Annotated in this window: 37 protein-coding genes, 8 pseudogenes and 1 riboswitch; of the genes and pseudogenes, 14 read left to right on the top strand and 31 right to left on the bottom strand. The window is 59.2% G+C overall.

Annotated elements, in window-relative coordinates; translation table 11 throughout:
- Window positions 1-599 precede the first annotated feature (599 nt).
- The 6 genes and pseudogenes from ACVWW6_RS43485 to ACVWW6_RS43460 form a co-directional block, all read right to left on the bottom strand.
- Window positions 600-899: a hypothetical protein gene (locus tag ACVWW6_RS43485; RefSeq protein ID WP_456682954.1), complete on the bottom strand. Its 300-nt coding sequence runs from the start codon at window positions 897-899 to the stop codon at window positions 600-602.
- Between the two features lie 17 nt (window positions 900-916).
- Window positions 917-3,268, bottom strand: coding sequence for an LPS-assembly protein LptD (locus tag ACVWW6_RS43480; protein WP_456683241.1), 2,352 nt, complete (start codon window positions 3,266-3,268; stop codon window positions 917-919).
- 1,040 nt (window positions 3,269-4,308) lie between these two features.
- Window positions 4,309-5,085: a hypothetical protein gene (locus tag ACVWW6_RS43475; RefSeq protein WP_456682953.1), complete on the bottom strand. Its 777-nt coding sequence runs from the start codon at window positions 5,083-5,085 to the stop codon at window positions 4,309-4,311.
- 914 nt (window positions 5,086-5,999) lie between these two features.
- Window positions 6,000-6,155, bottom strand: a pseudogene (locus ACVWW6_RS43470) (transposase domain-containing protein); the annotation flags it as partial.
- Window positions 6,156-6,332: 177 nt separating this feature from the next.
- Entirely contained in the window at window positions 6,333-6,632 is a 300-nt protein-coding gene (locus tag ACVWW6_RS43465; protein WP_271553078.1) for a transposase, read from the bottom strand.
- Between the two features lie 408 nt (window positions 6,633-7,040).
- Window positions 7,041-7,661, bottom strand: a pseudogene (locus tag ACVWW6_RS43460) (transposase); the annotation flags it as partial.
- Window positions 7,662-8,128: 467 nt separating this feature from the next.
- On the opposite strand from ACVWW6_RS43460, the gene ACVWW6_RS43455 reads away from it, so the two are divergent.
- Together ACVWW6_RS43455 and ACVWW6_RS43450 are read left to right on the top strand one after the other, a co-directional pair.
- Window positions 8,129-11,809 (top strand): Ulp1 family isopeptidase, encoded by a 3,681-nt coding sequence (locus ACVWW6_RS43455; RefSeq protein WP_456682952.1) that lies wholly within the window; start codon window positions 8,129-8,131, stop codon window positions 11,807-11,809.
- Between the two features lie 402 nt (window positions 11,810-12,211).
- Entirely contained in the window at window positions 12,212-12,421 is a 210-nt protein-coding gene (locus ACVWW6_RS43450) for a hypothetical protein (protein WP_271575560.1), read from the top strand.
- 1,326 nt (window positions 12,422-13,747) lie between these two features.
- Here ACVWW6_RS43450 and ACVWW6_RS43445 read toward each other — a convergent pair.
- A complete protein-coding gene (locus ACVWW6_RS43445) occupies window positions 13,748-15,292 on the bottom strand; it encodes an acyl-CoA dehydrogenase family protein (protein WP_456682951.1) in 1,545 nt (514 codons plus the stop codon).
- A gap of 1,794 nt (window positions 15,293-17,086) precedes the next feature.
- Window positions 17,087-17,533: pseudogene (locus ACVWW6_RS43440) on the bottom strand (oxygenase MpaB family protein); the annotation flags it as partial.
- A gap of 140 nt (window positions 17,534-17,673) precedes the next feature.
- Between ACVWW6_RS43440 and ACVWW6_RS43435 the strand changes: the two are divergent.
- The gene (locus tag ACVWW6_RS43435; RefSeq protein ID WP_456682950.1) at window positions 17,674-17,892 is read left to right on the top strand and encodes an FAD-linked oxidase C-terminal domain-containing protein; all 219 of its coding nucleotides are present in this window, start codon (window positions 17,674-17,676) and stop codon (window positions 17,890-17,892) included.
- A gap of 39 nt (window positions 17,893-17,931) precedes the next feature.
- On the opposite strand, the gene arfA is transcribed toward ACVWW6_RS43435, so the two are convergent.
- Complete coding sequence (gene arfA / locus ACVWW6_RS43430; protein ID WP_271565541.1) at window positions 17,932-19,470, bottom strand: arabinosylfuranosidase ArfA; 1,539 nt, start codon at window positions 19,468-19,470, stop codon at window positions 17,932-17,934.
- 147 nt (window positions 19,471-19,617) lie between these two features.
- On the opposite strand from arfA, the pseudogene ACVWW6_RS43425 reads away from it, so the two are divergent.
- Window positions 19,618-19,993 (top strand): annotated as a pseudogene (locus ACVWW6_RS43425) (integrase core domain-containing protein); the annotation flags it as partial.
- Between the two features lie 692 nt (window positions 19,994-20,685).
- Here ACVWW6_RS43425 and groL read toward each other — a convergent pair.
- The 3 genes and pseudogenes from groL to lptD form a co-directional block, all read right to left on the bottom strand.
- Window positions 20,686-22,326, bottom strand: coding sequence for a chaperonin GroEL (gene groL, locus ACVWW6_RS43420; protein ID WP_456682949.1), 1,641 nt, complete (start codon window positions 22,324-22,326; stop codon window positions 20,686-20,688).
- A gap of 83 nt (window positions 22,327-22,409) precedes the next feature.
- Window positions 22,410-22,724 carry a co-chaperone GroES gene (locus ACVWW6_RS43415; protein WP_271565543.1) on the bottom strand — a complete coding sequence of 105 codons (315 nt, stop codon included), beginning with the start codon at window positions 22,722-22,724 and terminating at the stop codon, window positions 22,410-22,412.
- Between the two features lie 670 nt (window positions 22,725-23,394).
- Window positions 23,395-23,894: pseudogene (gene lptD / locus ACVWW6_RS43410) on the bottom strand (LPS assembly protein LptD); the annotation flags it as partial.
- A gap of 1,089 nt (window positions 23,895-24,983) precedes the next feature.
- On the opposite strand from lptD, the gene ACVWW6_RS43405 reads away from it, so the two are divergent.
- From ACVWW6_RS43405 to ACVWW6_RS43395, 3 genes are all read left to right on the top strand, one after another.
- A complete protein-coding gene (locus ACVWW6_RS43405) occupies window positions 24,984-25,127 on the top strand; it encodes a hypothetical protein (protein WP_271565544.1) in 144 nt (47 codons plus the stop codon).
- A gap of 175 nt (window positions 25,128-25,302) precedes the next feature.
- A complete protein-coding gene (locus ACVWW6_RS43400; RefSeq protein WP_456682948.1) occupies window positions 25,303-26,388 on the top strand; it encodes an HlyD family secretion protein in 1,086 nt (361 codons plus the stop codon).
- Between the two features lie 29 nt (window positions 26,389-26,417).
- Entirely contained in the window at window positions 26,418-28,571 is a 2,154-nt protein-coding gene (locus ACVWW6_RS43395; protein ID WP_456682947.1) for a peptidase domain-containing ABC transporter, read from the top strand.
- Window positions 28,572-28,586: 15 nt separating this feature from the next.
- Here ACVWW6_RS43395 and ACVWW6_RS43390 read toward each other — a convergent pair whose 3' ends face one another.
- Both ACVWW6_RS43390 and ACVWW6_RS43385 read right to left on the bottom strand, forming a co-directional pair.
- On the bottom strand, window positions 28,587-28,811 hold the full coding sequence (locus ACVWW6_RS43390) for an IS4/Tn5 family transposase DNA-binding protein (RefSeq protein ID WP_456682946.1): 225 nt from the start codon (window positions 28,809-28,811) through the stop codon (window positions 28,587-28,589).
- Window positions 28,812-29,125: 314 nt separating this feature from the next.
- A pseudogene (locus tag ACVWW6_RS43385) lies at window positions 29,126-29,479 on the bottom strand (IS66 family transposase); the annotation flags it as partial.
- A 485-nt stretch (window positions 29,480-29,964) separates the two neighbouring features.
- Between ACVWW6_RS43385 and ACVWW6_RS43380 the strand changes: the two are divergent.
- The gene (locus ACVWW6_RS43380; RefSeq protein WP_161536441.1) at window positions 29,965-30,612 is read left to right on the top strand and encodes an FkbM family methyltransferase; all 648 of its coding nucleotides are present in this window, start codon (window positions 29,965-29,967) and stop codon (window positions 30,610-30,612) included.
- A gap of 739 nt (window positions 30,613-31,351) precedes the next feature.
- On the opposite strand, the gene istB is transcribed toward ACVWW6_RS43380, so the two are convergent.
- Window positions 31,352-32,119, bottom strand: a complete 768-nt coding sequence (gene istB, locus ACVWW6_RS43375) for an IS21-like element IS1631 family helper ATPase IstB (RefSeq protein WP_038952109.1) — start codon at window positions 32,117-32,119, stop codon at window positions 31,352-31,354.
- A pseudogene (istA, locus tag ACVWW6_RS43370) lies at window positions 32,097-33,842 on the bottom strand (IS21 family transposase). Before istA ends, istB begins: the two are co-directional and overlap by 23 nt.
- A gap of 185 nt (window positions 33,843-34,027) precedes the next feature.
- Here istA and ACVWW6_RS43365 point away from each other — a divergent pair.
- Window positions 34,028-34,210: a hypothetical protein gene (locus ACVWW6_RS43365; RefSeq protein WP_333939020.1), complete on the top strand. Its 183-nt coding sequence runs from the start codon at window positions 34,028-34,030 to the stop codon at window positions 34,208-34,210.
- A 1,030-nt stretch (window positions 34,211-35,240) separates the two neighbouring features.
- Here ACVWW6_RS43365 and ACVWW6_RS43360 read toward each other — a convergent pair.
- Window positions 35,241-35,414: a hypothetical protein gene (locus tag ACVWW6_RS43360; RefSeq protein ID WP_371740340.1), complete on the bottom strand. Its 174-nt coding sequence runs from the start codon at window positions 35,412-35,414 to the stop codon at window positions 35,241-35,243.
- 10 nt (window positions 35,415-35,424) lie between these two features.
- Here ACVWW6_RS43360 and ACVWW6_RS43355 point away from each other — a divergent pair, with 10 nt between their 5' ends.
- From ACVWW6_RS43355 to ACVWW6_RS43345, 3 genes and pseudogenes are all read left to right on the top strand, one after another.
- Window positions 35,425-35,559 (top strand): recombinase family protein, encoded by a 135-nt coding sequence (locus tag ACVWW6_RS43355; RefSeq protein WP_246740669.1) that lies wholly within the window; start codon window positions 35,425-35,427, stop codon window positions 35,557-35,559.
- A 586-nt stretch (window positions 35,560-36,145) separates the two neighbouring features.
- Window positions 36,146-36,404: pseudogene (locus tag ACVWW6_RS43350) on the top strand (branched-chain amino acid ABC transporter substrate-binding protein); the annotation flags it as partial.
- A gap of 1,251 nt (window positions 36,405-37,655) precedes the next feature.
- Window positions 37,656-38,810 (top strand): 8-amino-7-oxononanoate synthase, encoded by a 1,155-nt coding sequence (locus tag ACVWW6_RS43345; protein WP_456682945.1) that lies wholly within the window; start codon window positions 37,656-37,658, stop codon window positions 38,808-38,810.
- 747 nt (window positions 38,811-39,557) lie between these two features.
- Here ACVWW6_RS43345 and ACVWW6_RS43340 read toward each other — a convergent pair.
- The 3 genes from ACVWW6_RS43340 to ACVWW6_RS43330 all read right to left on the bottom strand — a co-directional run bounded on the left by ACVWW6_RS43340 (window position 39,558) and on the right by ACVWW6_RS43330 (window position 43,300).
- Window positions 39,558-40,298 (bottom strand): carbonic anhydrase, encoded by a 741-nt coding sequence (locus ACVWW6_RS43340; protein WP_456682944.1) that lies wholly within the window; start codon window positions 40,296-40,298, stop codon window positions 39,558-39,560.
- 10 nt (window positions 40,299-40,308) lie between these two features.
- Complete coding sequence (locus ACVWW6_RS43335) at window positions 40,309-41,019, bottom strand: thermonuclease family protein (RefSeq protein WP_456682943.1); 711 nt, start codon at window positions 41,017-41,019, stop codon at window positions 40,309-40,311.
- 1,414 nt (window positions 41,020-42,433) lie between these two features.
- Complete coding sequence (locus tag ACVWW6_RS43330; protein WP_456682942.1) at window positions 42,434-43,300, bottom strand: nodulate formation efficiency C protein; 867 nt, start codon at window positions 43,298-43,300, stop codon at window positions 42,434-42,436.
- Window positions 43,301-44,269: 969 nt separating this feature from the next.
- Window positions 44,270-44,472, top strand: a riboswitch (cobalamin riboswitch).
- A 101-nt stretch (window positions 44,473-44,573) separates the two neighbouring features.
- Here ACVWW6_RS43330 and metE point away from each other — a divergent pair.
- Entirely contained in the window at window positions 44,574-46,919 is a 2,346-nt protein-coding gene (metE, locus tag ACVWW6_RS43325; protein WP_456682941.1) for a 5-methyltetrahydropteroyltriglutamate--homocysteine S-methyltransferase, read from the top strand.
- 723 nt (window positions 46,920-47,642) lie between these two features.
- Here the strand turns inward: metE and ACVWW6_RS43320 are convergent.
- The 10 genes from ACVWW6_RS43320 to ACVWW6_RS43275 form a co-directional block, all read right to left on the bottom strand.
- Complete coding sequence (locus ACVWW6_RS43320; protein ID WP_245570230.1) at window positions 47,643-47,930, bottom strand: oxygen-independent coproporphyrinogen III oxidase; 288 nt, start codon at window positions 47,928-47,930, stop codon at window positions 47,643-47,645.
- Between the two features lie 1,374 nt (window positions 47,931-49,304).
- On the bottom strand, window positions 49,305-49,934 hold the full coding sequence (locus ACVWW6_RS43315) for a hemerythrin domain-containing protein (protein ID WP_456682940.1): 630 nt from the start codon (window positions 49,932-49,934) through the stop codon (window positions 49,305-49,307).
- Window positions 49,935-50,088: 154 nt separating this feature from the next.
- Window positions 50,089-50,211, bottom strand: a complete 123-nt coding sequence (locus ACVWW6_RS43310) for a hypothetical protein (protein ID WP_245570234.1) — start codon at window positions 50,209-50,211, stop codon at window positions 50,089-50,091.
- A 1,984-nt stretch (window positions 50,212-52,195) separates the two neighbouring features.
- Window positions 52,196-52,801, bottom strand: a complete 606-nt coding sequence (gene fixJ / locus ACVWW6_RS43305) for a response regulator FixJ (RefSeq protein WP_456682939.1) — start codon at window positions 52,799-52,801, stop codon at window positions 52,196-52,198.
- Window positions 52,798-53,073: an ATP-binding protein gene (locus ACVWW6_RS43300; protein WP_456682938.1), complete on the bottom strand. Its 276-nt coding sequence runs from the start codon at window positions 53,071-53,073 to the stop codon at window positions 52,798-52,800. Before ACVWW6_RS43300 ends, fixJ begins: the two co-directional genes overlap by 4 nt.
- Complete coding sequence (locus ACVWW6_RS43295) at window positions 53,046-54,038, bottom strand: PAS domain S-box protein (protein ID WP_271575554.1); 993 nt, start codon at window positions 54,036-54,038, stop codon at window positions 53,046-53,048. Before ACVWW6_RS43295 ends, ACVWW6_RS43300 begins: the two co-directional genes overlap by 28 nt.
- A 288-nt stretch (window positions 54,039-54,326) precedes the next feature.
- Window positions 54,327-54,455 (bottom strand): hypothetical protein, encoded by a 129-nt coding sequence (locus ACVWW6_RS43290; RefSeq protein ID WP_143279402.1) that lies wholly within the window; start codon window positions 54,453-54,455, stop codon window positions 54,327-54,329.
- Between the two features lie 104 nt (window positions 54,456-54,559).
- Window positions 54,560-54,820 (bottom strand): hypothetical protein, encoded by a 261-nt coding sequence (locus ACVWW6_RS43285; RefSeq protein ID WP_456682937.1) that lies wholly within the window; start codon window positions 54,818-54,820, stop codon window positions 54,560-54,562.
- A 146-nt stretch (window positions 54,821-54,966) separates the two neighbouring features.
- A complete protein-coding gene (locus ACVWW6_RS43280; RefSeq protein ID WP_456682936.1) occupies window positions 54,967-55,383 on the bottom strand; it encodes a hypothetical protein in 417 nt (138 codons plus the stop codon).
- A gap of 185 nt (window positions 55,384-55,568) precedes the next feature.
- Complete coding sequence (locus tag ACVWW6_RS43275) at window positions 55,569-55,952, bottom strand: hypothetical protein (RefSeq protein ID WP_161536435.1); 384 nt, start codon at window positions 55,950-55,952, stop codon at window positions 55,569-55,571.
- Between the two features lie 296 nt (window positions 55,953-56,248).
- Between ACVWW6_RS43275 and ACVWW6_RS43270 the strand changes: the two genes are divergently transcribed.
- On the top strand, window positions 56,249-56,476 hold the full coding sequence (locus tag ACVWW6_RS43270) for a hypothetical protein (protein ID WP_097669773.1): 228 nt from the start codon (window positions 56,249-56,251) through the stop codon (window positions 56,474-56,476).
- Window positions 56,477-56,858: 382 nt separating this feature from the next.
- Here ACVWW6_RS43270 and ACVWW6_RS43265 read toward each other — a convergent pair whose 3' ends face one another.
- Complete coding sequence (locus ACVWW6_RS43265) at window positions 56,859-57,146, bottom strand: hypothetical protein (RefSeq protein WP_143279399.1); 288 nt, start codon at window positions 57,144-57,146, stop codon at window positions 56,859-56,861.
- Window positions 57,147-57,671 lie beyond the last annotated feature (525 nt).

Raw genomic sequence — 57,671 nt, 5'->3', positions numbered from 1 at the left:
CCTTTGCTGAGGACCACCGGGTCCGGTTCTTAAGTGGAGCTGCTGCCGTTCGTTCTTCCCATACGCTACTCTTGCGTGCCGCTGTTGTGGCTGCGGGATGTGGGCAACGCGCAGCGCTGTCCAAGCTTCTCGCTTGCGGGAAGCGACATATCCACAGCCTCTTCGCCGAATGCGCCGGTTACAGCGGTCCGCCAGACCGCCATCGGCGCGCAGTTTTCCAGGCGCCTGATGCCTCCTCGATGTCTTGGTTCGTGCATGCAGGATTGTCGTATGCCGTTACGGAGCTGTTGGATATAAGTTGATGCGCCGAACGCACGCGCGCACGAGAGATCATCGAACCCGGCAATCCGATCGAACCGAGACACGACGCCGTCGGGCTCCGCTAGGTGCGGAGCGCCGCCGCCGCTCAATCCGAAGCCCGCCAATGCACAAAATCGATTCCCACAGGGGAAGCAAAATGACCTGATGATGTCTCTTGACGTGAGATTGCTCATACAAATCGCGCTCGACTGTCATTGTCCGATCTTGGCTTGCAGCTACTCGCGTTCGCGCGCTTCCTCGCTCTCGCGCCCGACACCCGCGTCAAACGCTCCGGCCGCCTAGTCCAGCAGGTGCTTCTTCCATGCGTAGATCTGGTTCGGGTGAACCTCATAGCGCTGGGCCAGAACGGCCGCCGTCGCCTGCTGCAGCACCGCTTCCAATGCGCGGCCCTTAACTTCGCCCCTGGTCCCAAAACCGGGATCCATTTCAGTCTCAGCGGTCCCTCGGATAAGCGACATGGATGAAGTGGACCAGTTCTGCGCGTTCGTTGAACTCGAGCTTTCCCAGCACAGCCGTGACCGCTGCCCGCCATCGCGCGCCTCGGTCGTGGTGGTGACGTCGCCCGACGTGACCCGCATGCCGCGCTATCCGTGCCTCAGAAGCCGATTGCGATCGTCCCGAATGTTCGTAGACCTATACTTAGCATGTAGGTTTCATTCAAGACGGGGGGCACGCCACCTACTGTAAAATTGTAGGATTTCAGATAGTTCAATCCCAGCACCAAGCAATCGTCGACATAGCCGGCGCCGACCACGTATTGGTTGATCTTGTTGGCTTCGAGGTCCCAGCGGGCGGAGCCCTGCATGAGCCAGTTGGAGGCGACTTTCACCGATGCGGAGGTGAGAATGCCTTCGCGTCGCGTCAGGTAGCCGAGCTCCGGCTGCGGCGCGTAATTGCCGTACATCATGCTGAGCGACCAGCGGTCGAAATTGGCGCGGCCTTCAGCCTCGAAGCGCTGGACGTTCCAGGTTTGCTCGTCGAACCGGCCGCGGACACTGAAGGTGTAGGTTCGGTTCGGGGAGTAGTCGACGCTCGCGACATAGTCGGATCGCGGCTTGTCGAGACCTGAATCGAGGCCAGTATTGGTGGAATCCCGGACGGCAAACAGCTGGTAGGACTGCCCGAACAGCACCTTGACGGCGCCGCCCCTGTCGAACTGGGTGGTGGCCTGCACGGCGACATTGGCCCGGCCGCCGCCTTCGACGCGATCGTAGCCGGAGAACTTGTCGACGCTGAACAGTTTCGACGTTTCGAATACAAAGCTTTGCGCGTCCTCGTTCGGAAGCTTGCCGGCATAGGTCTCGTTCGGACGGATGATGACCTGCGCGATCGGCTCGATGGTGGTCGAGCCCCAGGGCTGAACGTTGATGAAGGGATAGCGGTATTCGAGGCCGACGGTCGGCATCAGGCGGAACGCCTGGGTGTCGCCGACGGGCAGGAAGTTCGACACGCCCGGCTGGTTCGAGACGTCGGCGTTGATCGCGTCAGCGCGCAGGATCGCGAAGGGCGTCCAGATCTCGCCGAACGGATCGGTGTAGGACTTGCGCCATTGCGCCTCCGCCGACAAGCGGGTGTAGGTGCCGGGGAAGCCGCGCAACAGGCACTGCGAAGGCGTGCGCGCGAGCGGATCGGCCGACGCCGTCGTGCACAGGCTGTTGGTGTTGGCGAGCGTCGTGATCGGATCGAACACGGCGGTATCACGCGACAGGTTCACGAAATTGGTCTTGTAGCTGAACTCGCCGCCGAAGATCGGATAGTTGAGCACGTTCGAGTAGTCGATCACGGGATAGATGACCGGAACCTGCTGCTGGTTACCCGAGAAGCTCAGGAAGTACATCGTGCGGGCATCGAAGAAGCTGCGATTGCCGACGCCGGTCAGATAGAGCTGCGAGATGGCTTCCGTCGGCAGATTCAGGAACGATCCAAGCGGATCGCGATACGCTGCCAGGCGATAGTCCGACATGAAATAGTAATCGGACAGCAGAACGCCGTCCCAGCCCCACACCCATTTGTCATTCAGTGCGAACTGGCCCTTGGTCTCGACGCCGCCACGGATCTGGCGGTCGCCGGGCTGGCCGGGGAAATTGCCGCGATTAAGCTGATGGATCCCGTAGGCGCGGATCTGGTAGGCGCCGTCCAGCAGGCGCTGGCGGAATTCGGTCTGCAATAGCACGCCCTGCTTGGAGGTGATGCGCGGGTTGAAGGTCGCGTCCATATCGGGCGCGATCGCCCAGTAGAACGGGACTTCGATGCCGTAGCCGAACGCCGTATAGGAGGTGAAGCCCGGCATCAGGAAGCCGGTCTTGCGCTTCACGGTCGGGTCGGGCGTCGAGAAATAGGGCATGTAGGCGAGCGGAACGCCGATGAATTCGAGCTGCGCCGTCTCGAAATACAGCATCTTCTCCTGCTGGTCGTGGATGATGCGGGCACCCTTGACCTGCCAGAGCGGCGGCTTCTTCGGATCGTCCCTGCAGGGTGCGCAGGCCGTGTAGACGCCGTTCTCGAACACGGTGTAGTTGCCGCTGGAGCGGTCGGCGCGGGTCGCAGCCATCCGCGTCTGGTCGGCGGTGTCGACCCGGAGCGAATCAACGAAGCCATCGCGATAGTCGTCGGACAGATCCAGAATCTCGGCATAGGTGATCTTACCCTCCGTATCCGTCATGCGGGTGTTGCCCTCGGCATGCAGCCGCTTGGTCTTCTGGTCGTAGATGACCTTGTCGGCCTCGAAGCTGGTGCCGTTGTAGAACAGCTGCACGTTGCCGACCGCCGAGATCCGCGAATTGTTGTAATCGTAGACGACCTCGGTCGCCTGAACCAGCATCTGGTTGTCGTTGGCGACCTTCGGCGGCTTCGGACGCGGCGGCAGCGGATTGTAGGTGAAGCTCTGGGCGGATGCCTTAACGACGGGGCCGAAACCAGTCGCGATGACAAGGGCTATGGCAAGCAAGCAGTGGCAGACTAGCGACGTGAAGAGCCACGGATCGCGCCCCGGCGCGACCGCAATCAGTTTGTGACGATGCGCAGCCACAGCCACTAACCTTTCCGTCGGGTCAGCAAGGCCAACAATCTGATAAAGCGGCCAACCAGTACTGGCGGCCAGACGGAAGTCACCAGATGCATGAACGCACATTTTCTTGACGTCCAGATGCAACTAGCCACAACCAGTGAACACAAAGATGGTGAACACGGTACCTCAACTGCATGGGAAGGCTCAGACCGAAGCCGCAAATAACGCAACCGCGCCGGGGCCAGAGCCCAATGCTGTGTTCTGCTCCCCCGTTTGCGGATTGGCACCAGGGCTTCACTGCTGGCCCAAAGTCGGCCCAGCCGGCCTGCCGCCGGCTAGAAGCGCAATGGTGGTGGCTACTCAAAGAAGAACTCCAAATCGCATCATGCACTCTGTCCAATACCGAGCGCCTGCGCAAACGAAGCAAGCTGCATGCCGCTCGAAGATAGAGCCTCAAGCGGGTTCGTTCATGGGACGTGCGTCCGGTTGTCGACATTGGTCCGAACCAGACAATCGAGCCCTTGGCAGGGTATCGGTAGTTGGTGAAACGCACGATTTCATTAGTGCGTGTAAGCGGTCGTCAGCCCAGATGGCGATTGATGAGGGCGCGCCGCCTGTGTTCGATGAGGGACCAGATCGTCGATCGTCGACGCCCAAGTTATGAAGACTGCCTGCCAGTTGTCCGCTAACTCGCACCCCGACGCGCCCACACGATTATCAAGCGACGGCATGCACCGCACTTTTCAATTCGGCACGCTTCACGGCCAGAGGGCGGGTGCTCGACGACATGGAATGGCTGGGCGACGAGCATATCGGGCGGATTACGCTCAATCCGGATCTGGCGACCCGGACTCGTTCGTGGAGTTCGCGAAGCCCACGTGCTGCGCTACACTATCGCTCCCCTTCCATTATTATTTCCGAGCAGGCAACCGCCCATAATGCCATTTGTTGCATTAGCAGCCCAGTTGTTCGCGAACAAATCATCGACATCCTTGCTCGGGAGTCCCCCGCCGGGATTCGCCGCTTGTTGAACAAAGGCTTTGCGCCAGCGAGTGCCGAAACGCAGAGATGCTTTCCGCATCCGTGGGCGAGATCGCGCAGACCAAAGCTTTACTGTCGGCATCCATAAAGACCTTTGGACCAAAAGCAGTACCGCTCGGGTTTAACGCCATGATCAACGTGAAGCTAATTGTGACCCCGGCTGAGGTCGTAAAACTATGAGGTGCCAAAGAGACTGGCCTCTGCATCAGCATCGGACCGGCAGGCGCCTCCGCACGGAGAGCCGGACTATTCTGCCGGAACGATCCTGCAAGCGCGAACGACGCCACTCGGCACCCTTTGTCTGCTCTCCTCTTTAGAACGTCTTCGTCGGGACAATATGACGGCTCGTCACTGCTCAGCGTCATCGATCGACAGCGCAGACGGGAGGGCGCTGGAAGAATCACAGGAGCCGATACAGCGTTGCACGGTGCCTTCGCATTTGCCCCATTGACGCTGAACAGATCCGCACCCCCCTCAAAGATCTTTCTTCGTGCGGGCTGGTTGTCACCGAAAAGAAGGAGAGCGCGGCATTCCGACTGAAAATTATCAACAAGTAGCATAGAAGAAACAATCAGCATCCCGGCGCAATCACTCCGATAGCCGGGGTGTTTTTCGATGGCTCCGCGAATGCTCGCCACCAGCAAAAGCAAGGCCGCGAGCACGCTCACGAAGTACAAAAACACCAACCTGGTGAACTCAATCGATACGGTCCTCATCAAAGAGGTTCCTTCACCCCAATGTTATGGGCCATCACGTGCGAACCGATGTCCGCGTTGGCACTGAGTTCTGATGCCACATTCGTGCCAAAGGCCACTGTTGTTCGCGGAAGCTTGTCACTTGCGTTCGCCGACCGACGCCTGGGTATAAACCCCTTGCTGAGCAGAGCGACAATCTCGATGTCCATAAGACAAATGGCCGTCGGCATCACGTCTGATACGTCCGACGCGATATGAGGGCGGAGGCGCCAAGCCAACGCGACCTTATCGCTTGAGCCTAGTGTTTTGTTGCCTCAGAGCAAGCTGACGACCACGGCGCTCGTGGCGACACGCAAGAAGGCAACCTTCAGCTTCACCCACTCTGTGACAGCGATCCGAGATCTTCGTAGATGAACCAAGCATGGACGTGCCGATGAAAATCGCAGCTTGCTCTGCGTCTTCTACGAATGTTTGTAGCGTCGACAATCAGACATTGTTTCAGAGCTGACAATCGACGCTGTTAGAGTCTGACAGCACGCTGCGCAAGAAGGGGTGGCATCCCGGTCCATAGTCTATATCTCGTCATCAGGACTTTAGAGATGATCAGAGTTACGGCTGTGACGCTATGTAACCGTCCACGCAGCCTCACTGATCGTCAGACCTGCCTGCGGTCGTAATCATGTCCCCCCATACTCACAGGCAGTGGCGGGCTCGCCGCCCGCTCGGTTGGGTGTCGCCGGGCGTTGAATACCCTCAATTGTGGGCTTCGAAATTCCCTAGCTGGCATCCCAGCATCAAGGGGCCGCGGCGCGTTGGCCTCACTTTCAATCCGCCCTTTAATTGCGGGTAGGTACGCATACGACGAAGACGACGAAGACCGCCTGATTGACGCATGCGCGCGGGCGTGGCGAGCTCTATGATGGGCTGCGCGAAGGTTAGGCGACCTGCTGATCGGTGGCCTTGTCGGCTTGGCGCAGGAACTTCCATTCCCAGGGCAGCAGCACGCGCAGACGCGATGGGGGAAGATCGGCGATACGGGCCAGGACGTCGGCGAGCCAGCCCTTGGGATCGACGTCGTTGAGACGAGCAGATCCTGCCATCGTCGAGGAAGCGAGCGAAGTCGCAACCGTCACGACATTGAAGGGACGCCTGCCGAGCAGCTCTGCTATCCAGGTATTGGTGACTTGTGGAGACCGCGGCCCGTACAGTTCGCGTTTGTGTTTCTCGATCCGCAGCTCGAGATGCGCCGTATTGGGATCATCGACGCATCAGAGCATCGAGAACTCGACGCAGCGCTTCGTCATCAACGGCGCTTCGGCCACATCCCGCGGCGGCACAGACGGGCTAATCTCGACCGGCATCAACGGCGCTACACTCGTTTCACCGTGCTTGCAAAGCTCTTTGCGCACCCTGAACAGCTGGCTCACATGAAGGCTGGCCATGCGAGGCGCCTCGGGAACTGTAGCCCCGAGCCCGAGCGATGCTGCAACGAGCCGTTCCTTTTCATCTTGCGACCACCGCCGCCGCCGCTCGACCGATGTGATCACCTCCGCCCGCGAAATCGTCATAGCGCTTCTCCTGGGATTACCCCTAGGACCTGCAGCACTCGCGTCCATCAAACAAGGCGGTCCTCAACGGAGGAATACGCGGGTTGTTGTCGAGCTATTATTCTTTCTCTCTAGTGACATGCCGGCAGCGATTGCTCCGTCGGAGCTGTCGGGGTTGCGGAGACGGAGCGATCGCGGAGACGATCGCCGATGGGATTGGATAATCGATGTCGTTGGCGGCTTCAGCGTGATTGGGTTTGATGTCGCAGCTGGGGTCATGGTCATTCCCGAGTCGCAAGGCCTCATGATGACGTCCGGATCGCGCGCCTCAACATTTGCGGCGGAGTGCGGACGAACCGTCACCAGCCGATTGACCGAGGTCGCCACGACCACCGTCCCCGCGGGACATCGCCAGTCCGGCGGACCGGACTATGAACTTGCAAAATAGGATTGGGCCTCTTTCGCCTGCCCCCAGTCGAACGATGCGCCGTCGACCCAGATGAAGTGCAGGTTACGGCGATCCTCCGGGCAATGGCTACCTTTGCCTTCCTCATGCCAATCCGCTTGCGAGGTTCATCCCCCCGGCCTTGAGGCAAGTCCATTTCTTTGTTCGGTATAGCAGAACGGTCGCGGCCTCGAGCTGTAAGTTCGGAGAAGTCGGTCGCCCCATCGGGATATCTTGCTGTTGGTGTCAGTATCGCCAGATTGGTTACGTACGCGGCGTAAGGCCCAGGTGGGCGCCGATCGTCGAGGCCGATCGGAAGCGCGGAGGGTCATCGATCGTGTGGCGGAACGTTAGGGCAGTCACGACGCTGACACCCGGGACCGTCATCTGAGGCGCGTCGTCTCGTGCTGTTTTGCCAAACGACGGACTTCGTCATCAAATTTGCACCGTTGTTTACTGACGTTCTCGCGGATCGACAAGAGCGGCGCTATCACGCTCAGAAGCTGATGATCATCGCCCAAGAGCTCATGGACCTAGTGGCGGAACTGCAGGCCGATTGCGCGAGGGAACAATAATCCATACTCCTTGATCAGGCTGCGAGCCCTTACTCCATGCCGAAACACACTCCCGTACTCCTCAAGGTCGGGGACTAGAGCGCTTGCGGCCGCTGAGCAGCAGGCTAGGCCGTAGCGATCCGAATATAGACAAAACCACGACAGTCGGTCGTCGGTACTTTGACAGTCACGATTTTTCGTTTGGCACGATTCGCGATTGAGCGTCTTGGAAGAAGACCCTTGCCGTCCAATTCATTATCAACGTCAGCTTTTGGAAAGCTAACGCTCGTAGCTAGGGAACCAGATCAGCGAGGCCAGCGGACGAACATGGAGCGATTCAACAATATCAACCGAGCCGGCCTGATTCCGCTGTGTCTGATACTCCCGCGGAGCAATCGCAGCAGCAGCGAGCGCAGTTTGAGCAGCACCTGGGAGACGCGCGATCGGTCGGTCCCGTATATTCCCATAGAGAGCTTCACGACGTCAGTGAGGAAGACGATCGCCTCATCCAGGCTGCGTTGGCCGACGCCCTCGAGCGAAGGCCACCGCCCAATCCAACCACCGTGAGCGTTTATGATCGTCAACTTCGCCAATTGGCTGCTGCGCTGAAGCAGTCTGGCAAATCAATCGCTGGCCTCGATGGCGATACGTTGCTCGGTTACGCCAAGCAGCTGTTTCCAAACGACAAGATCATTGCCCCAGCATTGTTAATGGTCAGGCGGTATCGCGAGTCTTATGCCACCACCGCTCGGCCCGCCACAACACATCATCGTCCTTATCGTCCTTCCATAGAAGATGAACGTCTCATCAGGGAGGCAAGTGAGGCAGGTTTTGGTCGAGGGATCAGCGCGAAAACCGCCGAGACCTATGCGAGCTGTCTGCGGAAGCTGGCGGCAGCGCTCCGACCGTTGTCTATGGCCAAGCTCGGTGATGATACCCTGCTCGGTCACGCCGACACTTTGTTTCAGAATGACAGGGGGCTCATCTCCGCCTTGAACGGTCTTCGCGAATATCGTGCGATCATCGGTCACAGCAATTTGGGCGCAGAAGGAGGCAGCTCGCGGCAGGCCATTCAGCCGGCTGCCCCTTCGCCCATGCGGCTTGTCGATGAGCAGCGCTTGGGAGACGCTGCGGATCGCGGCTGCTCGTTGCGGGCTGACGGTTTCAATACTCTGCAGCTTTGGCAGGGACCGAGTTCAGCCGCTCATTCTCCGATACAAAGTGTCGCCCAGAACGTGCTTTTCGACGCAGCGGAGCCGAGCGCCGAGTCTCCAGCTCCGGATCTCGATGCACCAGTGCTCTGGCAACATAAGCGTTCAGTCTCTCCCTCGCTCGTGCAGAGTTTCGCCCAGGACGAGCTCTTCGATGGCGTGAATTGGGACGGCTCCAAGTCTGCTGATGGTCTCGATGCGTCGGAGCTTTGGCCAGAAATAGCGGGTGCCGCGCAGCCGCCGGAAACTGTCCGCCAGGACGAGCTTTTGGATCCCGCAAGCTGGCCGCCCTCCTCGCGGCCGCGGTATTCCGGCCCTGAAGACTACTTTCACAGGATGATCGACCAGCGCGGTGCGGCTTCGGTAGCGCTTCAACAGACGCTCCCTGCAACCAGTGAGAGCTTCGATGCTTCTTTGGCTGTTCCCGAGGACTTCTCTCACGGCACCCAGCCCGCGCCGGATATGATGCGCTCCAAGCTGGGCCGCTGGGGCCTATTGCCTGATGCAGCACAGCGGGTTAAGACCTACGACATTCGGGGTGAATGCTATGCGGCCGTGTTAGGACCGGGAGGGCTCAACGATGTTCAGCTCATCCATCTGCGCTCTCCCGCTATCGGCGATATCTTTGATGTATCGTTCGCCGTTCCCAAGGACTTTTCCCATTGCACCCAGCCCGCACCCGACTTGATGCTGTCCAAGTTAGGTGAGTGGGACTTCTTGCCTAATGCGGAATATCCGATGATGAACTACGAAATTGGCGGCGAACGTTACACGGCCGTGTTGGGACCGGGGGGATCCAAAGACGTTCAACTCATTCATCACCCCCAGCCCGCCTCCTTGTTTGGTGAAGCTGCGCCTACGGTGCCGAGGGCATCCTCAGATATCTACGGCGGTCTTGCATTAGGGGTTGATTCGCCGCCGTCTTTCCAATTGCAAGAGCATCAAACGGGACATGCCGGGCAAGAGCAATTTCAGGGGCACTTGGGCGAGGTGGGCCGAGCCAACGCCGCAATTCCGGCTTCCGGCATCGTGGTCCGGCCAGACCCGTTTCATCCTCATCTGTCTCAGGATGATCTGGACCTCATCGACGCCGCGGTTCAGGCGCGGCGGAAACTGCGATCGAGTACCGTGAGGCAATATATTGGGTATCTTCGCAAATTGGTAAATCACCTCAAGTCTGAGGGCAAAACGTTTGAAGGCCTTGCTCACGACTCGTTGATCGAGCTCGCTGCCACGGTATTCCCGAAGAGGGAACTGGTTCCCGCCTTGGAGGCGCTTCGTAAGTATCGCGAACGCAGTGCTCCGGCTGTTCGAGACGACCACGGGCCTGTCGACGGGCCAGCTCGCGGGGAGCGCGCCTCTATCAGGAGCGGCTCTCGACAGGACCGACAGGCTGCCGCCCCGCCAGTCCCAGCTGTCAACGAGGAGCAGAACCACCACCAGGGCACGGACGAGCTAACGGACGCACGTGTCAGGACCAGCCGCCTGCCAGGCGAGGAGCTCCTCATCAACGGCGGGCATGCTACAGCGGACTTGAGGCCAGCGAAGAGGCAGAGGACTTTTAACAATCCGCAAGGCGTCGACATTGAGCGGCAGCTGAGCGATGGCAAGGCAGGCGGTGGCGTGCTGATCCAGGCCCCTCTCGCGGCTCGTGTGCTCATGCAAGACGCCGGCCCGCCGCCGTCTCTCAAGCCAACAGCGCTCCATCACCAGGCGCCGGATTTCGGAGAGGCCGTTCCTCCCTTGAACTGGCGGCACGGCGACCAGAGCGCGCCGGACAAGCTGATCGTTGCGCTTGACGGGAGCGGCGTCCTGCCGAGCCAGGACAACCGACCGACCAGCTTCGTGATCAACGATGACCGTTACACGGCGTTGTTGGTGCCCGCGGGAGTGATGAGGCAGAGCATCCCACTCAATCAGCCAGGCGCTGCCATTCGTCTTAATTATCGGCCGGAAAACGCTCCGCATTCCAGCGCGCAGCCGGGGGATGGGGCGTTGCCAGAGCTGCGTGCACGGAGGATGGAGCAAGTCGCGGCGGCGTCCGACAGGGCTGAGGAAACCTCGCCAGCGCTCGGCGAGACTTTTGATGCTTCATCGGCCCTTCCCGAGGGCTTTTCCCACGGCAACCAACCCGCCTCGGAGATGATGCTCCCTCGCGGTGAGTACGGCAGATCGCTGTTGGGACCGGACGGGCGCAATGACGTTCAGCTCATCCGTCACACCCGAATTGGTAGTCAAGCTGTGCCAGCGGCAGCCGCGATGGATCCGTCAGACATCTACGGCGGTCTTGCCTCTCTGGTTGATTTGCCGTCCAATCCGCAGGAGTTGAGCGATGAGGCTGACTATCCGTTGATGCTCCCGCGCGCACCGTTCGATGCTCAGATCGGGGCAGCCTCGCTCGCCGGCCGCAGAGGACTTGAGCTCGATGCCATGGCATGGCTGGGCGACGAGCATATCGAGAGGGATTACGAGCTCCTGGCGCAGGAGTTGCAGCGGGCCAATCCGGATCTCGCCGCCCGGACGCGGTTCGTGCATCCCCTCGAAGCCCTTTATAGGCAGCGCTGGGGCTCCGTGAGCGTCGCGCGAGGCTCATTCGACCGCATCGTTTCTAATCGGAATGGAGAGGATACAGCCGACTTCGTGTTCCTGCCGCTGAATGATGCCAGTCCGGATCGCCGCGGCACGCATTGGTCGCTGCTGTTCATTGATCGCCGCGATCGGGAAAAGCCGGTCGCCTATCACTACGACTCCATCGAGACCATGAACTGGGGCATTGCAAAAGCGCTCGCGGAAAAGCTTGACCTTCACCTGGAGCCAGCCCGCATCGCCCAGCAGGAGAACGGTTATGATTGCGGCGTCTTTGTCGTTGACGGCACGCGGGCGCTGGTTGGTCGATTAGCGCAAGGAGAGCGGCCAGAGCACGAGCCGCTGGACCTCGACAATCTCGTCGCCGATCGGCGGGCACTCCAGGACCGACTGAGGGGCTGATCCTCCTTGGGCTGATGGAGCTGGTGGAACGGCTCTCACCGACACCAGACTGTGCGGCGGACCGAACCAGAGGTTCAGGGGCAACGGTTACCTCCCTCTGTTTTGGGGATCGGCCGGTCCGTCGAGACGCGGCCTCTTTTCAAATCGTTGGCAAGCCGGCGAGGAACAAGTCGATCGGCGGACCGCAGTAGTCGATCGCCCGCCCGACTTCAGGGGCGGCTAGATCTTGCTGCGCCAGCAACTCGATCGATTTCTAAGCTATGCAGATTACCCGCGATCGGGCTCGAACCGCGTCGGAGATACGTGGGGTCGGCTGCCAGGCGTTAGTGCGGTGGCGTCGCGCACTATGAGATTTCCGCATGCTTGCACCTACGTCGAATACGCGCGATTTGCTGACGACTGTTGATCGAACCCTACAAACGTCGTGACTGGCTGATGGGAGCCGTGACCAAACGACTCCGGGAGGAGTTCGCCAAGCCGCAGGTGGGGCGCAGCATTGAAGGTGGGCTCGCCCTAACCGGCAGCGATGTCCCCAGCTTGACGCATTACTCTTTGGAATTGGTCCAGCTTGCACCGACTACATGGTCATTTGCCAATTTTCTTCCCGAATAATGCGAGGTGACATTCTGATTTACGGCCCGTGCCCACTCTCGGCGGAGCGGCGCAAGCTGGCTATTAAGCTTGATCTGGAAGACCGTCGCCCGGTGGCTTGGATATGATTCCAATCTCACACGGAAGCAGCGCGGGCGCGACTCGGCGCTGGTCCGGCTGGGATGGATCAGACGCTGTCCCTGCCACGCCCGCACTACTGAGTGAAGTTAGCAGAAACGTGACTCGGCGCCCCAAAAGCCCCACGCATACACAGGGCAAGCGCTGTCCCTACCACGCGCCGCTAACTTCAACGGCGTTGTACGCGGACTAGCTTTCCGAAAGCTGACGAACCCGACGCGATTCACAAAACGAAAAGTGGCCGGTGTGGGTCGGTGCCCTCTGTCTGGAAACCACCCATCTGGCCAGCGGATCGCCCGATGCGGTTGTCAGGCCTGAAGCCCCCGATCACTACCAGTGTCGATTACCGCCGCCGCTAGCTAGTGCATCCGCCGTGCTTGGACCGACCAAGTTGCCGTTGGCGTGCCGGTAAAGACGGATCACACATTAAGGTAGAACGTAAGCGCCGCTCTCAGACCACGGCTCTGAAGGTTTGACCTCGGTAGGCCCTGGGCAGTAGCTGGTCCATGTCGCGGTTTGGATGCCCGTTGACGATCCTTGTCGGACGTTCGTGAGATAGGCGAGGGGATCGACGTCGTTGATCTTGCACGACTCGAACATGCGAGCAGCGAACCATCAGGCCGCTTACACATGGCTGATGGGTTCCTGGCTTGGCCGCTCATGCCCAAAATAACAGATGCCCCATGGCACTAGCTAGGTCATGGCGGATCTCGTTGCAGCATGCGCTTGGGCGCCGTCATCCCAACGGAGCGGAACAGTACCAAAAACGAAGGGCTTGGGCTTTTGTGTGCGTGGGGCGGCACCGCGTCCTTGGGCGGTACATGACGTTTCTCGGGCGCATTACGAGAAAGGTCGGAAGCCGCATCCCTATCGCGCAGTCGCCCGGGCGCAAAAGCACGGTGGTTTAGTATCGAACATGGAAGCCCCCGAAACGGTGGCTGGCCATCACGGACAAGGGACAGAACGTGCTCAAGTTCATGGATGCGGCCGACCGTTGTCGAGCCACAGCCGGTCGAGGAGGCGGTGCTCCTCCTGAACGCGCAAGCCTTTGCTGCGGCCGGCGCTGCCCGGAAGCGAGCTTGGGTTAGGGCCTCATAGCAGAGCCTGCCGGATTCAGAGGTGGCAGTGTTCAGGGACGCCTCGGCTTTGCGCAGCTGCGTCGTCGCGCGCGGCCCCACCACGTGGAAAGACGGCACCCATAGCTAGATGTCAGACATACTGCACCAGTTTGAGGTAATCGTCTGTGAGGACAGGTGAACGAATGGAACAGGCCGCGTCTTGAAGGAAGGTGGTCAGAGTCCGGCTGGCCCGATTGCGGCCTTCGAAAGATTGCCGTGCCGGCGCGCGAGTACGGAGAGTTGCTAATTCGGAACTGACCAGGTCAGCCGCTGCTGCGGCGCAATCTGAGGCCGAGAAGCAACCAGCAGACATGACAGCCTGTGCCAGTCGCAGTGTGGTGAGCCAACCCGCATAGATCAGCACGGCACCGTCGGTCTCACTGAGCGCAGAGAGTTCCTCAAGTACAGCAGCATGGACTGATGCCGCACCAACAGACCGAAAGAGATCGGCTATCTCGTCCCGCGTGGCTCTAGAGAGGAGGCAGCGGCCGAGATGTGATAGGAGCGCCTCAGTCGGACCTTCGAAGATGCGAAGGATGCGAGCGTCTCGATAGATTTTGGCTAAAGGCGTTCCCTCATCGTAACCACGGCCACCTAACAGCTGGACGCATTGATCAGCGACAAGGCCGCACCATTCCGAGGACAAAACCTTCGTTGCCGACGCAAGGTGGACGTTGGGCGCGCCCTGCGCTGAAACAAGTCGGCAGGATGCTGCCAGCATCGCCTTCACTACTTCCCGCCGCAGCACCATCTGCCCAAATAACTGCTCGATATAGCTGTTCTCGATCATGCGCAGTTTACCGAGTCGACGATGGCTCGCATAAGAAGCTGCGACCTGGATAGCGCGCTCAAGCGCTCCAAGACCCATAGCGGCCACACCGATACGGCCGCGGTTCATACTAGATGTCGCCGCGCCCCAGCCGTCTTGATCGCGAGAGAGCACGTAAGCACGCGGCACCTCGACATCCTGGAACTCCAGAGTATTCTGAATAATGCCACGTAGACCGAGTGTGCGATGCTCGTGCGTGACCTTTAGGCCTGGAGCCTGCCTGTCAACGAGTACACCAACGAGCCGACCTTTCGCATCGGGACCAGACGCGCGCGCAAAGCAAACGATCCAGCGGGCCCAGTCAGCGAGGCCGATCCAGATCTTGCGGCCAGAGATACGAACTTTATCTTCGTGCATGAGAGCCGAAGCCTCTATATGCCTCGGGGCAGAGCCAGCTCCAGGCTCCGTCAAAGCGAAAGCGCAGAGATCGCCGCGTGTTGCACCCCAAATGATATGCTTTTGTTCGGGGATGTGCGGTGCCGCTTCGATGCAGGGCAAGGCCAGGAAGTTATGGATGACGAGGGTAGAGGCAGCGGAGACATCGAAGGATGCAGTGGCGGAGATGAGGTCGATGGCCTCTTGCAACGGAAGAGCTAATCCGCCGTGCTCTCCTGGTGTGGTGAGCCCGAACAGTCCATGCCTTGCCAATATGCTGTGTAGGGTGGGAGGGAATGCCCGGCGGTCATCCGCGTCTGCGAAATTCAGCTGACTGAGGTCAGCGATTAAACCGGAGTATAGTGCAGCTGCACGGCCTTCAGCTGTGCGTTCCTGCGCCTCCCCGAATTGGGCGTAAACCTGAGTGTGCATAGCCATAAGGTCCACAATGATCCCGGCCGCGCTTCGTGCCAATTCATCCCCGTGGTTAGCTCGGTTACACATTGGTATAGTGTGGATGCAAGTATAAGCACGTTGTCCGGGACTGGGATCTATTGCGGCCGCCGCATGGGTCTCCCGTCAAGATGCGTCTTGTCGATATGACCTATCGGAGGCGCACGCTCGTTTCAGTGACCTCCCATTCTCCTCAAGACTCACTCAGGGTTGTCGCTTGGTGTTTCGTCCCTAAGAGAGCCTCCTGGGGAGACATCCGTCATGCACCGATCGCCAGGATAGCGAGGCGATACGTGACATATGGCACTTAAATCATGTTCACCGCCACTCCGTGGCTGTTCGGCATAGCGCGGACATACGCGCTTGTCGCTCAAGACTGCAAGCAATCGCTCGCATCGTGTTCACGGTCGCCGACCTTGATCTCTCGCGACGGGCACTCGGGACTTCAAACGGTGATGTCGGACAATGGTCAAGGCAGGAACGCATTTCGAAAGTGAACCGACACCGGCGTTTCGATCGCTGGGCCGGCTCCTTGTGCAAGGCCCCATGATCGTCATTTGTGCAGTTCAGCTAGTCCTTGCTCGCGGACACCACTGCGGATCCGTTGTCAAAAACCGCCTTGAAGACCTCCTTAAGGTTCGGGTCCAGCAGGATCTCCTCTGCAGCGCTGAAATCCGCGATGGGGTGCCACGTCATGCCTGCGCCGGGAGATGGCAAGGCGGATGGCTCGAAAGTGGACGCGCTTCGGCCTGGCCCTTCGTCAGACGGGCCTTGCTCAATGAATTTTCGCAACCAATTCAAACTGTCTCTTGCATCGCATTATACGTGATGGATTTGAACTCAGCCGCGCGCAAAGTTGATGGTGGGCAATATTTGCGCCAGCAAAGTCGCGTGCGACTATGGGCCCAGCGCTTTGGAATACCAAGCCTTCGGCTCGCGCTTCTTGCGGTCGTTCGGCTTCGTTTGCCTCCGGCCACATTGGACGGTGGCAATGGGGATTGCCGATGACTTTGCTGATCAGAACCGGAAGTTTGCTTGTTTGCGGCAAGACCGGATGGGGCCGCCCCGGTGCGAAGTCTAAGTGGCACAGCTGCCGCCCGGGACGGCGGTTGCTCGCAGCAGGCCGATTGTCCTTCTGGGGTCGCCAAGTCTAGATTTGGCATCCGCCTGATCTCGTCAGGCTTCCTGGCAAACGAACGGCAGGGATGAGGAGGGGGACGTATCCAACGCATCTTTGCGACTATGACGGGTCTGCCAACTCCTACAACATCCGGGGAGTCCGCTCGCTCCGGACGAACGTCACTGATTAGCTTACGACGATGATGACCAATTGCACCTAGCAACCTTGCGACCTTGGCGCCCTGAGCATATTGCAACAGCAGAGTTGATCTCCCCACTCCTTGCGCTGTGCGGGAGCCTCTCGGATTTTTCATCGTGGCGTACGCCCAATTGCGATACGGGTGTCCTGCGACAAGATCGCCGTAAAGAGCTCGCAGGCTGCGTCCGTCGGCTTGACGCAAACTTCTCCTCCGGGCGGGAGGCACAATCACGATGGTGCCTCTCTACGACGTCATGAGCGGCGACATCTACCCCGGCGTCACGCCTAACCTGGCAATGAAATTTGCGGGCAAAGACCGCGGGCGGGGCGCGGCAGGCGGTCGGCAACGTCCGCGGCTGTCCGGGACAGCTTTACCTGTTCCGGCGGTCATCCAACTGGGGTTGTGCTCTCCAGGCACTCTTCAGGCACCCGGTTGTCCAGCTCAGCTGCGGCGTTCACTGCAGTCGCGCTTGAGCTTCCTGGTAGGGGCCGACGTAGCGAAGCCGGTCGGCATTTTGGGATAGATGCGTAGTATTCGGGGCAACTGCACGCTCTGCGGCCTCTCTGTCGCGTTCGTCGAACGCAAACCCGAAGTCGGTGCGTAATCGGTCCGGCGGTAGTCCGGCACTCAGGGTTTGATACCAGCGCGGCGGCCGCAACATGGTCGTGAACCGGCGAAGATCTTGGGCCACCTCGCGCGCGGCGGTGCCGACGGACAATGTATCCGATTGCATCATCGCCGCGTTGTAGGCCGCGAACGAGTCCCAATGCGTCGGCAACTCGCTCGACGTCAGCCCGAATATTGCCCCGAACAGCCGGCTTTTAGCCCAATAGCGCTCGCGCTTTTCGACGGAGAATGGAGGCAGGATCAGGTCATGGACGGCCAGAGCGGTGTCGACGAGAGTGGCGTGGACTTAGCATAACGCTGCGACCTCGCTGACGCGGTGGGACGAGCCGCTCTCGAACGGACCGATTGCTTCGGGCAGGCGAGCGACGATCATGGTATGACGTGGTGCAGGCGCGGAATACGGCGGCCTGAAATTTGGTCGTACCCCATGCAGGCAAGGCTGGACCGGGTGCGGCGGCGGCGGACGCGCTGATCGCGGCAGGGGGCTATGTGACCCATCACCATGCCGTTGGCTGCGATCATCGGCCCTGGTACGGCCGGCAGCGGTCACAGCTTTTGCGATGTGCTCACGCTCTCGGCCTAATAGCTTTCGCGGAAATCATGCTCAAGCAAGAACCTAAACCGCGATGGTAATTGATCCTTTGGCGCTGCCTTCGCGGATCCTTCATCTTCTCAGTCTGCCGCCAGGTAGATCACATTCCATGACGCCGGCTTGAGTCTCGCCCGCAACCTCCCGCGGTCAAAGGCCACGCTTTGCAAGGGCGCCGGCTTGACTTTGTCCGGCGTATTTTCGGTATTTGCCGCCATCAGATCATCGTGCCGGAGCTCGAGCCGCTCGTGAACTGTCAGGGGACCGAAGCTTCTAGCCTCGACGCTCACTTCCATCTCCTGCTTCAGATCACGGTTGAGCAGAAAGAGCGACAAGCCGCCGCCTTGCTCGGCGACTGCCGCTATCTTGAGATACGGTACGTCGGGCGCTGGAAGGGTGTCGGCCGGTCTACCGTCAGGATTGTTGTACGACGCATAGTAGGCCTCCGACTCGACTTGCGCGCGCAAAATCCTGCCGCGGCCAAAGCGGCTCATATGCGCAAAAGGAAAGAAGATGGTTTGGCGCCACGCACCTCCGCCTGTCTTGGTCATGATCGGCGCGATGACGTTCACGAGTTGCGCCAGACAGGCAACTCTCACCCGATCGGCGTGATTCAGCAGGGAAATGCAGGCGCCGCCGAAGGCGAGCGCGTCCTCCATCGTATAGAGTTCCTCAAGAATGGGGGGTGCCACTGGCCAGCGGTCTACCGGGGCAACCTCGTTGCTCGTTCGATACCAGACGTTCCATTCGTCGAAGCTCAGCATAAGACGCTTTTTGGAGCGGCGCTTGGCCGCAACCGCATCAGCTAGGACGACGACCTCATCGATGAAGCTGTCCATCAGGTCGGTGCTCGCGAGAAACGATGCGGTGTCCTGACTGTAGTTCTCCAGATAAGTATGGATTGAAATGTAGTCGACGTAATCGAAGGTGTGTTCCAGGACCGTTTCTTCCCATTGGCCAAAACTAGGCATCTTGCGCGACGATGAACCGCATACCGCAAGCTCGATGGTAGGGTCCACCCGCCGCATCATCTTGGCCGCCTCTCTTGCAACTACCCCGTAAGCGGCGGCGCTCTTTTGCTCTATCTGCCAGGGCCCGTCCATCTCATTGCCGAGGCACCACAGCTTGATCCCATGAGGCGTCTGCCAGCCGTGCTTGCGGCGGAGCTCCGACCACGCAGTTCCTCCGGGATGGTTGCAGTATTCGACCAGATTGCGAGCGGCATCGCCGCCGCGTGTCCCCAGATTGACAGCCATCATCGGCGCGACATCGGCGGCCCTGCACCAGTCCATGAATTCATTGGTGCCGAAGCTGTTCGGCTCGGTGCTGAACCAGGCCAAGTCGAGGCGCGCCGGCCTCGTCTCCAGTGGCCCAACGCCGTCCTCCCAGTTGTATCCGGAGACAAAATTGCCGCCAGGATATCGAACGAGGGTCGGGCCGAGCTCCTTCACCAGCGCCAGCACGTCCTTCCGAAAACCCCTCTTGTCTGCGGTCCGATGGTTGGGCTCGTAGATGCCGCCGTAGACGCATCGGCCCAGATGTTCGATGAAAGCACCAAAAAGACGAGGGTCGGTGTAACCAATGGTGAAGTCGCGGTCGATCAGAACTTTGGCTTTCCTCATGTCCTTCTCGGGCGGCTTGGGGTGATGACAGTTACGAGGTGGCTGCTGCTGTGCGAAAGAAACGAATCAAGATTCGTGCCGTTTGCACGGAGAGAGCTCCATGAAGCCGATCCGCAAATATTGAGCGATTTGCGGAGCGCGAGCCTTCCGCGGCAGCGACGTCGTGGGCTGGAAAGAGCCTGCAAGGAAGTGGATCGCCCGGCGGCGACCCGCGTCGACCAGGGCAGCGAGTTCGTGTGGTGCAATCTTCACGTGGGCTTACCAGCGTGGCGTCACGCTGGACTTCTCGCAGCTCGGCAAGCCAAACGACAATGCGTTCATCGAGGTCCTCGAGGGTCGCTTCCGGGCCGAATGCCTCAACACCCATTCGTTACTCAGCCTTGCAGCCGCCCAGGAGAAGGTGGAGACTTGGTGCAAGTACTCCAAGTAAGAACGCCCCCAGGGGGCATTCGGCCGCAGACCGCCGATTTTGCTGCAGAACCACGTCGGCGCAACCAGCCCGCCAACGTGTTCAGAGTCGTAAAACTCCATTTCTGGGCGGTCCAAACTTCGGTGTCGCTGCTTCCTCAAAAGTGATTCCCCGTGATCTGCCTGGAACAGCATCAATTGCACGACCTGCCGACACACACTCTCTCTAAAACAGATATCCATGGTAGGACGCTGCAGCGGAGTTGAGGGGGCCCGTAGGCGAAGCGGAGCCCGTCCGCGAGGACAAAATAAAGCGTACACTAATCATGGCACTTCCGCAGGATACTGTGTGGTTTTTGACAATGAGCATTCTCGCTGCTTTCAAACGAGCCCTCTGGCCATGAGATGTGAGTGCGAAGCTCCAGGAAAGGGCATTTGGGCGCTTGGGACTACGCGTCAGGACAGGAAAGTACGCAAGAAGGTCGAAAGCGGGTAGGCAGCACCGGATATGCCGCAGACCAAGGGTTCAACACTCGGATGAGCAGAGGCAGCTTCGTGAGAGTCAAATAGCGATAGGCCCGGTTCCATCGCAGTGCTGGACCCGTTTTACCTTGGCCGAGGCCCTGTCGCCGCCGAGGGAAAAGTCACAAGTAAATTAGGTCTGGGCCCAACCGCCGCTCATATCGATAGGCCGATGGGTTGGGCCTTCGGGGCGGCTTGCAAGGGCTATTTGCAAGCTCCCGCGGAGCAAAAAACCTTGGCATTCCTGCCAGGGTTTTGCATGTCATCGACGCTTTGAGAGGTGGATCAGAAGTCCATACCGCCCATGCCGCCGCCCGGAGGCATTGCTGGACCAGCCGCGGCCTTCTTCGGCAGCTCGGCAACCATCGCTTCCGTCGTGATCAGCAGCGCCGCCACCGAGGAGGCGTTCTGGACCGCGATGCGCACGACCTTGGTCGGGTCAATGATGCCCTTGGAGACAAGATTGCTGTACTCGCCTGTCTGCGCATCGAAGCCATAAGAGTACTGCTCGTTGTCGAGAACTTTGCCCACCACGATCGAACCGTCTTCACCGGCGTTGATCGCGATCTGGCGGGCCGGCCAGGACAGCGCCTTGCGCACAATCTCGACGCCGGTCTTCTGGTCGTCGTTCTTGGTGCGCAGGCCCTTGAGCTGCTCGGAAGCACGGAGCAGGGCGACGCCGCCGCCCGGCAGGATGCCTTCCTCGACTGCCGCGCGGGTCGCGTGCATCGCGTCATCCACGCGATCCTTGCGCTCCTTTACCTCGACCTCGGTCGCGCCGCCGACGCGGATCACCGCTACGCCGCCGGCGAGCTTGGCGAGACGCTCCTGGAGCTTCTCACGGTCGTAGTCCGAGGTGGTCTCCTCGATCTGCGCCTTGATCTGGGACACGCGCGCGTCGATGTCGGCCTTTTTGCCGGCGCCGTTGACGATCGTGGTGTTCTCCTTGTCGATCATCACCTTCTTGGCGCGACCGAGCATGTTGAGCGTGACGTTCTCGAGCTTGATGCCGAGATCTTCCGAGATCGCCTGTCCGCCGGTCAGGATCGCGATGTCCTGCAGCATGGCCTTGCGGCGATCGCCGAAGCCCGGAGCCTTGACGGCCGCGACCTTCAGGCCGCCACGCAGGCGGTTCACGACAAGGGTCGCGAGCGCTTCGCCTTCGACGTCCTCGGCGACGATGACCAGCGGCTTGCCGGTCTGCACCACGGCCTCGAGCAGCGGCAGCAGCTCGTTCAGCGAGGAGAGCTTCTTCTCGTTGATGAGGATGTAGGCGTCGTCCATCTCAACGCGCATCTTGTCGGCGTTGGTGACGAAGTAGGGCGAGATGTAGCCGCGGTCGAACTGCATGCCCTCGACGACGTCGAGCTCGGTCTCGAGCGACTTGGCCTCCTCGACCGTGATCACTCCTTCGTTGCCCACCTTCTTCATGGCGTCGGCGAGGAACTTGCCGATCTCGGCATCGCCGTTGGCCGAGATGGTGCCGACCTGGGCGATCTCCTCGTTCGAGGTGACCTTCTTGGAGTTCTGCTGCAGGTCCGCAACCACGGCTTCGACCGCGAGGTCGATACCGCGCTTCAGGTCCATCGGGTTCATGCCGGCGGCAACCGACTTGGCGCCTTCGCGCACGATCGCCTGGGCCAGCACGGTCGCGGTGGTGGTGCCGTCGCCGGCAGCATCCGCCGCCTTCGAAGCCACCTCGCGCACCATCTGGGCGCCCATGTTCTCGAACTTGTCGTCGAGTTCGATGTCCTTGGCGACGGCAACGCCGTCCTTAGTGATGCGAGGCGCGCCGAACGACTTATCGAGCACCACGTTGCGGCCCTTCGGACCGAGCGTGACCTGTACGGCATTGGCGAGGATGTCGACACCGCGCAGCATGCGGTCCCGCGCGTCCACTCCGAATTTGACTTCTTTCGGTGACATAAAGAATTCCCTCAGTTCTTAGTTTCTGATCCTTCAGCGCGCCCGGTGGGCGCTCGTCAGGGGTGAGCTGTGCGAGCGCTGGGTTAGGCGGCTTTCTTTTTGGACAACACATCGGTGAGAACGCCCATGATGTCGCTCTCCTTCATGATCAACAGGTCCTGCCCGTCGATCTTGACCTCGGTGCCGGACCACTTGCCGAATAGCACGCGGTCGCCGACCTCAATGTCGATCGGAACCAGCTTGCCGGTCTCGTCGCGGCCACCGGGGCCGACAGCGATGACTTCGCCCTGCGAGGGCTTTTCCTTGGCAGTGTCGGGAATGATAATGCCGCCAGCGGTCTTCTCATCGGCGTCGATGCGCTTGACCACAACGCGGTCGTGAAGCGGACGGAAAGTCATACAGGTCTCCTGAGCGTTTGAGCAAGTTGGTGATAGGCACATTGTGACCAGCCCAAATGTAGCAAGAGTCAGGCCAAAAATGAGCTGAACGATCTATCCCTGCAGTTCTGCTGAATCGTTGCCTGGCCTGCGCGTGTCTTTGTCCGGAAGCCAACGCCCTCAGGTACACGGCCCGCCAAGCTGTGACGAAAATAACATTGCGTTTCGTCGAAACACCCAGATTGAACCTTCCTCAACATTGGCCTGGCGGCCGTTACACCGGTAGAAGCGCCGCGTGTTTCGACGGCGGTGGCCGGAATGCACATGATTGCTTCGTCTGACGGCAGCATCTAGGAGCTGACGCCGACGAAGCGTGCGGTGCACAAGACTCATCGAAGATCGGCGCTCGATGAATTTGACGAAGTCGCGCACAATAACAAGTATGCCAACTATCTCAAAAACTCAGGCGGCGTGCTCCAAGAGAGGCCATCATCGAATTGTATCGAATTGTCGATGTCCAGCCGTGGCACGGTCGCTCAAAAACTGACTGAATTTACCCCGATCGTTCGTAGACCGAGAGTGAGCAGGCAGGTGTTGTTCAGCACGGGCGATGCCGAACCAGCGGAGTAGTTGTAGGAACTTACGTAGTTTGCCGCCAGTACGAAGCAATCGTCGACATACGACCGCGAACAAGGCTCGAGGTGTCGAATACAAAATTCTGCGCGTCCTCGTTCGGCAGCTTGCCGGCGTGGGGCTCGTCGGGCCGGATGATGACCTGCGCGATTGGCTCGACGGCGGTCGTGCCCCGTGGCTGCACATTGATGAGGGGATAGCGGTATTCAAAGCCGACGGTCGGCATCAGGCGGACCGTCTGGGTGCTGCCAACCGGCAGGTAGTTGGAAACGCCCGGCTGGCTCGAGATGTCGGCATTGATGGCCGGCGCGGACACTGACGAACGGCGTGCAAGGGCTTGCGCCACTGCGCCTCGGCCGTCAGGCGGGTATAGGCCCCCGGCATGCCGCGCAGCAAGCGCTGCGACGGCAATCGCGCCATCGGATCGGCGGACGCGGTCGTGCACAGACCATTGGCGTTGGCGAGTGTCGTCATCGGATCGAACACCGCTGTTTTGCGGGTCAGGTTAGTGAAGTTCACCATGCAGCTGAACTCGCCACCCAGGATCGGACTTTCAAGCCAAGCACTATCTGCTTTATAATTGCAGCTGCAGCCCCTGGTAGCCCCAAAATTCAGGCAAATGCTCCCAACGATATCGACCCTCCCGAAGTTGCAGATGCTGGTTCGCGGGTTAGTTAGGCTACACGCTAAGCTGACATATTGGTACTCATCAGAGTTTCCTTTCCAAACAAGAAGGTCCGGCGTGACGCTGGCCGACAACGCCTGCCGCCTCGCGCAAATAGAAAACCAAGATTCGTGCCATGGAGCGGAGACAGCGGTGCGGGAAAGAGCGCGGGAGTTCTTGAAGAATGATCCGCACCGACCTCGATCTGGCCATTGCGCGCCCCATTACGAACGCGCAAAGGCCGGCCAGCGGTGCTGATGGGAATTCGCTCCAGCAGTTCTCGGGTAGCCGGCTCGCCCAATACGGATGCTCACCGGCTTCTTCACACTTGTTGTGTTCGCGACTGATTAGTCGCATTGGCGACGTAATGTTCGCGCGGCCTGCAGCACAGTTCGGTTAAGCCTCTGAAGACGCAGAGCCGCTTATTTTTGGCTTTCCCGAGCTTGTTGGCTTTCCTGAGCGCTTGGCACGAGATTTGATTATCCTGCGTCGGCGGCAGCAGTTCCTGACCGCCGACTACGCGAAGGGAAAAAGCATGAACATGTCAGCTTATGACGTGACCGAATTGACTCTCGAAGAAGCGTGTGCTGCTGCGGGAGGGCAAGATCCGTGCGGTTGGGTAGTTAGGCCAAATCCGGAGGGTAATTATATCATCGTCGAGCCAATCTACTGCCCGCCTCCGACTCCGAGTGCATAAGTAGCGTGCGCAAAAAGTAACTTGGTGAGCCAGTCTGTGGCGCAGATACCTGTCCTCCAGGCTGGCTCGCCTCATGATGCAGAAACTTCTGTACGGGACGGAAACGCTTTCGCGCCGCAGCTACGGTTGGAATATCCTCTTCAACGTGCGTCCGCTAACAGTCCGTCGCTCTGGAGCTGGACAAATGTGGGCGCTGAGGGTCTGAGAATTTCTTAACTTCTCTCGGTGACCGAGCAAGCCGCCGACCTGCAGAGCCGACCGTTCCCCATTCAGGAGGAGACAAACAATGAAGCTCGATGTGCCATCTTACAATCTGGCCGAACTCACCGCTGGCGAAGCAGCTGCGATCTCGGGAGGGTGGGTTCTCGGATTGTTTGCAGCAGTTATTGCGGTGTTCGCAGCTGTAGCTGCATGGGATATAATGCGTTGATCGTTTGGTCCGGTGAATAAGAGGCGGTGCATCCCTCGGAGGTGCTCAAGCTAGATCTGCATGTTGGGCCTGCTAATCGCCATATAGCGTGACTACTATGACTGATGAGTTACTGCCTCCGGAAGTGGTCGGTTGCACTGCGGAGAGTATTCTGTCGCGAGGATCAGGGCGATCTTTGGCAATCTACAAGCTGATAGTACTGTCTGTCGTTGCGACCATGTCGTCGCTGCCGATCATTACTGTCACGCTTTCTGTTCAAAGTGCCGGTACTATTCGTCCCACAATGGAGAAGACTCCCCTGATTGCGCCGCTTTCCGGGCGCATCTCCCGGGTTCTTGCGGTCGAGAACGATCGCGTTGAACAAGGCCGGGAGATCCTAGTTCTCGACGACAAGGTCATTGAGGAAAAAATCGGTACGCTAACGGACGAAATCCGCCTGAAGCGAGATCGTGCCATCGACCTCCAGACCCTGATCTCTTCTGGCGCGCAGTTCGCCCCTCCCATCCGCCTCCGGACCGAGGCCGCCGAGGCCGAGCGGCTGCATTTTCTCAATCTGTTGCGGGAGAACCAATATGCCCGCGGCAATGCCGCGGTGGAGCTCGATCGGGCCAAGCGCCTCCTCTCCGTTGCTGCAGCGCCCGCCAAGGCGGTTGAGGAAAAGACCTTGGCGCTGCAGAGCCTCGAAGTAAAAGGCGAGATCCTTGAACGGAGCAAATCCGCCGAATGGAATCAGCAACTCTTCGATACGAACCTCCGCCTTCAGGAGCTCACTGCGAGCCTGCACCAACTTGAGAGCGAACGCGACCTGACCCGCATTCGCGCTCCCGTGTCCGGCGCGCTCGAGCAATTCTCTGGCCTGTCGCCAGGCGGCTACGTCCAGGCAGGGCAAACCGTGGGTTGGATATCGCCTGAAGGCGAACTGGTGGCAGAAATTTACGTCTCTCCCAAAGACATCAGCTTCGTGCAGCAGGGGCAGGCGGTGCGGCTCCAGGTCGACGCTTTCAATTACAATCAGTGGGGGGGAATCGACGCGAAAGTGCTAAACGTGGCGCAGGACTTCATCCTCCTGGACAAGAACCCGGTCTTCAAGGTCCGTTGCGCGCTCTCTCGCAGTTACCTTGCACTCAAAAACGGAATTATTGGCCATCTGAAGAAGGGCATGACCGTGCGAGCCCGCTTTTTCGTGGCTGAGCGCACTCTACTGCAACTCCTCTACACTGAGGTCGACGATTGGCTCAACCCGCTCCTGGCTGCCCGCTAACTATTGATTATTCGAGAGCCAGTGAGCCAATGTCGAGACAGATCATCAAGTTGAAGCAGCGGGACATGACGGATTGTGGGGCAGCCAGCCTTGCTTCTGTTGGCGCCTTCTATGGCTGCAAGTTGCCCTTGTCTCGCATCCGACAGTTTGCCTCAACCGACCGGTCCGGCACCACGGTGGCGGGTCTTTTGCACGCGGCTCAAAAGCTGGGCTTCATTGCTAAAGGTGTCAAGGGCAACTTCGACAGCTTGTACAAGGTCCCGAAGCCCGCTATTGCGCATGTGATCGTCAAGGACGTCCTGCATCACTTCGTGGTCGTCCAGGCGATCGACGCGAGGTGCGTCACCGTGATGGACCCAGCTTTTGGTGAAATTCGAAAGCTGTCGCATGAAGAATTCAAAGGGCAGTGGACCGGTGTCCTGGTGCTCCTGGTTCCGGCAGATACCTTCAAGCGCCGCGATGAGACCACCTCAACTTTTCTTCGCTTCGTCCGACTGCTTGCGCCGCACAGAGCTGCGCTGGCGCAGGCGCTCGTCGGCGCACTGGTAACCACCATTCTGGGACTCTCGACGGCCATTTACGTACAGAAGATCGTCGATCACGTGATTGCATCGGGCAACCGCAACTTGCTCAACCTCATGAGCGTCGCGATGTTGCTGATCCTGGTGCCACAAATCCTTATCAGTCTCCTTAGAAGCCGGCTCGTCCTGGAAACTGGGCAGAAGATCGATGTGTGCTTGATCCTCAGCTACTACAATCACATCCTAAGCTTACCCCAAAAGTTCTTCGATAGTATGCAAGTGGGAGAAATCGTTTCCCGGATGAACGACGCGGTGAAAATCAGGAGCTTCTTGAACGAGGTCTCCATCACGATGTTCGTCAACATCCTAGTCATACTGTTCTCGTTCGGGTTGATGTTCCTCTACTCGTGGAAGATCGCTGTGGTCGTGGCGATCTCGGTTCCACTATATTCGCTGGTATACTGGACCACTAATCGGCTGAACAGCAAGCGCCAGCGCGCAATCATGGAGAATGCCGCCGATCTGGAGGCGCAATTGGTGGAATCGCTCGGAGCTGTTTCTACGATCAAAACATTCGGGATGGAGAACAGCTCCTGCCTTAAGATGGAGACCCGCTTCGTTAAGACGCTGCAGTCAGTCTACAGTGCCGGCCTTATCTCGATCCTAGGAGATAACGCTTCTTCGTTCCTCTCAACTCTGTTGACGATCCTGCTAATGTGGTTCGGGACGACGCTTGTTCTGGATCAGACCGTCACTCCGGGTGAATTACTTTCGTGCTATGCGCTGCTCGGCTATATCACCCGCCCAGTCGCCAACCTGATCCAAGCTAACAGAGTTGTGCAGGACGCCTTTATCGCGGCGGATCGCCTGTTTGAGATTTTTGACCTTGAGCCGGCGCGTGACGGAGGCGCTGATGTCACGAAATCCAGTCTCGGTGATCTCATCTTCGAGAATGTCACGTTCCGTCACGGCGCCCAGCCCAAGCTATTTCAAGACCTCAGCGTCACGTTCCGCAGAGGCGAGATGACGGCCGTGGTCGGGGAAAGCGGCTCCGGCAAGAGCTCCCTTGCCGCGCTGCTGCAGAACATCTACCCGCTCGAGGGTGGGCGCATCCGGATCGGCCCCCATGATCTCAAAGACTTATCGACCGTATCCCTGCGTAACGTTGTTGCTTCGGTACCGCAGTCAACGGACGTATTCTCGGGCTCGGTGATCGAGAACATCGCACTTGGCGAGTTCGAGCCGGAGATCGACAGGATCATGAAAATCTGCGATCAAACTGGGCTGCGGGAGGTGATTGAGCGTTGGCCCGGAGGCTTCCAGGCCTATCTGGGCAAAAACGGCGTAAGGCTCTCTGGCGGCGAGAAGCAGCGCCTTTCGTTGGCGCGAGCTCTCTATCGGGATCCGGCAATCCTAATCCTAGACGAGCCGACTTCCTCTCTCGACCCGGTTGCCGAAGCCACAGTGCACCGGCTCCTCCAGGATTTGCGTCGGGCCGGCAAGACCATCGTGGTCATCTCTCACCGACTCAGCACCATCTGTGATGCCGACAAGATCGTCGTCTTAGACAGGGGCCGCATCGTTGCGGAGGGCAGGCATACTGATCTGCTTGGTGAAAGCGCTTATGCTCGCTTGTGGCAGACGCAAATCGGCGGAGGCTAAAGTTGAGAAGATGGCTCATCGCCAAATTGGGCGGAATCGTTCGCTGACTTTAGAGCCTGAAGATTCCGTCATGTCATGGAGGACGGGGATCGGTCCCTCCGTCGCCGCTACGCGCCCGCGCGTCGCCTCGAAATGACCGCAAAGAATATCCGCCTCGTCGACCCGTTCGTTGGAGAAGAAGCGATAGGCGGCCTTCGTGTTGGCCCAATCCTGACAAACCAGCGGGATGCTTTGACCCATGTCGCGCCCGATTTGGCGAGAAGTTTGCAGAACCGGCGACCAAGCCGCTCATCCTTAACCTCAAATCCCGCAACTTCCCGATCAACCCATGTCTCGATACCGGTCGTCAATCGCTGAGCACGCGCCCCCGCGCATTCTTTCACCCAGCCCATCGAATACTCCGCGCTTCCGAATCAGGTGCTCAACAACGAATCACAACAGATTCTAGCGATTCAAGATTTCGCCCGCGGCGCCTCGCTCAAATCCGATGTCAAATGTGGGTAATTGAAAGCAAGCTGAGGCCGTCAACCTCGGTAAACAGTTGGCAATACGGCGAGCCAGGCGAACGGATCGACATCGTCCACTTTCGCTGTTTGCGGCAGCGTTGCGATAGTTGCCCAGGTTTGTCCGCCGCCGCCGCTGCCCGCGAAGAGCTTTCCCGTAATTTTTGTGGCGGTGGCGCGTTCGACGATGCTGCAGTCGAGCTCAATGCGGCCGTCGGTGAGGAAGCGTTCGAAGATGGCAACCCTCGAGACGCCATAACGGATTGGCTCCGCCAGTTTTGGGTTGCCGGAGATCCGCTGCAAGGTTTGCTGCAGAAAGTCGAAGAGATCTGCGACGAGCGCTGCGGAGGATTGCTGCAGCAAACGCGTGCGTCGAGACGCGGATCCGCGTATGGTCTTCTCCAAAGAGCAGATGAGTCCGAGGAAGGTATCGTCCGGAGCTGCTCGCACATTGCGTCAGCCGAATCTGAGATGGCGGCCGTCAGCCGGCAGAGCATATCTCGCGCAACTGTGATCTAGGTGATAGGCTATTGCTGCGCACGAGAGATCACTCTGCCCGGCACGCTCCAGGGAGAATAGCCACAGGTGACATTCGAGCGAAGCTCATCTTTTGGCCGCCCCGAAAAAGAACCGCAGACGACGATCTGGCTCACAGAGGGCGCGTCTGCCGACGCTGGCTGGCAATTTCCATTCCAGGCAGTCGCTGCACCTCCCGGTCCGACAGGTTCCCTTTTGATGTCGATGGCATCCAAATAGCCGTCATGATCAAGGGAACTGACGGACATATGCATTGTATACCTTGATATACGTTGTGCCGGCGCGTCTGGCGTGTGATTGCGGCTTCGAAGTCGAAATTCACCCGATCTCCGCGCCCAAGGGATAAAGCACCTGTGTCGTCTGTAGAAGTACACCAGCACATCGTTTCACTTCTTCAGAAGCCGAATCCGGTCATCCTGGATATCGGCTGCAATGACGGGACCGATACGGAACAGTTTCTCAACCTGTGCCCGCAAGCTCAGCTCTACTGCTTTGAGCCGGACCCCAGAGCGATCGCGCGCTTCAAGAAGAAGCTGGGCCCATCCCTCAATAGGTTGAAGCTGCTTGAAATCGCCATCAGTGATCGAAACGGGATGATCGACTTCCATCCAAGCAATGCAGATGGTGATGCGAAGGAATGGGACCTCTCCGGCTCGATACGCCGCCCGAAGAACCATCTTACCGAGTATGATTGGGTTCGGTTCGATCGCCCTGTCTCGGTTGAAACGCGGCGGCTGGACGACTGGTGCAGCGATGCCAAGCTGAACACGGTCGATTTCATCTGGATGGATGTCCAGGGAGCCGAAGCCGATGTTATCGCCGGCGGCATGCGGACCTTGAGCAACACGCGCTTCATCTACACGGAATATAGCGACCGCGAGCTCTACGAAGGGCAGTTGTCTCTGCAAGCCATTCTGGACCTGCTACCATCATTCGAAGTGGCGGCCCACTATCCACGCGCAGTGGAAGGTGATGTATTGCTCAAAAATACGCGCTTCTAGTGGCTACTCATATCGAGCGCCTCACTCATCGCTGGAAGACGTGACTGGTGCGCTCTATGCCACCCAAAGCTGCACAACTGGTGATCAATAAGGCCAGGGGATATCGGTAGCCGGACGGGCACTCCGGTTTCCGGCTGCCATTGCAAACCCCGCGCGCGACGTCCGCGTCGGGCGGGTGGTGGGTTTCTGACAATCATTTATTTAGCCGAGCCGGCGCGACCGACGACTTCGCGGTCGGCAGCTCGAGCAGAGGCTTGAATCAACACTGTCAGCCGGCGCTCGAGGCGTTTGATCGTCTGAACGGCTGCTGTATGGTCTGGCCCTCTGGGAAGCTGGTGCACTGCTTCGAACAAATGCCAAAGCAATTGCATCAGTTCTCCTAGCTCCTTGAGATGGGCAGATTTCATCACGCGCTTGACGTCGCTATTGTTGTCTCAATGGGAAAGCGAGCTGAAGCATGTTGTTCATTCCGGATCAAGATTGCCGTGAGGGGTCCAGCATAACTGCCGAAGTCGATTGTCCCGCAAGGCGTCCTGGACACGGTGCAGGAGAAGGCGGCGGCGATCATCAGGGGCCGATCGCGCGCCGGATCGGATCAAGATCGTGATCGCAATCGCGGCTGCTTGCCTGCTCATGTGCCCCAGGTGGAGCGGATCATCGAGGCCCCCGCGGGTCACTTCAAATTCCTCCGGGTGTGGTCAGTCAAATTCCTCCACCCGCGAGGCAGGACAAGGGACTGTTAGTTTGAGTTTGTTTCCCGGGCAAGAGCTTCAGCGGCTTCTTTGAGCCGATAGCTGCGTCCGTCGAACTCAAGCAGATGGCAATGATGCATAAGGCGATCGAGGATCGTCGTGCTCATAGTGTTGTCCCCAAGGTATGCCCCCCAATCCTGCACGACGCGATTGGAGGTGACGATGACGCTGCGGCGCAGTTTGTAGCGCTGATGGATCAGGGTCTGCAGCAAAGTGCCGGCGTCGTCGGGGATGGCGCGTGCGAGGAATAGATCGTCCAGCACGAGGAGATCGCAGTCGATGATGGTTCGCAGCCGGACCTCGCGTTGTGCCGGAGAGTTCAGGGCGTAGCGGTGGAAGAAGTCGTCGGTCTCAAGATACTGGACCTTGTGGCTTTGCAGGATCGCCTGATAGGCAATCGCCTTGGCGATGTGCGACTTCCCGGTGCCAGGTTTGCCGACAAGCAGAGCGTTCTCGCCAGCGGCAATGAACGCCAGGGTGTGGAGCTGGAAGCAGGTCTGACGTGGCAATTTGGGATTGAAGGACCAGTCGAACTCGGCGAGCGTGAGCTTTTCGTCGAGCCCGGATTGCTGGTATCGTCGCTCGATAAGGCGGGACTGACGACGGTCCAGTTCATCCTGCAGGATAAGGGAGAAGGTCTCGAGGAAGGGCTGGTTGGCGCCCTGCGCCTGGAGCACGCGCGTCTGCAGCGTGTCGCGGACACCCGACAGGCGCAGCTGTCGCAGGCAACGTTCAATTTCCGGCATGGTCATCATGTGGTTTGGTCTCCAGTGTGAGGTGAGAAGCCGCGGGAGCGCTCGTGGCGCTGGAGCTGGCCGGGGTTGCGCAGGCGCCACGAGCGCGGGTTGCAGGGGCACGGTCGTCGTGAGCCTCGGCCTGCCGACCATTATCGTCGGCGTCGCGCCGCACAGCGCGGCTGAAGAGGTCGCCGTATTCCGCGGGGGTACGGATCAGCGGATGATCCTGGGTGAGCGGCGATGCCGGCTGTGGCGTCACTCCAACCTGCTCGATCGCCTGTTCGAACAACCGCTCGACGGTCGCACGCACGTGCTTGTAGCGGTAGATGCGGTTGTCGATGGCGTGCGCGCAGGCCTGCTCGACCAGCCGCGCCGGATACTTCCGGCCCAGCCCGACAATGCCCCACATCGCGCGCTGTCCGGGGCGCCCTTCGGTGTCGAACACCTGCTGGCACAAGGCCCTGGTCTGCGGTCCGATGCGCTCGGCGCTCGCCAGCAGCACGGCGGTTTGCCGCGACGGGTTGAACGGCCGTTCGCTGGTCGGCAGGACGACAGAACCGGGGTGCGCCATCCGGGAATGAACACGCAGCAGCGCACGGGTGTGGCGATCACGGATCTCGATCGTGGTGGTGTAGATGCGCACGACGACCTGGCTGCCGATCGGCGCGGGCCGCGCGGCGTAATAGCTGTTGTCGACGCGTACGGTGGTGTCGTCGCAGACAGTCCGGACGACTTCGGTGAAGATGCGGAAGGCAGCCACAGGCAGCGGCCGCAGGTACGGCTTCTCTTCCTGGAACATCGCCTCGACCTGACGGCGCGTGCTGCCGTGGATGCGTTTGGAAGCCCAGTTCTCCTCCCAGTGCCTCAAGAACTCGTTTTGCGCCTCCAGCGTCTCGAAGCGCCGTCCGGCCAGCGCGGTGCCCTGGGTATGTTGAATCGCATTCTCGACGCAGCCTTTCCGATTTGGATCGGCCACCCGCGCGGGATCGGCGACCACGGCCTAATGAGCCAGCATCGCGCTGTAAATCGGGTTGAGCTCGGGCTCGTACAAATCCGGCTTGAGGACGCCTTCCTTCAGATTGTCGAGCACGACATAGCTGGGGACCCCGCCAAAATACCGGAACGCCTCTTCGTGGAGCTGCGCCCAGACGTGTTGGCTGGACTTCCAGACCACCCGCCGGAAGCTGCGCCGCGAGTAGCGCAGCGTCATCACAAACAGGCGGGGACGGCGGTACCGGCCGCTCCTGGGATCAATCGTCAGAGCGCCCTCGCCATAGTCGACCTGGGCCTCCTCGCCAGGCAGGAACTCAAGTCGATCAAACTGCTCGGGATCGCTGTGTCGCAACGTGCGCACAAACCGCTTGACGCTCTGATAGCTGGACGGAAAGCCAAATCGATCGACCAGGTCCTGGTAAATCGCCTGCGCATTCCGCTTCAGCCGGACCTGTTCTTCGATCCATGCCCGATGCGGTTCGCAGGCCGAGCGGGCCAGGCTGCAGGCGGCTGTCGCTTCCGACACCCCAAAAGCCGGTGGTCGGGGTGGGGGAATTTGGTCGTCCGCGCTCACCGTGCCGGTGGTCACTTCCCCGGGGGAATTTGCCTCCGCACCAGCCCGCAGCGCCCGGTAACGCCGGATCGTCTTGCGATCGACCCCCGTCAGCCTGTGGATCTCGCGCTGGCTGGCGTTGCGATCAAGTAATGTAAATACCGTGCTTTGCAGATGTGCCTTCAAGACGTTCAACTCCCAGTCCCCTTGCTGGATAAAAGGGGACCAAAATAAACGTCCTGCCTGACCGGCTACTGCTGTTCAGCGGCGCTGCCGGCGATCATCAGGTGGGGGAGTTTCAAGTGACCATACCCGGGGGATTTTGACCGACCCACGGGGTCGAGGCTGCGAGCACGCTCTGTCCGTGCGGCTGCGGCGCCATGACGAAGATCGGCGAGCACCTCAGTAAACGCCTCGACCTGATCCCGGCGCAACGGCGGATTTTTGGTCACGCGCCGCCCAAAATACGTCTGCCGTGGCTGCTCGGGCGCTATCGGAGGCACACGCGACGGAGCATGTCGTGCCCGGCAGACTGTCGACCGAGGCGGCCATTGCGCACGTGAGCGTCTCCAAGTTCGGCGACCATACGCCGTTTTACGACGTGCAAGAGGCCGGCGGCCGCTCACGTCGGAAGTACTGAATTCCGGCGGAAGGCCTCGACCCCTTCAATGCCGCGCTTGTCAGCTTGATCGAGGTCGTCCGGAGTTGCCGCTCGATCAACCGCAATTTCAGGCCGGTCCGATCGGCGTCCGCGTGCCCATGGAGGCGAGCAGCAAGAGCAGCTCGGGCGTCAGGATCGGATCAGGATTTCAGCATGTGACGAACTATCATCCCAATCGATCGCTTATGCTTGTCTCTGTCTCCCTAATCGTCCAATCATCAATCATCAGACACGGCGGGCCAGAACACTCCAAACTGTCGTTCATTGGTAGCAAAAAAAGCCCGGCCTCATTTCGATGGCCGGGCGGAAGTCAGTCGTCGACAGAGGGAGGACCTGCCGACGGTTATTTGCGGCAAAACGCTTACCGCAAATTCAAGTTGCGAGAGGATCAATGATCGAGAAATCTGTCGTCGTTTCCTTCTCTATCAAGACGATATTGATGGAATGCGGCTCAACACTGGCTCGCACAGACCTTGGAGGGGGGTCTCCGCTGCCCTGAGGATCGTCAAAGTCATGCTGATTAAATGAGCAGCGCCGAACAGAGACGATCCGCGGCTGTTCGAACGGCTTCAACGTGCCGGCCGCAGAGCGCAGCAGCCCAGCATCCCCCGCGGCTGTCATCGTTCGCATGCGAGCACTCGGAGCCCGTTCGCGCGATCCCGCAGGCGGGGTTTGGGCCACCTGCGTCGCCCTCTGCTGTACACACATCGACCGCATTGGTATCATCGTCTCACTGATGGCAGCAAACAGCGGGCCGGTCTGACTTGCCGGGCATCCTCATCAGTTACTTCGAAATGTACAACGTGACGCTACGTGCGATTCAAGGCCTGTGAGCTGATCCGCATAAAATTTAAGTCGCCGAGCTGTCACAGGCAGCTAAGTGATCCGCCAGTGGTCGGAAAATTGAAGTGATCGATGATGATCTCGGTCGTTCAGCGGCCGGCGGCATACAACGCACCGGATTCGAGCGAATGGTGGCGGAGGTTTGCCTCGGCAAGGTTGGTGCGGTTTGCGCCCGCGAGGTCTTGCGCTTCGCCCGCAACAGCCGGGATAGGCAGCAACTCATCGAGATGTGCCGCGTGGTCGATACCGTGCTGGTCGATCAAGAGACCATCTATGCGCCAAGGCACGGCAACGACGCCCCTGCTGCTCGGGCTCAAGGGCAGCCTCAACGAGTACGAGCTGGATCTGTTGCGCCAGCGCTCGCTCTCGGCTCGCTACGAGAAGGCGCGCCGGGCAAGTTGGTTGTGACAGCGCCCGTCGGACTCCTGCTCGGAAGTGCAGCATACCAGGCTTTCCATGAAATGGTTCATCCACGAGCAATTCCGCACGCCCCGCAGCAACGGATTGCCAGACCTGCGTCATGATGTGGTCTGCCGCTGGAGGACCTGGCGGCCTGCCAGCCTTGTTTAAAGGCCAAGAGAGAGCGACCCTTGAGGAAAACCGCTCCTCAAAAACCCCGCGGTATATCCGTGAGCATTCCCTTCCCAGTCGCCAACATAGCGAGCTCTCATAAGCCTCTACGCCCACTGCCTTGATCATTGTCGTGTCGAGCACGATCCACTTGCACTTCAGCGCAACGACTCCCGGTTCAACTCACGAACCTTCCAAGCCACTGTCGCTAAAAGGGGCGAGCGACGTCCGCCCGGCAGGCCCGGTACAGGGGCAGACACGCGCATTTCAACCACCATGGCAGCAAGATGGAATGTCAATCGGAACACAGTGACCTATCCGGGGCGATCGTGCCCGAACCTCGCACGTCTTGCTCACTTCGCGCTTGGGCCGCGTTCACCCCAACACTTTCAAAGAATGCTGGTTTGACTACACGCACCACTGGTTGACATCGCTCAAGCTGATCGGCTTTGCACTTGGAGCAGCGATTGCGCCGTCCACCGCGGCATGTTGGAGGATATCACCATCGCCGTCGCTAGATCGATAGCAGGGAGCGAGTCCGCCTTCGGGCGACAAATGAAGAACGGCAGAGATGGCGGCGGAGCAGATTAACGCTTCCCGCGGCGTACTCGGCAAGACGCTCGCCCTCGACATCGTATGGCTGCGATCCCAAGGAGGCGCGATCGGTAGCGGAGAAGGTCGCCAGATTGTCGCGGTTTGGGCCAACAGCCATCCGGTAGAGCGACTGAACTCCCGTGCGTCTCCCGGCTGCTAAGCGCAACACGACCTGATCGGGCTCCATTGTCAGGTGTGCTGGTGCAAATAGCGAAAATATTGTACTAAAGGGACGGACGCGCGCCCGTCTTGCGATTGGGTGCGATCTCGAGCGGCGCGCATGCGGGATTGTGGTGAGAACAGCCACACCTTCGACGATCTCATCGATGTGAGTCGCATCCTTGGGCGAACGAGACGATGTAACTTAGCATGGATGCGAAGCTGGTGTCGCAAATCTGTCAGATCACTATCGTGAGATTGGCCGCATCGCAATGCTGGTGCGGCTGCCGTGACGCGCGGCAAGACGGCCGGTGGTTCGGCATACCGAAACTGGAGATCTTCTCAGTTCGCTCCCGTACGCACCGTACGCTTCTGAGACGATCAGACCACTCTCGCTGAGAGAGTGTGCGTTTGTCCGGTCAGTACGAAGGTTGCGCGCGCCTGCCGAAGCGCAATCTGCCAAATAAGCATGCGGGGAGGAATCGCCCGCACCGCACCGGTTCCTTCCTTCGGCGCCTTTGGAAAGGCCCTTAGGGGCAAAGAACTGGGGCGCAGGTGTCTCCGCGTGGCGCTGGCATCAAGGTGTGCAGTGGCGGCATCACCGGCATGGGCGAGCGTGTCGAGGGTGACCTAGGTATGCTGGTTCTGCCTAACCGTCATTCCTCTGGAATGGCGTCAAGCATGTGCCGTTTGGTGGCGTTGAGGAGTGCGCTTGGTCGCGACATGCACCCCAACAGGAGACTTGTTTTCCGGGCGGCAGCAAATAACGGATGGCACCGGCTGCGCCCGGCTTCGCCAGCGCGCGTTCGATCTTCCTACAAATGTGTCGCGCGCCGGTGACACGAGCAAGTTTGTGCGACGAAGGCTCGACCGCGCGCTGTCGCGGGGGGCGGGATCGTTGATCAACGGACACGCTGTGACCTGCCAAAATCGAAACCGAAGCGCTGTCACATACGTAATCGAAGCACTCCTGTCGCCAATCATGGTGGCGATTAATGGGCGCGCGACTGGCTGCAGTTATGAGTCCTTCGGGGCGGGAAAAACGTGCAGGCCGCGCATCGTGCTGGTTGATGGGAGACAGTTACGTCCGACCGGCTGAAAAAGTGCACGGCGGATCCTTCATCTTCTTTTTGTAGCCATCACAGTCGTTTCACGATTGATGGCATTGGGCGGATTGATCAATGTACCCAACCTATATAGGCAAGCTTAACAGCTATGCCGCGGCCCTGGAAGCCTTGAGACGAGGCGATCGACTGCGCGGCCTAATGCCACGCGCAGGAACCGATTTTGCTTCGAACGATTATCTGGCCCTGGCGAGCGCGCCGCGTATGAAAAAGGCTTTGTTCACCGCGCTTGAGGGCGGCACGCCGATCGGAGCTGGTGGGTCACGGCTGCTGCGCGGCAATTGCGAGGAGCACGAAGCTCTCGAAGCCGAGGCGGCGCAGTTCTTCCGATCGGAGACAGCGCTGTTCTTTGGCGGCGGTTATATCGCAAACTTCGCTGTTCTGACGACGCTGCCGCAGCGGGGCGATCTGCTCGTTCTCGATTCGCTCGTGCACGCCAGCATTCATGAAGCCGCGCGAGCGGGTCGAGCCGAGTTTCGGATAAGCGCCCACAATGATCTACAGTCGGTTGCAGATACGATTAGCGACTGGCGCGCCAAGGGCGGAATGGGGCGCATCTGGATCGTGGTGGAGAGCCTCTACAGTATGGACGGTGACTTCGCGCCGCTTAAAGATCTGGTCGCAATGGCCGAGCGCTACGAGGCGTTCCTGGTCGTGGACGAGGCTCATGCCACAGGCGTTTACGGCGAGCAGGGCCGGGGGCTCACCGCTTCCTATGAGAGGCGCGAAGATCTGGTGGTGATCCACACTTGCGAGAAGGCGCTGGGCGCGGCGGGCGCGCTCGTCACTGCTTCCGGCGTATTGCGCGACTTCATGGTCAATCGGTGCCGTCCATTTGTGTTCGCCACCGCGGCATCACCCCTTATGGCTGTCGCGGTGCGAGAAGCACTCTTGATCCTGCAGGAGGAACCCGAGCGGCAGCAACGCCTTATCGATCTGATCGACTTTACACATCGTCAGCTCGTTGTGTGCGGGCGCCCGAGCCGTTCGAACTCTCAGATCATTCCTTACGTCGTGGGTGACAACGGCCGCGCGATGCGGCTCGCCTCTGCACTACAGGCGCGCGGCTTTGATATCCGCGGGATACGGCCGCCAACAGTGCCTGTGGGAACGGCAAGGTTGCGGATCTCGCTGACGCTTAACGTCGGGCAAGTTGATGTATCCGACATGATTGATGCGTTGGTCGAAGAGACTTGGGGCGACGTGCGATGACGGCGCGAGCCGCGATCATGGGGCTGATGTCCGCATCGGCAAAGCGATTTTCAAAGGTGCGCGTCGGCGCGCGAAGATGCTCCATTTCGATGCGCACTTCAAATCGCAATGACAAGCCCGGCCTGCGCAGAACCAGGAACGCTCTTTGGATGGCACGTCGAGGCGTTCCCAAGCAGATGCAACGAGGCTGCTTTTCCGAGACTGGCGGTCTCCAAAAATCTGATGCAGGAGAGATCGTCCGATGCCGACGCGAGTAGCAATTTTCTTTACATCGGCCGGCTGGGCAGTGGTCGTGGTCGTAATCCTGCTCTATGTGATCTTCGGCCCTGACTGAGGCTGGTGATTATAAGCAGAACCATAGGTGACTTGCCGGATCGCGGGTGAGGGTCTGCCGGAATTGTCGCGTGTCCTGAGGCCGAGAGCTCAGCCCCAGCGCATGCCTCGCACCGCAATCTGCCTCTTGAACCACCTCTGTGGGCTTGGCGGATCAACGTGAAGGTATGGATGCTGTCGGCCGCGGTATGAGTGTTTCTTGGTGCTGGTCTCGCATTGCCAACATGAGTACGTAGAATACGAGGAGAATTAAGAGGCCGCGCATACCAAAGGTCTTCCCGAAGCTATGACATTTGTGGAGCGAATTGTATTCGGTGCATTTGATGCAGCCGATGGACGAGTGATTACGTAGAACTCGACCGAAGCCCGGTATCAGGCGGCAAACGACTAGCCGGCCGCCCGAAGGTGCCAGCGTTAGCTCAGCAAATCGACCCTGCCGGTGTCGAGCCGATACAGGCCCCCGACGATCTTCAGTCTGTTCTGCTCAACTGCCGCGTTCAGAATCGGGCCCGCCGATTTGAGTTTGTTGACATTATCGATTACATTTTGTCGGGTTGCATTGGCGAACGTGTCACCGGTTTGCTGGCGAGATGCCGTTACCGCAGGCGCAAGCGCAGCGACGAGGGATGAAATGTGCCCCGGCGGTGGCTTATCGTGGTGGAGCGACTTGACCGTGGTGTCTATCGCACCGCAATGATCGTGACCAAGTACCAGGATCAGCGGCGTGTTCAGCACGGCGACCGCATATTCCACACTGGCGAGCGTGTCATCGTTGACGAAGTTGCCGGCGAGACGGCAGACAAACATATCACCAAGTCCGCTGCCGAAGACAAGTTCAGGCGCCACGCGAGAATCGGCGCAGCTCAGAACCGCCGCATAAGGATTTTGCCCATCGACCAAGACTTGGCGCTCGCGTTTGAAATCGTCGCCTCGTGAAGTGCCCTGGACATAGCGATCGTTCCCTTCCATCAGCCGCTTCAGCGCAGCATCCGGCGAGAGCAGGCTATCTGGCTTCGGCGGCGCTTTTGCTTCCTTCGCATCGACAATGTTGGCAAGCCGCAGGCAACTCGCCGAAACAGCGAACAGCAACAGCGAGCGGCGCGAAGGCGCGATCTTGGTCGGATAGGACATATTCGGAGAACGGCCTGCATGCATGTGCTTCACCTCATCGCACGGCTTTATGCCACCCGGTGGCTTCAGCTTCCGCTTCGCTGCAGAGCCAGCGGTCACCAGGCATCTTCGTTATGTCGATTTGTTCGTAACTGAGTTGTCCGGGCAGGTGATAAATGCGCTCGCCGTTGCGGTCCACGGTGCCTTTTATCAGACACTCGGGCGAGGGCGGGTCCGATAACAGAGTGGAACCGAGCAGGAGTTCCCGAGCGTTGATCGGAACCGAGCTCGCACCGACGATGATCGTCGACTTGTTGCGGCGACGCCAGTCCCAAGGCGCGATGAACGCCCCCGACCACAGCCCCACATCGGCTGTGCTCGCCACCAACTCATAGATGGCGTAGTTAGGGTTAGATCGACCCGACGAAAGTGCCCAGCCCGAGCGTACCATCCAGGCGTTCACATTCTCGCCTTCAATGAAGCAAGTGCCGAGTGACCTCCTGTACTCATCAACTCCTGTGGTATGACAATCCCACGTTCGTCCTTTTGAATGTTTGATAAGCTCGTCGCGAGCCGCTACGCCGCAAGCCCATTTCCGGCCGTGGGCGTCGACGCAAATCTGATCAGTCGCAGGAGCTTCGATGCCTAAGAGCCGTATTTTGGTTTGCTCGATCTCGATCGTATTGCCGTCGAGGATGCGCGGAGCGTCGCTGAGTTTCGCCGCGCAAGCCGGAGATGTCATGACGGCGAGCAATGCGACCATCATTCGGCGGTGTTTCATCCCGACACTAACCTTTCGTTCTTGGTCCATGTTCACGCACGATCCGGCGCCGCCACATTCGACTGCTTGACCGCACCATGTCCGTTATTGGGCCAGCATCGTTCGACGGTGCTTTATGAAAGCTTGGTCGTGATTTCCAACCTACGACCTGACGCAGCGTGAGGTTCAAGCGATTTCTTACGGTGTGCGTGTCTCGGTATCCTTCGAGGCTCGCCGGTCTCTCTCAGTCGGCGCGCACTGCACCCTGACGACCTGAGGAGGAGATCCCCATCGCTCGAAGATGCAGGAGAAAGCCGGACCTCGGAACGCTGTTTCTCACGCGCTTGAACAAAAGCGCCTGTGAATTTTCGGCGTTCGAGCGCAAGTCAGTCGTGGAGGAGCGACCTTGCTACGCTTCGTGCCAACCTGCATCGGCAGACAGAAGGCTGCCGACGGTTTCGACGACGGTGATGACAGTTCGTCGTAAAATTCTTGTCGCGAAAAGACCGATGTAGAAATATGGTCTCGCTTCCTCTGACCGGTTTGGACAAAGGCGCCAAGGAGTTCAGCTCACCCCTCGCTGCGTAAATGAGTCGGAATCTCGTTGCGCAAACCCTGCAAAACCTGGAGCTCTCTTTCGTACAGCCAGCCGGATGGTCGTTGATACCGATCACATTATGGCTTTTCGCTCCTCCGAGCTCCACATAATCGTACGTGGTGCTGCCGCACCGTTCGTATAATCGGACCGGATTGTTCATGACCCAGGCTGCCCGATGGGCGGCCGCTCTTTCGTGGTACTGACCGCATATTGACGCGCCACGCGGACCAACTGCCGCTTTTCTTGAGAAGCAAGCATCATCGATCGTCGACGCTCGATCGGGCCGTGCTCTATGCTCGCCCAGCAGATCAGCTGATCCGACCGGGCCCTCGTACAAAATGGCCGGCTTCATCGGGCGACGGCAGGACATTGCCCTCCTTGAACGTGAATTTGAAGTTCACCGTGTATCGTTGATCATCCGTACGGGCGGCGTCCCATCGGCAAATCAACCCATATCGAACAGGCCTCGCTGGGGCAGCCCGTCATCTGCCGCCCGTAGCCCACCAGGCGGCGAACGATAGCTCCGTTCTTTTGTGCGACGAGTGCCTGACCGTCCTTCTTGTAGGCCCTGGAACGAGTGACTTCAACATCGTGAGCGGCGCCACGGCACGACCGTGTCGTTCGTGAACGCTGTCGTTGTCAAAATCGAGCCCGCGAACGGGTCAGGGAAATAGGTTCTGCGCGCGCTCCGATCACGGGCCGAAGGCTCGCGACTGTTGCGAAGGCGTAAACACCGCGACTTTGGAGCGCATATGTTTTGCAGTTGCACTGAGGCGCTCGGCGCCCAAAGAGCTGCGGCGCGATCCTGCTCTGCGCGACTATTTACCGAGGCCCGTCGCGCCCGTCTAACTCTTCCCATTCCTTTGGCTCTATGCGATCGAACCAGGAGCCGGGAGGGAACGCCGCGATACGCTTGGCAAAGAAGGATTGCGGCTCCCAATCGTATCCTTCGCTCTTCTCGAAAATGATGACCCCGTTGTGAGTAAAAAAGCGGGGCCCGGGGATATTACAGTTCACCAAAAGCAGAACGCGCCACAGACCCCCTTTCTCGGTCGGCTTATCATTCGGCTTCGGCAAGTAGTCCACTCCAACAGGTTCGACGATAGTGCAGCGGCCTTGCCGCAGAAGATTGCCGAGCGGACCTCGCGTGGTCGTGACAAAGTTGAAGTTGGCCAGGTCATGCAGAAAGCGATGATTTGCGTCCCTTTCGCCATCCGCGACTTCACTGGCGATCAACGAGAGCGCCAGGGCGCGCCAGCCCAATTCCATCGGCTTTGCATAGGTCGACGCAAGTTGAATCGTTCCGTCGAATGCGATCTTCCAGGTGATAACGTACTGTTCGTCTGATTTATTGTCCCGGTGCCTGGTCCAGGAAACGAAAACATATTCATCTCGGTCAAATCCTTCAGCAACGCCCCACGTTCGAGGGACGAACTGTGCGACCTTCGAGACGTTGGAGAGAATGTGTTCTATCGTCTCACCGTTTTGCGCTCGCCACGTGGACTTGACTCTTTCGACGAGGGCGCTTTCGTTGGCACGAACACTGTTGCTCGTCGCAGCCAGTCCGACCAGGCAGATCAGCGATGGACCAAGACAAAACCATAGCGCGCGTCTTCCAGACATTTTCTTCACAACCGTCGGCCTATCTGGTTTTTCATCAACACGTCTTTCAAAGCGGGCAACCTTCAACCTGTTATGCGCGAGCGCAATAAGTTAGCGTCGACGCGACGGGGCGACCGATGGTGTCCCGCGCGAGCAGGCGCTCCCCTCTATGTCACGCGCCGCTAACTTCAGTCGCCAGCGACAGCCCGGATTTGCTGTGCTGGACATGCCCAGCAGGAGGGCCTGGGCATGCCGATGACTTGCATTCTTCGTGCCAGGTAACAGACGGAAATTCTTACCGGTTTTGTGTCTTCTTTGTCGACTTTCCGACTTGCACACGTTTCGATCGTTCCATTCAGCCTATCCATCGCGGCTTACCCATCCTCGTCCCGCACCGGGTATTCGACGGCGCAGGGGAACGCTTCGGTGCCAAGTTCCTGATGAGAATTCGGAGCACGTTTGCCGCCATTGAACCGTTTGGTTCGGTTGCAGGAATGTGGGCTTTCGATCTCTGCCATGCCTTTGGGCGCTTGTGGCCACGGGGCCGCGGCGCGTTTGGCGCTCCTTTCGCGATATGCGGCGGCTCCGGAAGTCGAGAGCAGCCTCAGTCAGCTGCGGTTTGCACTCGATGGCCAACGACGCCAAGCCGATCTTTACGCCGAGCATTTGGAGTCTGGCTCGCACCGCAAATCAACATGCTCGCCGGTATGTTGCTGACTTTCGCCAGGTGTCTTAGGCCTATTCAATACGGATCCTGTTGGTCGAGAAGGCGGTTGGATGGCGGACGTGCTCGATGAACCGCTGGGAAGCCGGGACTCGCATCAAATGCGTTCTGCTCGAGGCAGCAGTCCCGACCGCGCAAGCCGCATTTGCCCCTTCCACCGATCTGGCGTGCGGCCCCACGCGCACGCAGCTCCGATGGTCATTCCGACATCGCTGATTGGAGAGCGCTTCTACATCGTGGTCAACGAAAGAGATGCACGTCATTCCCGTAGCAGATGTCGCAGCGTTAGCTTGAGATATAATCTGAGAGGTTGACGGAAGAGTTCTCTTGCCGATAATCCAACTCGTCGAGGTTCTCCGGTTTGCATTTGATCCGGAGCTAAGAGGGAAGCCGGTGAAAATGCCGGCGCTGCCCCCGCAACTGTGAGCGGCGAGCCGCTGTCCAACGATGTCACTGAAGCCTGCGCGGCTTCGGGAAGGCCGGACAGCAGCGATGACCCGCGAGCCAGGAGACCTGCCCCGACATCTATTCGTCCGCGGGCGGGGTGTCCCGGTGGTGCGCTAAGCAGCCGTCGCACGCGCGACTTCCCCTGCCTGCGTCCGCCATGGCCTTTGCCCCCAACATGGGGTTAACGCTATGTCTCTTCTCTCCCTTCCGGTTGCCACGCTCGGAACGCCACGCATGGGTCCAAGGCGCGAGCTCAAACGCGCTCTCGAAAGCTATTGGGCCGGAAAAAGCAGCGAACAGCAGTTGCTCGAGGACGCAGCTGGCCTGCGTGCCGCGAACTGGGCTCGTCAGAATTCTATCGGCGTCACGGTGATTCCATCGAACGATTTCTCGCTGTATGACCAGGTGCTCGACACAAGTGTCATGGTTGGCGCCATCCCGGGCATCTACGCCTCGAAAGCCGAGTCCGTTTCGCTCAAGACGTACTTCGCCATGGCCCGCGGTTCACAATGCGACGACCAGGATGCGAGTTGCGGTCACGGACCGCGCGGATTTGGCGCACCCGCGCAGGAGATGACCAAGTGGTTCGACACCAACTACCACTACATGGTCCCCGAGTTTCACGGGGGACAGACTTTCAGACTGTGCTCTCGCAAGCCGATCGAGGAGTATGAGGAAGCTAAGGCCCTTGGCTTCCAGACCCGCCCTGTCCTGATCGGGCCGGTCACATTCCTAAAGCTCGGCAAGAGTGCCGATCCTGCGTTCCAGCCACTCTCGCTACTGGACGATCTGATACCGGTCTATATCGAGGTCCTGCAGGAATTGGCCAAACGCGGGGCAAAGTGGGTTCAGTTCGACGAGCCCTGCCTGGTTCTTGATCTGGGCGAGGTGGCGCGAAAATCCTTGCTACATGCTTATAACCGGCTCGCGAAGGAGGGGCCGGCCATCAAGATCATGGTTGCCAGCTATTTCGGCGACCTAGGCGACAATCTGGACACCGCCTTGAGCCTTCCAGTTGCCGGACTGCACCTCGATCTGGTTCGAGCGCCAGAGTTATTGGATCAGATCATCGCTGGCGGCCGAAGTGATCTTGTCATGTCTCTCGGTGTCATCGACGGCCGGAATGTATGGCGGTCGAATTTGTCGTCGCTCCGGCAGCGGCTGGAACCCGCGATTGCGAAGCTTGGCAAGGATCGTGTACAGATCGCCCCATCCTGTTCGCTGCTTCATGTGCCGGTCGATGTTGAACTCGAGACCGGACTCGCTTCCGACGTCAAGCGTTGGCTTGCTTTCTCGGTTCAGAAGATGCGTGAGCTTGCAACCCTGGCGCGGGCACTCGCAGGCGACCAGAATGCTGCGCTAGCTCTTGCCGAGTCGGAATGTGCCGCGACTGTCCGCCGGACTTCCCCGAAAATCCGTGATGCCAATGTCGCTGTCCGGATGAGAGCGATCGACCAGACCATGCGCCGGCGCGCCAGCCCATTTGCCCGTCGTGCCGAGATCCAAAGCAATCGTTTCGGACTACCGGCTTTCCCTACCACGACGATCGGATCGTTTCCGCAGAGCACAGAGGTCCGGAATGCCCGTGCAGCGCATGCACGAGGCGCGATGAGCGACGAGCAATACGACCGGTTCCTCAAGGAGGAGACTGCGCGCGCCGTACGTTGGCAGGAGGATATCGGTCTTGACGTCCTCGTGCATGGCGAATTTGAGCGCAATGACATGGTGCAGTACTTCGGCGAGCACCTCGCCGGCTTCGCATTTACCACGAACGGATGGGTGCAATCCTACGGCTCGCGCTGCGTCAGGCCACCGATCCTGTTTGGCGATGTCTTGCGGTCGAAGCCGATCACCGTGGAGTGGTGGCGCTACGCGCAATCACTAACCAGGAAGCCGATGAAGGCGATGTTGACCGGACCGGTGACGATCTTGAACTGGTCCTTTGTTCGCGATGATATTCCCAGAAGCGAGATCTGCCGCCAGATTGCGCTCGCGATCCGAGACGAAGTCCGCGATCTCGAGAACGCTGGTGCGACCATGATCCAGATCGACGAAGCTGCACTCCGCGAAGGATTGCCGTTGCGTCGATCGGAGTGGACGGCTTATCTCGACTGGGCCGTGGATTGCTTCCGCATCTGCTCATCTGGCGTCGCCGATCAAACGCAAATTCATACGCATATGTGCTACTCGGAGTTCAACGACATCATGAGTGCGATCGCTGCAATGGACGCGGATGTCATCTCGATCGAGACGTCGCGCTCGAAAATGGAACTACTCGACGCGTTCAGGAACTACGAATATCCAAATCAGATCGGGCCAGGCGTGTACGACATCCACTCTCAACGTGTTCCCGAGACGGGCGAAATGAAGGAGCTGATGGCATTGGCTCGGGCACGGCTGCGGGATTCGCAGCTCTGGGTCAATCCGGACTGCGGCCTGAAGACGCGCAAATGGGAGGAGGTTCGGCCGGCGCTAGCGAACATGGTCGCTGCCGCCCGCGAATTGCGCGCTGCATCCGATCCGCTAGGCCGTTGATCGCGGGCCTGGGCCTTTTCTCGACAAAGCTGATCCGCTTGTGGTCATTTGCGCTCTCGATAATCTCGAGGGAGCCTTGGGAACGCAAAAAAAAGCCCGGCCTTGGCGGGCCGGGCGGAAGGAAAGTCTGGGAGGAACGACCGCTGGCGCATCGCGCCGACTTCCATCGGCGGAGGGAGGACAGCCGACGGTTCGATCACGGCGAGGACATTCGCCGAAAATCTGAGCCCAGTTAAAGCACAAGCTCAGCGTAAGCTCAATTATGCTGTGGTATGCGACCGTATAGCCTGAGTTTTAGAAGTCTACACGAAGGTTTGTAGCTCATGAGCACGTCGGCAACGAGGGGCAGTGATGCCGGCGGTCGCCGCGGGGGCCACCCGCAAATTGGTGCGCTTCCTGGCTGGAAACGATATGCTTGATCACCGCGGCGATACGAAAAACCGGGCTCAAAGGATCTCGCAAATGTACGAATGCATGAGCGGCTACTGTTGATTGGGACCCTGATTAAGGCAGTCGTCGGTCGACCGGTTCCACCGATAGTCAGTTTCGGCTTGGGCCTGTGTTTGAGCTCTATGAGCGGACGAGTTAGAGAACGTCACGAACTTGAAGGTGGCGGGTGCCAATAGGGTGCTACTCAGAAGTGAGTGTGGTCCTGCGCCAAAAATAGGCCAGTTAAGTGATGGCGATTTCGAACCCGACACGACTCGGCTCGGCGCAGCCGGTTTAGACCGCCGGACTGTGTGTAGCCCCGCACCGAGGAAGATGAGCGTCGAACGACGATGCGACGCTGCGGACCAGGAACCGGAACTCTGCGCCATCAGCTACGGAAAGCCGGGCATCGTCAATCAGCACGACCCCATCTGCAATAAGGCTGTCTATTCGAGAACGATCGACGACGGCGAACTTCGGATCCAGACCGTGACGACGGGATGTCTCTGAGAGATCGACTGCCATGTCGCACATGATTTGCTCGATGATCTCGGCGCGAAAGCGATCCTCATCCGTCAGCAAATAGCCCTTTGCGGTGGCGAGCCGATCCTCGGTGATGAGAGCAAGGTAGTCCTTTGCCGAGACAGCGTTCGCGCGAACCCTTGTTGCATGCGCCCGATGGCGCCCGCGCCGAGACCAATGAGGGCGTCCGCGCAATCGTCAGTATAGCCCTGGAAGTTGCTCTTCAGCCTGCCTTTCTGCCTCGCCCGGGCAAGACTTTCGTGCGGCAGAGCAAAGTGATCGATGCCGATGCGTACGTATCCAGCATCAACTAAAGCTTCCGCGATCGTTTCGAATGGGGGTAGCGCTCGACACTGTCCGGCAGAGTGAATTCGTCGATCTTGCGTTGGTGCTTTTTGAATGGAGGAATGTGCGCGTACCAAAGGCGGCAAACCGGTCCGATGCAACTCGAGGCATTTGGCTGTCCAGGCATATAGGCTTACTGTCTGCCGGGACAGGCCATAGAGCAGGTCGAAATTGATCCGGCCGACGCGGGCGCGGCGTGACCGATCGACCGAAGGCATAGTCGCGATCGGCTCGCCGCGTTTCGTGACTGACGTCTGGCAGCCGCTGTATCAGCACATGCTTCGACCAAATGCAGGTGCACGTAGATCGAGGCGGATTGCCGCCCGCCCAAGGACTTGAGCCACGCTTGATGGTCCAATTCGCGAACTGACGCTGAGAAATGCGGGGACGTCAGATAGCTGGTGTAGCGCGGTAGGCGATGCTGCCCTTAGGATTGTGCCAGGTCCGGTCGCATTCGGATGCCTTTCTTGCTTTCTGGGTCCGATTATCGGACACGCCCGGAGAAGCTTTGCGCTGCCTCAAAATATCTGTCTTGCTGATGGCTATGGCCACTCCACAGCGCAATTGGTAGGGCATGCTGCACGCGGCATACATCGTATCTTGGATTCCGATGAAGCGGTCACACGCCGGGAATGAGCATCCTTACGATGCGGAGCCCCACAGCTCGTTGTGATCCAATCCCGCTAGAACTGGGCGAGGCGATCGACACCCAACGCCTTGCTGTTCGTGCTGAACGTACCGGGACGTGGCAGTTGGCGTCCAGTGAGCCGAACCAGGATGATTCAGAGCATGCCGGGCGGGGAAGGAATGGGAGTGTTTCGCCGCCCCCGAGGCCGCTATCGTCCGTCCTTATCGGTCGGCGGAAATGAGAGGCGTCCGTTTAGTGCGATATTACTGCGCATGCCGAACCTGCAACGGTCCCAGTGTGGAACGTGCCGGAACAAAACCTCAGGAAGTTCGGCCATGCCGTTTGCACCGGTGGTCGAGGAAGCGATTATTGCGCCGAAGCCATATTCGCAGTACGGCAGCCTGCGCGCCGGTGAGCACCCCCAAGCATGAGGTCCACTTCCTGCTGTGAAACGGCAGCGGTCAATACGCCCCATCCGTCTCGGCGCCGTGTCGCGGGTTGCCGGCCTTGGCGGACGACAACGCGACCGAGCTCCGTTCGGACTCAGCTTCTTGCTCCAATTGCAAAATATGCGCTCTTAGTGCATCGGAAGTCGCTGTCGCTGTCTCGCTGAATAGCGGATCTCCATCATCGGTGAGGGCGGAGGCGATTTCGGTCCAATCCTGAGCCGAGAGAGCCTTCAGGGCGGCGGGAAAGAAATCTCGTTCTTCCCACATCATGTGGTGCCGCTCGCGTACTATAAAGTCGCGTACGATATTGCCGACGTTTTGCCGAAGGACTTCACGATCCGCGAGGATGGCATCAATAGCTTGAGCGAAGTGATGCAAACGGTCGACGACTTCCTGGTGTTCAAGCGCGAGATCGCCGACGATTGCAGCCGCATCCGGATCGCGAACCTTGAGCTTGGAAAAAATCAAGTCTTCCTGTGGATGATGGTACACCTCCGGGTAAACCTCGAAATAGCTGATAATCGCGCGAATGACCTCATAGTCGGGACGGATCCCTTTCTCAAAAATCTCCAATTCGCGTTGAAGAGCGACCAGAAGCAGATCAATATTGCGATGCTCTCGAACCAAAAGATCGATGATCATTGCCATACTCCTAGAGGAACAATGTAGGCTGGACACGTTTCTGCCATTTGCCAGATCGCCTAAGCCGAATTCGGTGTCCTTCTGCGCTGCAATTTGTCAGCGCTGTTCGACGCAAAAACGTAGCGCGCTTCAATTCGAGCTGGCATAAATCAACTTAACCTAGGTTTTTGCACAAAGCTCCTGGGCAATCTGTACGAAGCTCCAGTCGGCGTGATGTCGGCAGGGCGATCACGCCATTCTGCTCAAGTTGGGTAAAGGTGCGCGACACCGGTTCGATCGTGAAGTCAAGATAATCGACGACCTCCTGCCGTGACTGGGCAGTTCGATGGCAGCGTTCTTCATAGCGCGGCGAGACATATCGAGCAGGAAGGCGACGATCCGGTCTTCAGCGCTGCTGATCAGGAGCATCATATGTTCGTGAAAGCGGCGGAGCTCAAGCGCCATCGCGTCCCACAGCTCCCATGTTAGCTCCCTCTCATGAGTGGCGCGAACAATGAGGGCGGTACGCTTCACCATCAGCAGCTGTGCCTCAAAAATCGATCCGGCCGAAGAGATATGGCTTGCTCCGGCCTCGCGGCGATGGGAGTCAGATTGACTGCTCTTGACGAACTGGGGAATTTGGATGTTTTCCCTAGGTAGAAGCCCCTAAGTATTTACACGTAAGTCCCGTGAGGAGGGCATCTCGTATGGGCGCCGCGGCGCGGTCCCTTGGTTGCTCAAACATGCTCAAATCGGATTAGGAATCTGCATGCTGGCTTCGTCGGCCGCGACCATGGGAACAGTCGGAAGCGCACGGCCGCACCCGTAAAGAGCGCCAGCCAAGTCGAACGCGGGCGTCCACCGCCACTTTCGGCTCGCCGCAGGAAGTCTTGTTCGCTCGCCTTGACTCTGATGCTCGTCAGCATCGGTCGGCCGCGGAGGTGACGATGCGGATATTGACAGCATCCTGATCGATGTACGCAGGCCGACGTGGTCGACGTGCTTGATGATCATGCAATACTTGCGCATGTGGACCGAGTTGGGGCCCACCCGGATCATAGTGCTTGGCTCGCGTGACATATTGACCTGGCGCAACGGCCGGCCTTGCCGACTCTCCCGCGTTTTTGAAGCCGGAGGAAATCGTGACTGGCCTGGCTTGAAGCTAAGCTCGGGGCATCACCGGTGGGCTCGGCCGCACCTCGTCGATGGAGCGCCGGCGAACCGTGAGGGCTCCGGACAGACGGCACTCCTGTTCCTGATGCGCGCCTGGCGTCGCCATTGCGCCGATTGCGACGGCGTTTTGACCGTATCTGAAATTCTTGCCCTCATTGTGACATCAGGACTGGGATGGTAGATTGCACGAAGCATATCTCCCGCGATACCGCCGAGCAGCCTTTCTTGAGCCGAGAGCGGCCGTATCCGCCCATCACCAGCAGGTCGAGGCTTTCGTCCGCCGCAAGCGATAGGCGGGCGCGCTGCGCTGACCGGGATGTCGGGAGTGAGACGACCTTTGCAGTAAGTCCTGGCTTTGCAAGGTACTAACCCAGACAGGCGGTGGAACTTTCCGGCGGGACCTTGTCCGGAGCGGCGGTCGCGACGATGGTGAGGGCGTCTGCTTTACATAGCAGCGGCATCGGGTCGTGCAACGCGCGGGCCGCACGGCGCCTGCCGCCCGAGCAAATCCCGATTCGTCTGATCGAAAAAGCGCCATGGAAGATGTATGGCCGGTAAAAAACAGGGTCGCCGGACTGGCGAACGGAATAGAGTTATCGTGGCTGTCGTAGCCCCTCTGAGGTTGCGTGACGATGGCTAGGTCGTAGACCCGCGCGCTCGTGCAGATAATCCGGCGCGCCTCGGCCGGAACCCCACTCAGTGCGCTGGTATGCCGGCGGTTCCGTGCCCGCAGATCAAAGACCCGAAGTGCCGCTTCGGCCCGCTCCAACGCACGCGACCGTTTGATTTCGAACACCGAAGTGACTGCCGACCAGCCTAGCGCAATCACTGAATGATGGTCCTCTCGTAACCGATCGCCATAGCGTCAAAATGCGCACCCGTGCCCAATATGCGAAGGAAATCGAATTGTTTACTGCAGCCCGCACCGGGAGCTCCGTTGGAGGATGGACCAATATATTGCCGAACTATGCCGTTCTCCGTGTTGCATCGGGAGCCGTCACCGAAAACATGATCGGCTCGGTGCCGTGCGCCCGAAAAACCCTCCGTTCGTCGTCTGCACTGCGCAGCTTGAATGCAGGAATCAGCCATTCGCGCCATTTGCGCTGCTGCTAGAGTCCCGCGGTAATGGCGATCCGCATCAACTCGGACATGCTGCGGACATTGATCTTGGCCATGAGGTTCGCACGGTAAACCTCGACTGTCCGGGGACTGATGCCGAGATCATGGGCGATCACCTTGTTAATCTTGCCGGCTAATAGTCCCTGCAGGACGTCACGCTCGCGCGACGAGAGTTCCGCGAGGCGGGCTTCCGCCTGTAGTTTCGCTGCGTCATCGACTTGCCTTGTTGGCCGCGCTTCCAAAGCACTATTGATCGCACGCAATAGCACCTCCTCCTCGAACGGCTTCTCGATGAAGTCGACCGCACCCGCTTTCATCGCTTCGACTGCGAGCGATACGTCGCCATGACCAGTTATCAGGACGACGGGGCAGTCGACGCGATCGGCCTTCACTTTGCGGACCAGTTCGAGACCGCTCATACCGGGCATGCGGATGTCTGACACAATGCAGTCAACCGGACCGCTCGCGACGTCATTGAGAAAGGTGGTCGCCGTCTCATAGGTTGCTACGTAGAAACCGTTAACATCAAGCAGAAACGCGAGCGATTCCCGCATCGCCGCGTCATCGTCGATCACAAGAATGCGCTGGCCAATCATGTCTCTTCACTAAGCTCCGCAAATGGCGCGGTGAACTGAAAGATCGTGCCGCCGCCCGAATTCGCTTCCGGGACAATGTGGCCGCCATGTGACTCGATGATCGTCCGGCAGATTGATAGCCGCACACCCATGTCATGCTCTTTGGTCGTGACAAAGGGCTGGAACAAGCGGTCGGCGATATCAGGGCTGGTGCCGGGGCCCTTATCAGCAACGGCAAACCTGTCGACCTTGGCAAGTTCAAAGGTCAATTCGCGGCGCGGGCAGGAAGCCATGGCTCGATTGCATTGCGTATCAGGTGCAGCGCGACCTGCTGGATCTGGATCTTGTCGACAATCATTGATGGCAGATTGCGGTCGCTGCGGATGGCCACGCGCCCGGCTTGCACTTTGGCGCCGACTAGGGGCAAAGCCACAGCCTCTTCAAGGAGCGTGAGCGGATTCTCCGCCGTGTGCTCCGTCTCGCCCTTGGCAACGAATTCCCGCAGGCGCTTGATGACAGCGTTGGCGCGCAGAGCCAGTTGGGCGCCGTGTTCGAGTGCGCCAGCAATGCGATTGGCGTCCGGCTTGTCGGGCGCCAGCAGAGCCTTTGTGCCGCGCATGTAGTTTGTAATTGCGGAGAGCGGCCGGTTGATCTCATGGGCAATAGACGATGCCATCTCACCCATGGCGGTCAGCCGCGACACGTGCACGAGTTCAGAATGCAGCTCTTGCAAGCGCCGTTTCTGCGCTCGCCGTTCGGTGAGATTTGGGATGAAACCGAAGAACCGTTCGCCGCGCACTTTGGCCTCACCGACGGCAAGCTCCATCGGAAAGGTCGAGTTGTCGCTCCGTTCACCGACCACGATGCGGCCGATGCCGATGATGTGCCGCTCGCCATTGCTCAGATAACGTTCGATGTGGTGGTCATGCTCGGCGCGGCAGGGCTCCGGCAGCAGCCTGGATACATTCGTTCCGACGACTTCGTCCGGAGAGCAACTAAATAAACGCACTGCCGCGGCGCTGAACGAGCGAATGATGCCCTTCTCGTCAATCACGATCATGGCTTCCGGCACGGTGTTCAGGATCAACTGCAGAAGGGCTAGCCTATACCGCGCCTGCTCTGATTCCCGCCGCAGCCGATTGCCCATGAAGCCAAGGAGGGGGCCAAGTACCGCGAATTCCGCGATATTGATCATGTTTGCGGAATCGGTGATGAGGCCTTTCGCAAGAAAGGCCACGCTGATGATGAGGCAGGGCACGGTAGCGAAGTTGGTCCGTCCGCGGCCGCGGCGAGAGCGGCAAAAACGACCACTGGAAGGTAGATGATCGTGAACGTGCGGTCCGGACGATACCGATTTAGCGCTGGGCGCAGTACGAGAGCCAGCCCGGCGACGGCCGCGGCAGTGCCATAGCGGTACCAGATGTGGTCCGGCATGTTTCCTCGCAGCCCCTCTCATTCGATCGACTTTACATTGTTTCCCCCGAGAGGCCACCGGAGGCAGTCCGCGTCTCAACTCACGCCAATCTATTGTGCAGGATGGCCGCAGCTATCTCGGCCAGATGCGCCAGTGCGTCGGCTGCACGGTGACGTGTTCTCCGGTCTTGGCCTTGATCCAGCCGCCGAAGATCCGGCGGCAAGGAAAGACCACCCGGTGAATGGTGTTACCCTCGATCACGGCAATCTCCAAATCTCGATCAAAGGGCGGCGCCGTTTCGAGTAGCTCCCAGGTCAGGTCGCCATTAGATCCTGAACGGGGTTCATCGCTGCGGGCTGACAAATTCAGGCAACCTTCTGGGCACTAAGGAAGCGATCGCTTGGCCGCCGTGCGAACAGGCTCAGCCCAATATTGCCCAGGCGGCGCGTGGTCTCGATCGCGTCAGCCGTGAACGGGGTTTTATCGGCCGCGGCGCCGTGGCACCTATCGTGCCGGGACCTGATTCGCTCACCGACCGAAATATTAGGATTGGCGCTGCGAAACAACTCCCGGGCTTCGGTCGAATCGATCTGGATCAGCTCGAGCCTTCGGCGGTTGGTATTCATCGCTGTTCTGCAGAAGTTAAACTGGACTGCCGCTCCCGCAACTTGGCCCGCGGCGGGACAAATGTCCGTCATGTCGAAACATCCTTCGTTGGTGAGGAATCTCCTTGTCCCACGGCGTCAGCGTGGGGCGTTGGGTTATGATGACTTCAGCCGCGCCCTTGCGAGCGGGCGGCATCCCAAGCTAGAATGAGAAGATGCCGGAAATCGCTTGACGCCATTCGGATGATGCGCTCGGCACCGATCATCGCGCGCCGGTCCGCAGGTCGATGAAGTGCGCCATCGCAAGCGACGCAGGCTATCGGGTGCAGGTCATCGGCACACGGTTCGGGTGCGTCCGGCAGCAGTCCTTGAACTAGGTCGCCGGTATCTTGACATGAAAAGATGATGGGGCGCCAAGTCTTTCTGTCTGCCATGTGTCTGACCTTGGACTGGAAGATCACTTGTATCAGTAGGCAGCCGTCGCAGTAATTGATACAGGTCAAAAAAAGAGCTGATGCGCGTCCAGAATGGCCGAGCCCGAGCGGCCGCTGCGAGCCGGACAGGCCCGCGTTGGCAGGCGACATGTCACAACTCGTGCGATCCGCCAGAGCGTCGCGTTGGTCCGCGACACGCCAGCGTGTAGCAGGGTTGATTTGAGGCGCACCGCACGCGGATGGGCCACGACAGCATTTGTCCTCAATGCTGCGATAGCCGGCAAGCAGATGGTAATTTGATCGCTCGCCTCGCATTGTCGGTAGCCTTGCCGGGGCTAATCCCAGCCATAGGCTTTCGCGCGGAAGTCCTGAACCTTGGGCTTATCGAAACGCTGGCTGTGACAAGCCTGATCATCGGCTTTGCTGTCGCGGCGGCAGGGTGGACCGTCAGGACCGAGATCGAGGCGGTTCGCCTCATTGGCCATGATCACGTGCGCGTAGGTTTCGCCGTCGATAGCCCCCGGCCGCCGGCGCGCGTCAGAAATGGCTCTACCCGGTGATTGGCCAATGACCCGGTATTTGCGGCGATGCCTCGTGAGACCAAGTATCGCGTGCAAAGTTCGCGGCGGCTCGAGGTTCGATATTGCCAGCGGTTGAGTATGGGATCGATAGAGATCAATAGCCGGCATCTCGGGCGTGACGGTGCATGCTGTTCTCAATCGTCTCTTCGAGACGTTCCTCGATCATCGACTCAATTTTGTCGGTCGAGGGCATGAGCAGACCAGAAGGCGCTGTCCGTCGGCTCAAAACAGAGTGCGGTCCGCCAAGCTGCACAGAGAGCTATTGCGGGGTTTGCGGGCCGACGGGAGCGCTCGCGCCGCGTTACCCAAGTCTCGACCTTATTTCGATCGGAGGAGCGGACAACCTCTTGGGGATGCTGCTTGAGGCAGATCAAATACTCTTGTGGCGCGAATGGCAGAATGGTGGATGAGTAAACCAACAGGAAGAGGCTGTCATGCCTTCATTTAACGTTCGGTTCATTAAGACCGTTCGTGACGATACCGGCCACGAACATCGTGCCTGTCAGGCAGCGTTCAAGGTCGATGCCGCCTCGCTGAGTGCTGCTGCAGAGCAGGCGGAGACCGATTTCTGCAAGCAAAAGAGTGTCCGCGATTGGACAGTCTTCGCCGATGTGATAGAGCTTCGCGCTCCGCCTGCATTGCCGTCGGCATGGGGAGGGTAGCTTGGTTTTGGCCAGGGAAGCCTGCAACTTGAAGTGTGGGGTCAATCTGTGAATCTAGGCGTGATCAGGACATCGATGCGATCGCACGTGAGCTCAATCTGCCACATCCGCCTTTCGAACCATGGCGCAAAAACCGGACTCTCCTGAAGTCTTAAGCAAGCGCCTCGACTTGCCGGTTTTTTCGAGAATGCGCTTGCTGCCACATGGAGACGTATTGCGCGATCTGCAGCGGGTGTGCGGCCTGCCTCAGGCCAAGACCCGCTGCGCCGCCGACCTCGAGAGGCAGAACCATGCAAATCCGCTCAAAGACTGCCCAAACGAAAAGGCCCTGCGCGTTCGGTCGTGAGATATCCTCCCGCTGCGCTTTCGCGATTGATCGCGTTCAATCAGTTCCTCGCCGAAAATCTTGACTCCTGAGCAAGCCGGCTTTCAAAGAAGGCCAATGCAATGAGGCGAATCTGATGCCCCAATTTTGCGATCTCTCGCCCCAATGATGGCTGCTCGCCAAGGCTTCCATGGCAACCGTAGAGGCCGACTGGGTGGCAAAAAACTTAAGTACCTTATCTCGTCGCAGCTGCTTGCGGAAGATCACGGCTGCTGAAACACCCGAGCCATGTACCTGAAACACGTATTTCGCAAGATCCAATTCAATTGTACCAACTCCTGACATGGGAACATCCTTTTCGAATCATGCACCCGCCACCTTGCCCAGGGAAGCTGTGAGGGGGTGTCCACCCCTCCGTGATAGGCGCGGTGCCCAAGTCGAACGGCTCGAAGTAGTGGACACAGGCCGACGGCGGCGCTGGTCCGAGGACGAGAAGCTCAAGATGGTTCTGGAGAGCTTACAGGCGCCGCGTCAGGTCGCGGCGATATGGCGTTTCGCGCTCATTGCTGCTGCGATGGCGACGGTCGTTTCGTCCCGAGCCGAAGGATGCCGCCCATCAACGGGCTTCGTACCGGCGATGGTGGTCGCGGAATCGGGGCCGACGCCTTGGTGACTACATTCTGCCGTCTCAGCCCCGCCAGAGCGGCGTCACTGATGGACACCGGTTAGGCCCTGCGGCGCTTGTTACAGCCTGTTCGCGCCAATGCGGGCCAGAGCCTCCGCTCTGTGTTCCTTTGGTGCACTCGATATCGTGGTGCGCTCTGCGGTATGCACGCTCAAGTGCGGGCGAAATTGACCTGCCACTGAGTA

This window comes from Bradyrhizobium sp. USDA 3311 (assembly GCF_054062495.1).
This window is presented reverse-complemented; position numbering and strand designations above follow the sequence as displayed.

What these genes read in the sequence shown, in the direction of transcription:
- fixJ (WP_456682939.1), bottom strand. Translation starts at nt 52,801, where the DNA reads ATGATTGGCCAGCGCATTCTTGTGATCGACGATGACGCGGCGATGCGG.
- ACVWW6_RS43315 (WP_456682940.1), bottom strand. Translation starts at nt 49,934, where the DNA reads ATGATCATCGATCTTTTGGTTCGAGAGCATCGCAATATTGATCTGCTT.
- ACVWW6_RS43465 (WP_271553078.1), bottom strand. Translation starts at nt 6,632, where the DNA reads ATGACGATTTCGCGGGCGGAGGTGATCACATCGGTCGAGCGGCGGCGG.
- istB (WP_038952109.1), bottom strand. Translation starts at nt 32,119, where the DNA reads ATGATGACCATGCCGGAAATTGAACGTTGCCTGCGACAGCTGCGCCTG.
- ACVWW6_RS43390 (WP_456682946.1), bottom strand. Translation starts at nt 28,811, where the DNA reads ATGGGTCAAAGCATCCCGCTGGTTTGTCAGGATTGGGCCAACACGAAG.
- groL (WP_456682949.1), bottom strand. Translation starts at nt 22,326, where the DNA reads ATGTCACCGAAAGAAGTCAAATTCGGAGTGGACGCGCGGGACCGCATG.
- ACVWW6_RS43365 (WP_333939020.1), top strand. Translation starts at nt 34,028, where the DNA reads ATGACGAAGATCGGCGAGCACCTCAGTAAACGCCTCGACCTGATCCCG.
- ACVWW6_RS43335 (WP_456682943.1), bottom strand. Translation starts at nt 41,019, where the DNA reads ATGATGGTCGCATTGCTCGCCGTCATGACATCTCCGGCTTGCGCGGCG.
- ACVWW6_RS43340 (WP_456682944.1), bottom strand. Translation starts at nt 40,298, where the DNA reads ATGCATGCAGGCCGTTCTCCGAATATGTCCTATCCGACCAAGATCGCG.
- arfA (WP_271565541.1), bottom strand. Translation starts at nt 19,470, where the DNA reads ATGAGGAAAGCCAAAGTTCTGATCGACCGCGACTTCACCATTGGTTAC.
- metE (WP_456682941.1), top strand. Translation starts at nt 44,574, where the DNA reads ATGTCTCTTCTCTCCCTTCCGGTTGCCACGCTCGGAACGCCACGCATG.
- ACVWW6_RS43475 (WP_456682953.1), bottom strand. Translation starts at nt 5,085, where the DNA reads ATGAGGACCGTATCGATTGAGTTCACCAGGTTGGTGTTTTTGTACTTC.
- ACVWW6_RS43280 (WP_456682936.1), bottom strand. Translation starts at nt 55,383, where the DNA reads ATGTCGCCTGCCAACGCGGGCCTGTCCGGCTCGCAGCGGCCGCTCGGG.
- ACVWW6_RS43355 (WP_246740669.1), top strand. Translation starts at nt 35,425, where the DNA reads ATGCGCCAAGGCACGGCAACGACGCCCCTGCTGCTCGGGCTCAAGGGC.
- ACVWW6_RS43345 (WP_456682945.1), top strand. Translation starts at nt 37,656, where the DNA reads ATGTACCCAACCTATATAGGCAAGCTTAACAGCTATGCCGCGGCCCTG.
- ACVWW6_RS43485 (WP_456682954.1), bottom strand. Translation starts at nt 899, where the DNA reads ATGCGGGTCACGTCGGGCGACGTCACCACCACGACCGAGGCGCGCGAT.
- ACVWW6_RS43415 (WP_271565543.1), bottom strand. Translation starts at nt 22,724, where the DNA reads ATGACTTTCCGTCCGCTTCACGACCGCGTTGTGGTCAAGCGCATCGAC.
- ACVWW6_RS43405 (WP_271565544.1), top strand. Translation starts at nt 24,984, where the DNA reads ATGAAGCTCGATGTGCCATCTTACAATCTGGCCGAACTCACCGCTGGC.
- ACVWW6_RS43265 (WP_143279399.1), bottom strand. Translation starts at nt 57,146, where the DNA reads ATGTCAGGAGTTGGTACAATTGAATTGGATCTTGCGAAATACGTGTTT.
- ACVWW6_RS43395 (WP_456682947.1), top strand. Translation starts at nt 26,418, where the DNA reads ATGTCGAGACAGATCATCAAGTTGAAGCAGCGGGACATGACGGATTGT.
- ACVWW6_RS43300 (WP_456682938.1), bottom strand. Translation starts at nt 53,073, where the DNA reads ATGGCTTCCTGCCCGCGCCGCGAATTGACCTTTGAACTTGCCAAGGTC.
- ACVWW6_RS43285 (WP_456682937.1), bottom strand. Translation starts at nt 54,820, where the DNA reads ATGAATACCAACCGCCGAAGGCTCGAGCTGATCCAGATCGATTCGACC.
- ACVWW6_RS43445 (WP_456682951.1), bottom strand. Translation starts at nt 15,292, where the DNA reads ATGCACACTCAGGTTTACGCCCAATTCGGGGAGGCGCAGGAACGCACA.
- ACVWW6_RS43270 (WP_097669773.1), top strand. Translation starts at nt 56,249, where the DNA reads ATGCCTTCATTTAACGTTCGGTTCATTAAGACCGTTCGTGACGATACC.